Below are 57,671 nucleotides of genomic sequence, written 5' to 3' on the forward strand. Positions count from 1 at the left end.
AGATAGAGACATTCACGTTGGTCGAGCGCGACGCCCGTTCACCGACTTTTATCCTTGCTTCGACCGCTTGTTCCGTATCCGAATCCTCGGCATTCAGGGTTACGCCTGCATTCAATGCTTTAATCAGTAGCGGAATTGAGTAATCCAAAACCATTTTTCGCGTGGCGGCGGATTTCTCTTCTTCCAGCCAGAACAGGCTCTCGCCTGACGTGTTAGGAAATACAGCTGCCATTTCCACGCACCTGAGCAGGTCGATGCTGTCGCTCCTTTTCAGTAAGTCGGTAAGGATAAAATTGGTGACGGTCCCATGTGTAGGCCTGATGGCGGCAAGTGCGGAGATGGCGTTGAACTGGATTTCCGATTCATCGGTTCCTTCGATGAATTTCAGGAGTGCCGGGGCCGCGGCAGCGTATTTTGATTTTCCAATACGTGCCAACGCGGCAGTCTTGAGACGTTCGGACACCGGTTTCGAGATCAGCTCACTGGCTGCAGCGTCGATAGAGTCGGAGTTTTCAAACTTGGAAATGATGGCATGTCTCTTCTCTTCCGCATGCGCCGCCCATCCATAGGCTGAACTGGAATCGGCTCGAACGATCTCGGCAAGTGAGCTCGCTACGGAGTTCCTTTGCTCGTTTCCAAGTACTAGCTTGTCGAGAATATCAATGACATCTTCGAATACCGCGTTTTCTGTGGTGTTTGATTTAGCTACCTTCAACAATCTTTCAATTTCTCCCGGTGTGACGCCTTCCCGGGAGTTCATGCGGAAACGACGCTCGAGTGAGTCTTCCGGGAGGCCGAGTCGATGAACCTCCATATAAAGCGCGTTGACCACCGCGCGATCCAATAGTTGCTCCACTGTCCGATTGATTGGAGATGCGTCATCGTCGATCTTGTACTTCTTTCCGATTTCCTCTTGGAAGAATTCTTCGACATTTGTTCGGATATCGCTCCATGCCTTGATTCCAAAAAGGGTAAAGATAACTGCAAGCGACGCCAGCGCCCATTTTGTGACAGTGAACAGAAGATTGGCGCGCTCGAGCAAATCCTTCTTTTCTTTCTCAAAATTTTCGCGAAGTTCCCTTTGTAGCTCGCGCCTTACCAGATCATCTCCTTCCGAAATTTTAGAAATTATCTCGGTGTCATCCATGATTATCCTCCTCGCGGGCCCTATACAATGGATTGCGTGATCTTTTGCTTGCCACGCTCTCATGATATGGGGAATGCTGCCGTTGCGCTCACTCCGTGTCAAAGAAACGACACATTGCGCTTGAGGAGATGAGTATTACACATTGGTGTCTGGAAAATTTCATTGCGCCAAGCTCCGTTTGAATAACATTCTGCAAGTGCGCAACTCCTTTCTAAGGTAGGCGGCTTTCCCAGTTAATTTATAGGTCAGTATCGACGCGGTTGGATTCGCGAGTTGTCATATGTCAGGAAGAAGGGACTTGATTGAATAGGGGTAATTCAGCCTTTTTTAATCACAAGAACCTATTCGTTTTATTGTTCCCACAGCACTCCAGCCGGCTGCAGAACGGGTGAGAGAACCACCAATATGCAATCGTAGGGCATCGCTGCGACTGTACAACTCAAAAACAATTGTGCTTGTAGACTTGTGAAATCGCGAAAGATAGCTGACCCATCTCGGCACCTGAGTCTGATAGAAAGCAGAGGAAAACAATGGCTAGCGCCCAAGTTCAAATGGAAGAAGCCATCCGCCTGGCCGGCGTGGGCAAGTTCCAGTACCGCCTGTTCGTGATCTTCGGGCTGGTCTGGATGGCGGACGCCATGCAGGTGCTGTCGATCGGCTTTTGCGCGCCCTCGATCGCCAGGACTTTTAACCTGGCGTTGCCCCAGGCGCTCCAGACCGGCACCGTGTTTTTTATCGGCATGCTGCTTGGCGCCTTCGGCTTTGGCCGCCTGGCGGACCGGATCGGGCGCCGGCCGGTACTGATGGCGGCCGTGGTGGTCGACGCCTGCTTCGGCGTCGCCTCGGCCTTCGCGCAGGACTTCAGCTGGCTGCTGGCGCTGCGCTTCCTGACCGGCGTCGGCGTGGGCGGCACCTTGCCGGTCGATTACACGATGATGGCCGAATTCCTGCCCAGCGACCGGCGCGGACGCTGGCTGGTGCTGCTCGAATCCTTCTGGGCGGTCGGCACCATCCTGCTGGCGGTGCTGGCCCTGGCCGCCGTGGAATGGGGCGACGACGCCTGGCGCGTGATCCTGTTCGTCACCGGCTTGCCGGCCCTGATCGGCGTGGTGCTGCGCTTCTACGTGCCCGAGTCGCCGCTCTACCTGCACCGGCGCGGCAAGTCGGAAGCGGCGCGCGCCGTGCTGCAGCGGGTCGCCGCGGCCAATGGCCGCCAGCTGGCGATTCCGCCGCTGCACCCCGAGGCGCCGGTGCGCCAGGGCCTGGCGGCGCTGTTCTCGCCCGCGCTGCGGCGCCGCAGCCTGTCGCTGTTCCTGGCCTGGGGACTGATCTCGATTTCCTATTATGGTGTGTTCGTCTACCTGCCGGTAAAATTCGGCGCCGAGGGCTTCGGCTTCATGCGCGGGCAGGCATTCCTGATCCTGCTGGCGCTGGTCCAGCTGCCGGGTTTTGCGCTCTCGGCCTATGGCGTGGAGCGCTGGGGACGCAAGCCTACCCTGGTCGGCTTCCTGCTGCTGAGCGCGGCGGGCTGCATGCTCTATAGCGGCGGCAGCACGGCGCCGCTGGTGGTGGGCTCGACGCTCTTGATGAGTTTTGCGCTGCTGGGAACCTGGGGCGCGCTGTACGCCTTCACGCCGGAGGTGTATCCGACCGCCCTGCGCGCCAGCGGCATGGGCGTGGCAGGGGCCGTGGCGCGCTTCGGCGGCCTGTTCGCGCCGGCCATCGTGGCGCCGGTGATGGCGACCCATTTCACGCTGGCGCTGGCGATGCTGGCCGGATTCCTGCTTGCCGGCGCCCTGGCGATCGCCAATGTGGGGGTGGAGTCGCGCAACCGCGCCCTGGAGTGAGCCCGCAGCAGGCGGACGATCAGCGCAGCCAGGTCCGCAGCACCTCGGCGCTCTTGTCCCTGCCGGACTTGAGGCGGCGCTCGGCATGCGCCGAGCACTGTTCCAGGCTGCCGCTGCCTTGCTCCGCGGCCTTGGCGGCCAGCGCCTTGGCCGCGACCCCGAAGGCCATGATCGCTTCATCCCAGCTGAGGCCGGACGCGAGCGCGTGCCCGACCACGTGGGCGGCGAGGGCGCCGAGCTTGTCGATGCGTGGATCGGTCGTGCTTCCTAGTTTCAACATGCTTCCTCCTGGTGCGGCGCTGCTTCCATGGACCATGTTTGTAGTACGGCCGGCCGGCGCGTTCCGTTCGCCAGCCGGCACAGGCGCCGCCGCGAATGCCTGTAAGATACTGGACAGTGAACGACAGGCTTGCGTAAGGAGGAGGTATGGCGGAAGCGAAAGGGAAGGGAAACGCACGCGAGGACGCGGGCAAGCTGGTGCTGCGGGTGGCGCTGGGACTGCTGATCCTGCTGCACGGAGTCGCCAAGCTGCGCGGCGGCGTCGGATTCATTTCGGGCATGCTGGGCCAGCATGGCTTGCCGGGCGTATTGGCCTATGGTGTCTACGTCGGCGAGGTGCTGGCCCCGCTGCTGATCATCGCCGGCGTGTGGACCAGGCTGGCGTCAGCCGTGGTGGCGGTCAACATGGTGGTGGCGCTGGCCCTGGTCCACATGGGCGAGCTGTGGACCCTGTCCAAGACCGGCGGCTGGGCCCTGGAACTCCAGGGGATGTTCCTGGCGGCCAGCGTGGCGGTGGCCCTGCTGGGCGCAGGACGCTACAGTGTCGGCGGGGCGCGCGGGCGCTTCAACTAGACTGCGGGGGCCATGCACGGTCGCCGCCGATCGGGGTATTCACCCCGCATCGTTGCAATAAGGTAAAATATATTTCGTAAATAAAATAAAGCAGTGATGCTTTCCCTGTTCCGCAGGCCGCGCTCCGCTGCCTGCGTGCCGGACAGTCTTCCCCAAGCCAGATTGAATATCCTCTCCACACTCGCCACCCTGCGCGGCCGCCTGACCTTCATCCTCATCATGCTGGTGCTGTCGGCATGTGCGCTGGTGGCCGGCATCGCCTTGTCGGTGGTGGAGCAGGAAGGGCGCGCCAACATCGGCGCCCAGCAATTCTCGCTGCTGTCCGCGGCTGCCGAGCACCTGGCCGCCGACATCGACAACAAGCAGATCCTGCTGCGCATGGTGGCCGAGAACATGGCCGGCGCCGACAAGCTGGACGGCGCCCGGATGCAAGCCATGCTGGAGCGCCACGACGCCCTGCGCACGGAATTCGACAGCGTCATCGTGCTCGACCGCACCGGCCGGATGAGCGCCGGGGTGCTGAAGAAGGGAACGCTGTCCTTTGGCGGCCAGCGATTCGATGACCGGCACTATTTCAAGGCCACGCTGGCGCAGCGCAAGAGCATCGTTTCCGAGCCCGTCATCAGCAAGGTATCGGGAAAGCCGCTGATCCTGATCACCGCGCCGGTGCTGGGCGCCGGCGGCGAGGTGCTGTACATCCTGGGCGGCAGCATCCGCCTCGACGACTCCAGCTTCTTCGCCAAGATCCGCACCCTGAATCCGGGCGAGAGCGGCTACCTGTTCGCACTGACCCCGGACGGGATGATCCTGCACCATCCCAACACCGCGCGCCTGCTGCGCAATGTCCGCAGCGAGGCCGGCGCGCCCGTGCCCTCCACGCTCAAGGCCCTGGGCGGCTGGGAAGGCTGGACCCTGGGCAGCTCGAAGAACGGCACCCGCGCCGTCCTGACCTATAAACGCATGCGCGGCACCGGCTGGATCCTGGGTTCGGTCTATCCGTCGGCAGAAGCCTTCCGCGGCATTCACATCGCGCGCGAGACCGCCTGGGTCGACGCCGCCGTGGTGGCGCTGCTGGTTGGCCTGGCCGGCTGGTACCTGCTGCGCCTGGTGCTCAATCCGCTGCACCTGCTGCGCCAGGCCGTGGAAGAGGTGGAGCTGGGCCAGCGCGACATCGACGCTTTCGATCTCAAGCGCAGCGACGAAATCGGCGCGCTGTCGCGCGCCTTCCATTCGCTCTCGCTCAAGCGCCGCGCCGCCGAGGCCCAGCTGGCGCGCATGGCGCTGACCGACGCCCTGACCGGCCTGCGCAACCGGCGCAGCCTGGACGAAGCGCTGGGCGCCGCCTACGAGCGGGTCAAGCGCACCCGCGGGACCCTGTCGGTGGCCTTCCTCGACATCGACCATTTCAAGCGCATCAACGACACCTGGGGCCACGAGGCCGGCGACCTGGTACTGCAGGAATTCGCGCGCAGGCTGCTGAAGGCGGTGCGCGCCACCGACGCCGTGTTCCGGCTGGCGGGCGACGAATTCGTGATCATCTTCGAGTTCGCGGACCCGGCCCATGGCCTGGACGTGGCGGCCGCCAAGGTGGTCCAGGCGATGCAGGCGCCCTTCGAGATCGGCGGGCAGACCCTGTCCGCGACGACCTCGATGGGCGTGGCGGCCGCCCATTGGAGCGAAGCCGATCCCAAGGGGATCATGCTCGCCGCCGACGAGGCCTTGTACGAGGCCAAGCGGGCCGGCCGGAACCGCTACCACCTGGCCGGCGTGCATTACCCCGCCGCCGTTCCAGCCGCGGGGCGCTGATGCCCAAGGCCGGGTCCAGGTCTCAGCGTTCCTGGTTGCCGGCGCCGTCGTTGGCGTCCTGGGCATCCGGCGTGCGCGCGGTCGGCAGGTGCCAGCCATAGCGGATCGCCGCCAGGCGCAAGCCGAAGCACAGCGCCGCCCCGGCGCAGGCGGCCGGGGTGGTGGGCAGCTGGAGCGCGTCGCCGATCACCACGACGCTGGCGCCGGCAAGGGCGGCCACGGCATAGATATCGGAGCGGAACACGGCGGGCACGTTCGACAGCAGCACGTCGCGCGCGACGCCGCCGCCAATGCCGGTCAACATGCCGAGCAGCGCCGCCATCACCGGCTCGAGGCCGAACACCAGCGCCTTCTGGGCGCCGGCGACGCAGAACAGCGCCAGCCCGGCGGCATCGAACAGCGAGACCGCATTGCGCATGCGGTTGATGACCGGGTACCAGAAGAAGATCATGAGCCCGGCCAGCATCGACACCGCCAGGTAGCGCCAGTCGCTGATCGCCGCCGGCGGCGTGGCCCCGATCAGGACGTCGCGCACGATGCCGCCCGAGTTTGCCGCCACGAAGGACAACACCAGCACGCCGAAGATGTCGAGCCGGCGCCGCGCGCCGGCGGTGGCGCCGCTGAGGGCGAAGACGAAGGTGCCGACCAGGTCGAGAGTGAGGACGAGGGTTTTCATGGCGGCGCCCATGTCGAGCGAGAGAACAGCAAACACTGGAATACCTTGGTGGATGGATGGTGGAAGGCCGCGGGCCAGCGGGGATAGTACCGCGTCCTGCGCCGGGGACGAAAAATGTTATTGGAATGTTAGTCTCATCCATGTGAAGTTAACGCTATCATCTGCGGGCTGCCGGCCTTCGGCCGTCGCACCATGGAGGAGACCAGTATGTACAAGAGAAAAATAGCGAACCATGCGGTGCTGGGCTGGGGACTAGGCCTGGCGCTGCTCGGCGGGACGGCGGCCGCGGCCCCGTATCCCTTCCAGGATCCGGCGCAGCCGGCCGAGGCGCGCATCGCCAATATGCTGTCACTGATGACGGCGGACGAGAAGATCGAGGCGCTGTCGACCGATTCGGGCGTGCCGCGCCTGGGCATTCCGAACTTCGGCAGCACCGAGGGCATCCACGGCATCGTGCGCCGCGGCGACGCCAAGAAAGGCCGCCAGGCCATCGCCACGACCCAGTTCCCCCAGCCGCCCGGCATGGGCGCCAGCTGGAACCCGGAGCTGGTGCGCCAGGCCGCCCAGGTGCAGTCGGTCGAAGCGCGCTACATCACCCAGAGCGCGGCCTACGGCCAGCCGATGCTGATGCAGTGGGGGCCGCAAGCCGACCTGGCGCGCGATCCGCGCTGGGGCCGCGGCGAAGAGGTGTACAGCGAAGACCCCTACCTGGCGGGCAGCATGGCGGTCGCCTTCACCCGCGGCCTGCAGGGCGAGCATCCGCGCTACTGGCGCGGGGCGGCCCTGCTCAAGCACTTCCTGGCCAACAGCAACGAGAACGGGCGCGCGAATTCGTCCTCGGACTTCGACGAGCGCCTGTTCTGGGAATACTATGCCGTCCCCTTCCGCATGAGTTTCGAGGAAGCGGGCGCGCGCGGCGTCATGGCGGCCTACAATGCCTGGAACGGCACGCCGATGCACCTGCACCCGGTGCTCAGGGACACGGTGATCGGCAAGTGGGGCGTGGACGTGGTGTCGAGCGACGGCGGGGCGGTCGGCAACCTGGTCAAGTGGTACAAGATCTTCCCGGGCCAGAAGGAAGCCGCGGTGGCGGTCCTGAAGAGCGGCATCAACCAGTACCTGGACACCTACAAGGACGAACTGCGCGCCGCGCTCAAGGATGGGACGATCGCCGAGTCCGAGCTCGACGAGGCGCTGGCGCGCAAGTTCCGCGTCACGATCCGCCTCGGCCTGGTCGATCCGCTTGAGGACAATCCCTATGCCGCGATCAAGGACGGTCCGGAACCCTGGCTGGGCGAGGAGCACCAGGCTGTGTCGCTGCGCATGGCGCTGGAATCCATCGTCCTGATGAAGAACGCGCAGCGCGCCTTGCCGCTGCCGAAAGGGCGCATCAAGCGCATCGCCGTGATCGGGCCGCATGCCGACAGCGTGCATTGGGACTGGTATGGCGGCGTCCCGCCGCGCAAGGTGACGGCGCTGGACGGCATCAAGGCCGCCCTCGGGGCGGGCGTGACGGTGAACTACGCCGCCGACAACACGGGCGGGGCGGCGGTCAAGGCCGCGCGCGCGTCGGACGTAGCCGTGGTTTTCGTCGGCAACGACCCGACCTGCGGCCCGAACATGGCGACCGACTGGACCGACAACGGCACCAAGCCCTGCGCCGATCCGGGCGACGGCCGTGAAGGGCGCGACCGCGAAACCCTGGCGCTGGCCCAGGAAGAACTGGTGAAGCAGGTGCTGGCCGCGAACCCGCGCACCGTGATGGTCCTGATGTCGAGCTTCCCCTACACGATCAACTGGTCGAAGCAGCACGTGCCGGCGATCCTGCAGATGGCGCATTCGTCGCAGGACCAGGGCACGGCGCTGGCCAAGGTGCTGTTCGGCGACTACAACCCGGGCGGCAAGCTGGTCGCCACCTGGCCGGCATCCATGTCGCAGCTGCCGCCGATGATGGACTACGACATCCGCAAGGGCCGCACCTACCTGTACGCCAGGGACAAGCCGCTGTTCGCCTTCGGCCATGGCCTGAGTTACACCAGCTTCAAATACACGAAGCTGCGCCTGGAAGCGGACAGCGTGAAGCCGGACGGCGCGGTTGGCGTGGATGTGGAAGTGGCCAACACGGGCAAGCTGGCGGGCGACAGCGTGGTGCAGCTGTATGCCGCGTGGCCGGAGTCGGCGGTGACACGACCGCGGCGGGCACTGGTCGGCTTCCAGCGCGTCAGTCTGCAGCCGGGGGAGAAACGCACCGTGCGTATTCCCCTGGAGGCGAAGCGCCTGGCCCACTGGAACGCACAGCGCAAGGCGCTCGAGGTCGAACCCGGCCCGGTCAAGCTCATGGTGGGCGAAGCCTCCGACGCGATCCGCCTCAGCACCGCGGTCGAGGTGCGTCCTTAGGCATCGGCCTAGCGGCGCACCGACAGCGCGCCGGCGGCGACCATCGCGATCTGCTCGCGCGATGCCAGGTTGAAGTCGCCGGCGATCGAATGCTTGGTCACCGCGGCCGCCAGGCCGAAACCGGCGATGGCGTCCAGGCCGTCGCCGCGCAGCAGGCCGTCGAGGATGCCCGCCGCGAAGGCATCGCCGGTGCCGATGCGGTCGACGATCTCGTGCAACTGGTAGGGGCCGGCCTCGGCGGCGTGGTTGGAAGGGTCGCGCGCGCGAAGGCAGGCACGCAATTCGTGCTGCTGCACCGTCAGTTCGCGGCGCCGGGTGAAGGCGATGTGGCCGAGCTGGGGAAAGGCGGCAAAGGCGGCGCCTACCGCCTCGTCTTCGCGCTCGGCTTGCGCGAGTTCCGGCCGGCCCAGCAGCAGGGCGAAGTCGCGGCCGTTGGCGAAGGCGAGGTCGGCCTGCGCCATCAAGGCGCGCAGGGTGCCGGCGCCGTCCTCGCCGCGCGCGGCCCACAGCGAAGCGCGGTAATTGCCGTCGAAGGACACGCGCACGCCCAGGGTACGCGCGGTGCGCATCGCCTCCGACACCGCCTGCGCCGCGGCCGCGCCGACGGCGGGCGAGATGCCGGACACGTGCAGCCAGCTTGCGCCCGCCAGCAGCGCCTTCCAGTCGTAGCTGCCCGGATCGGCGCAGGCGAAGCTCGATCCGGCGCGGTCGTAGACGATCTCGGAGGGACGCAGCACCGCGCCCGGCGTCAGGAAGTACAGGCCCATGCGGCCGGTTTCACGCCGCACGCCGCCCACGTCGACGCCGTGCATGCGCAGCGCGTCGACGGCGATCTGTCCAGGCGCGCTGTCCGGAAGCGTCGTCACCATCGCCGTGGCGTGGCCGAGACGCGCGAGCGAGACGGCGACGTTCGCTTCGGCGCCGCCCGTGCACAGGTCGAGGGTGGAGGCTTGCGCCAGCAGGCGTCCCGCGGGGGGCGACAGGCGCAGCAGCATTTCGCCGAAGCAGACGACGCGGCCGGGTAGGGGGGCGGACATGGATCTTCCAGTGGATGCGGTGCCCGCCAGTATAGTCGAGGGCGGCCTGCGCCGGCTCCTCCCATCCGGCATACTTGGCGGTCGGCCACGACCGGCGTTATTGGCGGGCTCAAATCTCGCTGTTACGAGCGAAACGTCGTCCCGGCGCAGGCCGGGACCCAAGTTCCCAAGCTCAGCGCGCGAGCGTATCAGCACCCAGCCACGCAAAAATCCGCGGCCAGATCCGCGCATGCGCATTCGCGCCCACCAGTACCCCCACGTGCTGCAGGTTGACCCCCACGTCCCCCTCATAGTGCAGCATCAGCTTGTGCTCGCTGCCGGCCGCCGCGTGGAAAGGCGCCATGGCCTCCAGCGGAATCAGCTTGCTGCGCGGGTCGGCCACGCAGGCCAGCGGCGCGCGCAGGTCGCCCGGGCCGACGCGCCGGCCGCCGATCTCGAGCCTGCCCTGCATGAGGGCGTCATGGCGGTAGATTTCTTCGACGATGTCCGTGAACAGCCGCCCCGGCAGCGCGAACTCGTCGTGGGTCCAGCGTTCCACCCGCATGTGGTTGGCCAGCGCGGCGGGATTCGCCAGCGACAGGAAACGGTCCATGATGCGCTCGTACTGGAAGGCCTGCGGCTCGGCCATGGCGCTCATCATGTTGAGGAAGACGCCCGGCACCTGGCCGAAGGTATCGGCGATCTGGCCGGCGTGCGGCGTGGCGCGCACCAGCGGATGGAAGCAGCAGGACTTGGCCTCGACGTGCAGCGGCGACTCCAGTAGAACGGTGGCGCTCAGTTGTTCGGGATGCAGGCCGCTGTAGATGGCGGCCAGAATGCCGCCCAGCGAGTGCCCCGCGATCGCCATGCGTTGCTCGCCGCTGTCGGCGGCGATGTGCGCGCGGCACACGCCCAGCAGGCGGTCGCCGTAGTCGTCGAGTCCGAAGTGGCCGTGCTCGTCTGCCAGGGGCAGCCATTGCGCCAGGTAGACCCGGTAGCCGTGCTCCAGCCACCGGCGCACCACGCTGACCTGGGGCGCCAGGTCCCAGATGTAGGAGCGCTTGATGGGCGCCGGCACCAGCAGCACCGCCGGTCCTTCCTCGCGCTCGCCGTAGCGCAGCAGCCTGAGCCCGGGCTCGCTGTGGAGGATGACGGAAGGCGTTTCCTGCGGCCCGTAGCCGGCGCGGTCCAGCATCTTGCCGCGCGCCTGGCGCGTGCGGTCCATCTGCTTCAGGGCCTGGGCCCCGAGCAGGTTCAGGGCGTTCCAGTTGCTGGTAGTCCACTCGTTCATGTGCATGGCGGCCTCGTCGGGTTCAGAACCACATGACTGTACGCGAACCGGTCAGCGCTTGCCAGCGGGCGTCAATCGAACGGCGCCGGGCCTTGCGCTGCGCCAAACGGGCAAGCCGCGCGGGAAAGCGCTAGCATGGGAAGCACCGGGTACCAATCACCTCCGCCATGCTCCACCGTATCCTGGCCGACGCAGTCCTGTTGCTGCATGTCGGCTTCATCCTCTTTGTCGTGTTCGGCGCCTTGCTGGTGGCGCGCCGCCGCGGCCTGATGCCGGCCCACCTGCTGGCGGCGGTATGGGGCTTCGGCATCGAGGCGACCGGCGCGGTCTGCCCGCTCACCTACCTGGAAATCGCGCTGCGCCGCCTGGCCGGCGAGGCCGGCTACAGCGGCGGCTTCATCGAGCACTACCTGCTGTCACTGATCTACCCGGCCGGGCTCGGACGCGGCACGCAATATGTCCTCGCAGCGGCGGTGCTCGGCATCAATATCGGGCTGTATGCCTGGATCCTGCGGCGGCGCCGGGCTCGCTGAGCGCGCGGGCAGGCGCACGGCCTGGGCTATCGGCATCATCCTGAGCGCGACGCCGGGCGTGGCGGCTGCCTGGCGCTGCAGCTCGTCCAGGGCGGCGCCGACTCGGTCGATCGGCCAGCGGAAGGGCCGCGGCGGCCGATCGAGCGGGCGCGTGAAATTGTCCCAATGGATAGGAATGACCAGGAAGGCCCCCCTGTCCTTGACCGCCTCCCGCCAGAATTCCCCGATCTCCCCGGGATGGCGCTTGCCAAGTTGCGCGATGCTGAGGAAGACGATGTCGGCCCGCACATCCATGAACATGCCCGCTTCGGTGGCGGCGCTGGGAACGACCAGGATGGCGCCCAGCGGATGGCGCAACAGGAAGGAAAAATTCTCGCCGAGCTGGTAGCGGTAGATGCGCGAGCGCGGCGCGAAGTGGGATTCGACCTGGCCGTCGAGCAAGGTGGCGATGTGCGGCGTGGCGAGGATCCTGATGTCGAACTTGCCGACCCGGATCCAGTCCCCGCCCTTGACCTGGCACACCCGCTCCGGGGCCGGGCGGGCCCCTTGCGCGATCGCCGCGGTCGAGGCCGAGCCGACCAGCACGGCGCCGGTCTCGGACGCCACGAAGGGCGCGTCCAGGGCGTGGTCGTAATGGGAGTGCGCCACCAGCAGCGCGTCGATCTTGCGCAGGCCGTGCGCGTGCAAGGTATTCCTGACCAGTTCCTCGTCGGTCGCCAGGGGCAGCAGCGCGGCCGGCAGCCAGTGCGGGCGCGACAGGAAGCCGTCGATCAAGATCGTGGTCTCGCCGTCGCTGAAGCGCAAGGTGCTGACGCCGAACCACTGCGCAGTGATGCCCGGCGCGGTGGGCGCCGCCGGGCCTTGCTCGAGCGGCGGCACCGGGGAATTCCAATCATCCCGCATGAGACCGCAGCCGGCGAGGCACAGGGCGGCGAAGGACAGCATCAAGGACCTGGACATTCCTACCGGCATGGCGGGCTCTCCGTCAAGCGCGGCCGGCGCGGGGGCGCCGGTCCTGGGACAGCCTCCGGAATCATGGGAACTGCCGGCAACCATACTGCGCCGGTATGGATTCCAACGCAACCGGCGTCAGCCTTCCCTATTCGCGCAAGGCCAGCGCCGGCCGGATCCGCATCGCCGCCAGCGCATGGCGCGCGGTGGAGCCCAAGGCAACCAGGCAGGCCACCAGCAGTGCGCCGGCAATGGTCCAGGCGCCGATCGGCGCGCGTTCCGTGAAGCCCGCGAGATAGCGCTCGATGGCGAGCCAGGCGGCCGGTAGCCCGATCAGGGCGCCCACGCCCAGCAGGACCGCAAACTCCCTGCCGACCAGGCCGGCAATCGCGCCCTTGCCCGCGCCATACAGCTTGCGCAGCACGATCTCGCGCGCCTTGCGCTGCACGCTGTAGGCCGCCAGCACGTAGATGCCGAAGGCGGCGATGGCGGTTGCGATCACGCTCGAGGCCCCCAGCAGCTTGGCCAGGCGCAGGTCGTCCGCGTAGTTGAGGGCGAACATGCCGGCGGCGCGCTGGACCTCCAGCACGTCGTTCGGGAAATGGCGTGGCCACAGCTCCTCGATGGCGCGCTTGACGTCTTCCTGGCGCGCGCCGCCGTCCTCGGTGCGCACGCTGAACACCGGGGTGCGAGTTTCCAGGAAGTAGACGGTGGCCTGCATCGCTTCGCGCGCCGAGCGGTGGCGGATGTCGGGCGCCACGCCGATCACCTGCATCGGCGTGCCGGAGCCGTCCGGCTGGCGCACGTACTTGCCGACCGCGTCCTGGGCGCTGGCGAAGCCGAAGCGGCGCGCGCCGGCCTCGTTGATCACGATCTTGTCCTCGTCCTCGGCCTTGTCGCGCCCTGGGTCGTAGAGCCGGCCCGCGACCCGCTTGAGGCCGTAGACGTCGAAGAACTCGGGGCTCACGTAGAGGGTGCTGATCTCGACCGCCTCGCCGCCGTCGCGGCGCAGCGCGGTGCTGTTGCGGTTGACCGTGACCGGGGCGTCGCTCTGGGCCACCCCGGTCACGCCGGGAACCCGCAGCAGGGCGTCGCGGAAAGCGCGCACCCTGGCGTTGCGCATGTCCTCGGATGCCGTCAGCACCAGCAGCGGCGCCGGATCGAAGCCCGGGTCGAGGCTGGAGGCGTAGCGCGTCTGCCAGGCCACGGCCAGGGTCATGCCGGTCAGGCCCATGGCGGTGGCGAACTGCAGCACCGTCAGCACGCGGCGCAGGCGCAGGCCGCCCACGGTCTCGCTGTTGCCGCGTCCCTGGAGGGCGGCAGTCGGCAGCACCTTGAGCGCGGAGAAGGTCGGATAGGCGCCGGCCAGCACGCCCAGCAGCACGCCGGTCGCCAGGCTCAGGCCGATCGAGAGCGGCGTGAACATGCGGTCCAGCTCGCGCTGTACCAGGTCGGCGAACACAGGCAGCAGCAGCCAGGCCAGCAGCAGGCCGATCGCGGTGGCGATCAGGCACACCAGCACCGACTCGGCCAGGAACTGGCGGCTGACGGCGCCGGCGCCCGCGCCCAGCACCTTGCGCACCGCGATCTCGCGCTGGCGGCGCAGGGTGCGCACGGTGGCCAGGTTGACGTAATTGGTGGCGGCCAGCACCAGGATCAGCAGGGCCACCGCGGCCAGGCCGAAAATGGTCTTGCGGTTGCCGTGGCGCTTGCCGCCATCCTCCACGTTCGGATCGAGGTAGGCCTCGGCCAAGGGCCCCAGGCGGAAGCTGATCATGTCCTGGCCGTTCAGGGCCGCGATCTGGTCGGGCGTCTGGCGCTGGTAGAAGCTGGAGGCCAGCATGGCGCGGCGCACCGAATCGATCACCGGCGCGGCGTCGGCGCCGGTCGGCAGCTTGACGTAGACCGGCCCGTGCGAGGAGCCCCAGTTGGTGGTGACCAGGCGCCGGTATTCCTCGTTCCATACCGAGGTGCGGGTGCCCGCCAGGGCCGCATAGGGGAGGGTGGTGGCGGCCGGCTGGTCCTCGAGCACGGCGGCGATGTGGTAAGGGCGGCCCGCCACCTGCACCGTCTTGCCGACCGCGTCCTCGCTGCCGAACAGCTTGACGGCGGTCTCGCGGGTGAGGGCGAAGGCGTCCGGCCGGGCCAGCGCGTCGGCCAGCTTGCCCGCGGAGACAGGCGGCTTGAAGATCTGCTCGAAGGCCGGGTCGACCACGGTCAGGCTGATGGTCTGGACCTGGTTCCCCACGCGCACGTCGATATTGCGCTCGATGAAGGTGGAGGCCAGCACCGGCACGCCGCTCTGGACCACGGCGTCGCGCGCCGGCAGGCTGCTGGCATTGCTCCAGTGGCTGCTGGAGGCGGTCGGGTGGTTCCAGTGCTGCATCAGGCGGTAGATCTGGCCGCGTTCCGGGATGTGGCGGTCGTAGGACAGCGAATGCGCCACGTAGCCGAGCAGCAGGAAGCAGGCGGCGAAGCCCACGGCCAGGCCCAGGATCACCACCGCCGAATACGCCGGTTCCTTGACCAGCAGGCGCCAGCCGATGCGAAAATCGCGCAGGTTCATGCGGCTCTCCTTACGCCGCCTGCAGCGCGTCGACCACCACGCGGCCGTCGAGCAGGTGCAGGGTGCGCGAGGCCTGGGCCGCGTGCGCCGGCGAGTGGGTGACCATGACCACGGTCGTGCCTTCTGCGTTGATGGTGCGCAGCAGGCGCATCACTTCGTCGCCGTGAGCGGTATCCAGGTTGCCGGTCGGTTCGTCGGCCAGCAGCATGGCCGGCCGCGCCACCAGTGCCCGTGCGATCGCCACCCGCTGCTGCTGGCCGCCCGAGAGCTGCGAAGGCCGGTGCGCCGCGCGGTGGGCCACGCCCAGGCGCTCCAGCATCGCGGTCACGCGCTGGCGCCGTTCGGCGGCCGGGGTGCCGGTGTACTCCAGGGCCAGCTCCACGTTCTCGAAGACGCTCAGCTCCTCGATCAGGTTGAAGCTCTGGAAAATGAAGCCCACGCGGCCGCGCCGCAGTTCGTTGAGTTTCGACTCGCTCCAGCCGGCCACGTTCTGGCCCTCGAACCAGTAGGCGCCCTCGGTCGGCACGTCGAGCAGGCCGAGCACGCTCAGCAGGGTGGACTTGCCGCAGCCCGAGGGGCCGGTGATGGCGACGTACTCGCCGGCGGCGATGTCGAGGTCGATGCGGTCCAGGGCGGTGGTCTGGACTTCGCCCGCGACGTGGATCTTGCTGACGCCTGAGAGTTTGAGCATGGTGCTTCCTTTGTCTTCTTTGGTTGGCGGTATGGGTTAGGGATTCAACTGCAGCAGTTCGGCCTTGCCGAAGGCCGCGTAGCTCGAGGTAATGACCTGGTCGCCGGCCTTCAGGCCGGACAGCACCTCGACCTGGCTGTTGTTGCGGCGGCCCAGGCGCAGCGGCTGGCGCCTGGCCTCGCCGCCGCCGGGCGCGAGCACGAAGGCCCAGGCGCCGCCGCTGTCGCCCAGCCAGGCGCCGGTCGGCAGCATCAGGGCCGGGGCCGGCTGGCCCAGGGTCAGGCGCGCGTCCAGGCTCTGGCCCGGGCTGATCACGTCCGGCTGGGCGCCGGTGAAGACCAGTTCGGCGGTGAAGCGGCCTTCGCGGATCTGCGGAAAGACCGTGCGCACCTTGACCGGATACACGCGCTCGCCCTGGACCACGCCGCCCTGGAGCCCGACCGACACCCGGCTCAGGTAGAACTCGTCGATCAGCACGGTGAGCTTGAAGCGCTTGGGATCGTCGATGCGGCCGATGTGCTGGTCGGGGCGCACGGTTTCGCCGACCTGCAGGCGGAAGTCGGTCAGCACGCCGTCGCTGGGCGCGCGCACGGCCAGCGCGTCGACCGTGGCGTCGACCAGCTGCAGGCCCGATTGCAGGCCGCGGATCGCGGTTTCCATCTGCTGCAGCCCTTGCCGGCGCACCCGCTCCTCGGTGGCGATGCTGTCGCGCTCGACCTGCAGGGCGCGCTGCTGCTGGGCCAGCTTGTCGCCGGACTCCTCCAGGGCCACCGAGGAGATGAAACCCTGGGCGGCCAGGCGGCTGTTGCGGGCGTACTGCTTGCGGGCCTGGTCCAGCGCGAACTCGAGGTCGGCGATGCGGCGCTGGTGGTCGGTGCGGCCGGCCTCGTGGGCCACGCGCAGGGTGGCCAGGTTGGAGATCTGCTGCGCATGCTCGGCCTGGCGTTCCAGCAGTTCCAGGTTGCGCTGCGGGTTGGACAGGCGGAACAGCAGTTGGCCCTTCTTCACCGGATGGCCGTCCTGGACGAAGACTTCCTCGACCCGTCCGGATTCGACCGAGTCGAGGATGATGGAATTGAGCGGCTCGGCGGTGGCGCGCACGACGATGTCGTCGCGGTAGACGCCGCTCACGGCGCGGGCGGTGCGCAGGTCCTGGCGCGCTACCTGCAGGCCGTGTGGCATCAGCTGCCAGGCGGCCCAGGCCAGCAGGGCGAGGACGGCGATGGCCAGGACGATGCGCAGGGCAAGCCGGCCGCGGCGCCTGGGGACCACGGTGTCCATGGCGGCGCCGGTGACTGCGTGTGGGGGAATGCGGTCCATGCTGGCTCTCGAAACGAAATGCCTTCGTATTTGCAAGCTCCGTGCCAGTGCCTTTTCGGCCATGTTTTCGTGTTTTTCCGCGCTGTACACGGGGAAAGTGTCCGGATCCGGACAGGTGGTGGTGTGCGCTTCCGGACAGGCGTCCACCGCCTGTCCCCAGGGCGCCAGGGCGCTGCTAGAATGGCAATCCCGTCCCCGACCGCCCAGCCCGATGGCCGATTCCACCGCCCACATCCTGATCCTCGACGACGACCGCGACGTCGCCTGCGCGGCGCAGATGCTGCTGCGCCGCCGTCACGGCGCGGTCGAGACCCTGGACGACCCCGCAGGGCTGGATGCACTGCTTGCGGCGCGCACGCCGGACGTGGTGCTGCTCGACCTGAACTTCACGCCGGGCCGCATCGACGGCGCCGAAGGCCTGGGCGTGCTGGACCGCCTGCGCGCGCTGCCGCGCCCGCCCGCCGTGATCGCGCTAACCGCCTACGCGGACGTGCCGCTGGCGGTGGAAGCCCTGAAGCGCGGCGCCGGCGACTTCATCACCAAGCCCTGGGACAATGCGCGCCTGGTGGCGGCCGTCGACGGCGCCCTGGCGCGGCGTGCGGCCAGCGCGGCCCCTGGCGCCTCCAGCCTGATGGGCGACTCGGCCGCGATGCGCGAGGTAAAGGCCATGATCGCCAGCGTCGCGCCGACCGAGGCCAATGTGATGGTGCTGGGCGAGAACGGCGTGGGCAAGGAACTGGTGGCGCGCGCCATTCACCAGGCTTCGCGCCGCGCCGGCGCTACCTTCCTGGCGGTGGACATGGGCGCGCTGCCGGAATCGACTTTCGAGAGCGAGTTGTTCGGCCACCGGCGCGGTTCCTTCACCGACGCCAAGGCCGACCGCGCCGGACGCTTCCAGGCCGCGCGCGGCGGCAGCCTGTTCCTCGACGAGATCGGCAACATGGCCTTGCCGGCCCAGGCCAAGCTGCTCACGGCCCTCGAGCGGCGCGAGGTGACGCCCATCGGCGCCGACCGCGCCGAGGCGATCGACGTGCGCATCGTCAGCGCCACCAACCTGGACGAGGCGCGCCTGTTCGACCCGGCCGTATTCCGGCCCGACCTCCTGTTCCGCCTGAACACCATCGTGATCCGGGTGCCGCCGCTGCGCGAGCGGCGCGACGACATTCCCGGCCTGCTGCACCACTACCTGTCGCTCTACGAGACCCAGTACCAGCGCCCGGTGCGCGAGCTGGCGCCGAATGCGATGGAGCGCCTGTGCGCCTGGTCGTGGCCGGGCAATGTGCGTGCGCTGCGCCATGCCTGCGAGCGCGCCGTGATCCTGGCCGGCCAGCCGGAATACCGCTTCGAGGACTTCGGGCTGACGGCGCCTGCCGCGATACCGGAAGCGACCGCGGCGCCGGAGCCCGTGGCCGAGGACAGCTTCAAGCTGGGCGCGCTCGAACGCGACACCATCGCCGCGGCCCTGGACAAGGCCAACGGCAACATCAGCCTGGCGGCGCGCATGCTGGGCCTGAGCCGCGCGGCGCTCTACCGCAAGCTGGGCAAGCATGGCATCTAGGCGCCTGCGGGCCGGCGTCGTGCTTGCGGTTTCGGGCGTGGGCTTGCTGGCCTGGGGCGCGGGCAGCTTGCGCGATTCGCCGCGCCTCGCGGTCCTGTGCCTGCTGGGCGTGCTGCCCTGCCTGATGCTGCTGTGGGGCTGCCTGCGCCGCCTGGAGGCGCCGCGCCCGGCGGACACGGTCACCGGCTACGGCGCCTTGAACATCGAGCAGCAAAGCCTGGTCGACAACGCCCTGGCGCTGGAGGCGCGCCTGGAATTCGCGCCCATCGCGCTGTTCCGCATCGAGGGTGCGGCGGGTGCGGGCGCCGTGGCGCCGCTCAACGCCATGGCGCGCAAGCTGGTGGCGCCAGGGCGCGCGACCGATCCGGCCGGGCTCTACGCCGAGCTGGCGGCCCAGCCCACTGAACGGCGCGCCACCTTGCAGTTCGAGACCGAGCGCGGCGGCGAGCGCGCCCTGGTGGCGGTGGCCTCGGTGGCCCTGCACGGCAAGCCCCAGCGCCTGGCGGCCCTGATGCCGGTGGAAAGCGAGCTGGAAGCCGAAGCGCTGAACGCCTGGCGCCAGCTGGTGCACGTGCTGACCCATGAGATCATGAATTCGCTGACGCCGGTGGCCTCGCTCTCGCACACCGCCTATGAGCTGGTGCGCGAAGCCGAAGGACTCGATCCCGACATCAGCGCCGACCTGGGCACGGCCCTGGACGCGATTCGGCGCCGCGCCGACAGCCTGGTGGCCTTCGTGGCGAGCTACCGCAGCCTGTCCAACGTACCTGAGGCGCATCCGGAACGCATCCGCATCGCCGGGATGTTCGAGCGGGTCGCAGCGCTGGTGAATCCCTTGTGGCGCGCGCGTGGCGGCGAGGTGGTGTTTTCGGTGGAACCGGGTTCGATGGAGCTGGTGGCCGATCCCGGCCAGCTGGAACAGGCCTTGATCAACCTGCTCAAGAACGCCTTCGAGGCGACGGCCGGCATCGACAAGGCGGGCGCGCGGGTGAGCGCGCGCCTGGTGCGCGGCGCGCGCTTACGGATCGAGGTCGCGGACGACGGGCCGGGCGTGCCCGAGGACGTGGCCGCCCACATCTTCACTCCCTTCTTCACCACCAAGAAGCAGGGCGGCGGCATCGGCCTGGCGATGGTCCGCCACCTGGTGCACGCCAACGGCGGCACCGTGCGCTACGCCCGGCCGGTCGGCAAGGGCGCGCGCTTCATTATCAGTTTTTGACTATTCGACCCACGCGAAGCCGTCGCGCGCCAGCAGCGCGAAGGACTCCGCAGGCCCCCAGGAACCGGCCGCATAGGCATGCGGTTTCTCGCCCAGGGTGCCCCAGCCTTCGATGATCGGATCGGCCCAGGCCCAGGCGGCCTCCAGCTCGTCGCGGCGCATGAAGTGGGTCAGGCGGCCACGCACCACGTCGATCAAGAGGCGCTCGTAGGCTTCGGCGCGGCGCTGCTGGAAGGCCGATTGCAGGTCGAGGTTCAAGGTCACCTGCTGCATCTGCATGCCGCTGCCCGGCTGCTTGGCCATGATCTGCAGCTTGATCGCTTCCTCGGGCTGGAGCTCGATGACCAGGCGGTTGGCGACGCCGCCCGGCGCGTCCGGGAACAGCGGGAAGGGCGGGTTGGCGAATTCGACCACGATCTTGGACGAGCGGCGCTGCATGCGCTTGCCGGTACGCAGGTAGAAGGGCACCTTGGACCAGCGCCAGGTATCGATGTGGGCGCGCAAGGCGACGAAGGTCTCGGTCTTGCTGTCCGCCGGGACGTTCTTTTCTTCGTGGTAGCCCGGGACTTCCTGGTTGCCGCTGACGCCATGGCTGTACTGTCCGCGTACGGTGTCGCGGGCGATGTCGGCCAGGGTCAGGCGGCGCAGCGAGCGCAGCACCTTCAGCTTCTCGTCGCGCACCGCGTCGGCGTTGAGCGAGGTCGGCGGCTCCATGGCCACGATGCACAGCAGCTGCAGCAGGTGGTTCTGCAGCATGTCGCGCATGGCGCCGGTGCCGTCGTAGAAGCCGGCGCGGCTGCCCACGCCGATCTCCTCGGCCACAGTGATTTGCACGCTCGAGATGTTCGGCGCGCGCCACAGCGGTTCCAGGATCGAGTTCCCGAAGCGCAGCACCATCAGGTTCTGCACGGTTTCCTTGCCCAGGTAGTGGTCGATGCGGTAGATCTGCGATTCGGCAAAGTGCTTGCCGACCGCCTCGTTGATCTCGATCGCCGAAGGCAGGTCGTTGCCGAGCGGCTTTTCCAGCACCACGCGCGACTGCGCGTCGACCAGACCGGCGGCGGCCAGCTTGTCGCAGATGGTGGTGAACAGCGAAGGCGCGGTCGACAGGTAGAACACGCGCTGGGCGCCGGCGCGCGTGGCCTGGGCCAGGGCGGAGAAGTCCGGCGCTGCCTGCACGTCCAGGCGCACGTACTCGAGCAGCTTGAGGAAGCCGTCCCAGGTCTTTTCGTTGAAATTGTTCTCGCTGATGAAGGAACGCGAATGCTCCCCGACATGGGCGAGGTAGGTCTCGCGGTCGAAGTCCTGGCGGCCAGTGGACAGGATGCGGGTCGTGCCCGGCAGGTTGCCGTGCAGGTAGGCCATGTAGAGCGCCGGCAGCAGCTTGCGCATCGCCAGGTCGCCCATGCCGCCGAAGATCACCATGTCGAGGGGAAGGCCGTTTTCAATCTCAGTCGAGGGATTCATTTCGTGTGTGCAGTAAAGAGTTAAATGGTCGCCCGCCGCGCAGGGCGCATGAAGCGCCGCGCCGCCGGGCCGGCGGAGCCGGATGAAATCCTCTGCGGCGTCCTGCACACGGTAGCAGGAAGGCAGTGGAGAGCGCGCTCGTGGCAAAGGGCTTGTGGCCGGCCGGAGGCGCAGGGATGGGGTAGCAGGTCAGTCTGCCCGGATGTGTTCATGTCCGCAGTCAGCTTTCAACCTAATCAATCATTCGTAAATGATAACCGTTGTAGCCGCTTGGTGTGCGGGAGGGCAGTAGAAGCTTTTTCTGGATGCGCGTGTTTTCGTGCTGGCGAGCATGGTATATTAAATTGGCAACGTTTCCAATTATATCCACCCCACAACAAGGAGACATCGACGATGGAAATAACGAGCACGATACTGCGCCGCGCCGTACTGGCGACGCTGCTGGGCGGCTGCCTTCCCCATGCGGCCGCGAACAGTGCGGTCCAGGCCTGGGTGACCACCGGCGACCAAAGCAAGCTGCTGGCGCGCGAGGCGGACGCCCGCCTTGGCAAGGTGAACACCGCCGGCACCGTGATCGAGATCGACCCAAGCAAGCGCTATCAGGAGTTCCAGGGTTTCGGCGCCTCGATCACGGACGCCTCTGCTTACCTGATCCAGCAGCGCATGAGCCCGGCGCAGCGCGAGGCCCTGCTGCGCGAGCTGTTCGGGCGCGATCCTGGCCTGGGCCTGTCGTTCACGCGCCTGACCATCGGCGCCTCGGACTTTTCGCAGACCCACTACAGCTTCGACGACATGCCCCCAGGCGAGCAGGATCCGGAACTGAAGCGCTTCTCGATCGACCCGCAGCGCGCCACCGTGTTGCCGACCGTGCAGCGGGCGCTGGCGATCAATCCGCAGCTGAAGGTGATGGCCTCGCCCTGGAGCGCCCCGGGCTGGATGAAGACGAGCGACAGCCTGGTGAAGGGAGCGCTGAAGCCGGAAGCCTATGACGCATTTGCCCGCTACCTGGGCCGCTATGTGGGCGCGATGAAGGCCGAGGGCGTGCCCATCTTCGCGCTCACCCTGCAGAACGAGCCGCACTTCGAGCCGGACAACTATCCCGGCATGCGCGTGAATCCGCCCAGCCGCGCCGCCTTCATCGGCGGCCATTTGGGCCCGCTGCTGGCGCGCGAGCAGCCCGGCACCACGGTCTTCGACTGGGACCATAACTGGGACGAGCCGGATTCGCCCGCCGCCGTGCTGGGCGACGCGGCGGCGGCGAAGTACGTGAGCGGCGTGGCCTGGCACTGCTACGCGGGCAATGTGGCCGTGCAGGCCCAGGTGCATGCGAAGTTCCCGGACAAGGACACCTGGTTCACCGAGTGCTCGGGCGGACGCTGGTCGCCGGACTGGGCGAAGAACCTCATGTACTTCACCCGCACCCTGGTGATCGACACTACGCGCGGCTGGGCGCGCGGCGTGCTGCTGTGGAACCTGGCCCTGGATGAGAAAGACGGCCCGCACCTGGGCGGCTGCAAGGATTGCCGCGGCGTGGTCACCATCGATGCGCGCACCGGCGAGGTCACGCGCAACGTGGAGTACTACGCACTGGGCCACGCCAGCCGCTTCGTCAAGCCGGGCGCGCATCGCATCGCGTCGAGCGAGGCGGCGGGGGAGCTGGCCAACGTCGCATTCCGCAACCGCGATGGGTCGATGGCGCTGATCGTGGCCAACGGCGGTAAGGAAGCGCGCGCTTTCTCGGTCCGCATTGGCAAGCAGGGCTTCCGCTATGCGCTGCCGGCCAACAGTGTCGCTACCTTCAGCTGGAACGACAAGCGGTGAGGGCGGCGCGGTGTATTCACAATTGGATTGACAATGCATTTCCAGCAAGACCATAATGTGACGTAAATTTTGGCAACGTTTCCAATCTTGCGCTGAGGATTGGCAACGTTTCCAAATAATAAAGGAACCGTCGACTGCCTGTATGCATACGAAGGCAGCAAATCGTTGGCAACGCTCCCGCCGCAGCTTGGGCTGGACCTGTTGCCAACTATTTGGCCGCAAGTTGGCAACGTTTCCAATTTCTTTTATTATAAAACACTGGAGACCGATATGACCCGTTTTGGCAAGACCGAGAGCAACACCGCGTCGACCGGCGCGTTCGCCGTCACTCCCATCGCCGCCGCCTGTGCGCTGCTGCTGTGGAGCGCGGCGGTGCACGCCCAGGCCCAGGAGCAGGCGCAGCCGGGAGAGGAGACCCCCGCCCAGGTGGTCGTCACCGGCATCCGCGGCAGTATCGAAAGCTCGATCGCGATCAAGAAGGAATCCGATTCCATCGTCGAGGCCATCACCGCCGAGGACATCGGCAAGCTGCCGGACGTGTCGATCGCCGAGTCGATCGCGCGCCTGCCCGGGCTGACCGCCCAGCGCGTGGCCGGCCGCGCCCAGGTGATCTCGCTGCGCGGCCTGGCGCCCGACTTCGGCGTCACCCTGCTCAACGGCCGCGAGCAGACCAGCACCAGCAATGACCGCAGCGCCGAATTCGACCAGTATCCGTCTGAGCTGCTGAGTGGCGTGACCGTCTACAAGACCCCTGACGCCAACATGACCGCGGCCGGCCTGTCCGGCACCATCGACCTGCGCACCGTGCGCCCGCTCGACCGCAAGGGCCGCACCATCGCCTTCAATGTACGGGGCGAGCATAACGGCAACGGAGAACTCAACAGCGGCTGGTCGACCAGGGGCAAGCGCCTGTCGGTCTCCTACATCGACCAGTACCTGAACAATACGCTGGGGCTGGCCATCGGCTACGCCCACCTCGATTCGCCGGGACAGCAGAAGGAATACAAGTCCTGGTGGTGGGGCGACCAGAACAACCTGCCGGCCGGGAACGAGGACGTGGTGGCGCTCAAGGGCGCGGAAGTGACCTCGACCTCGCGCAAGCAGGTGCGCGACGGCCTGATGGCGGTGATCGACTGGAAGCCGGGCCGCGAGGTGCGCTCGACCCTGGACCTGTACTATTCGCGATTCGACCAGGAAGAAATCATGCGCGGCATGATGTGGAACTCGCACCAGTGGAGCGCCGTCACCTACCGCAATCCGCAGATCGAGACCATCGGCGGCGTGCGCCTGCTCACCGGCGGCAGCCTGGTCAACCTCGAGCCCATCGTGCGCAACGACTACAACGAACGGCGCGACGAGATGGCCGCCGCCGGCTGGAACACCAAAGTGCGCCTCAACCAGCGCTGGACGGCGGACGGCGACCTGTCCTGGTCTTCGGCCAAGCGCCGCGAGACCACCTCCGAGACTTACGCCGGCCTGGGGCCGGCTGGTTCGGGCGTCACCGACAACGACTTCCAGTTCCGGATTCCGGTCGGCGCCGGCCTGCCGCAGTTCACCCCCAGCATCGACTTCACCAACCCCGGCATTATCAAGCTGACCGACGTCGGCGGCTGGGGCCACGACGCCACCATGCACCACCCGCGCGTGGAAGACCGCCTGGGCGCGGCCAAGCTGCACTTGCGCGGCGAACTGGATGGGTTCTTCCGCGACGTGCAGGCCGGCCTGAGCTACTCCAAGCGCGACAAGTCGCACGAGGACGTGTCCCAGACCTACTGGCTGAAGAACGATCGCGCCCTGAGCACCGTCCCGGCCAACATCATCCAGCCGACTACCTCGCTGTCCTGGGCCGGTATCCCGGGCGTGCTGAGCTTCGACCCCCGCGCCGCGCTCGACCAGTTCTACGACAAGCGCCCGGTCGACACCGACGTCGCCCAGCAGGACTGGGCCGTGACCGAGAAGCAGAGCATCGGCTACCTGCGCCTGGGCATCGACACCGACCTGGGCCCCGTACCCTTGCGCGGCAACCTGGGCGTGCAGTACGTGCACGTCGACCAGCAGGCCGAGGGCAAGGCCGTCAGCGGCAATGTCATCACGCCGCTGCGCGACGGCCACTCTTACCACGACGTGCTCCCCAGCCTGAACCTGAACTTCGACCTCGGCAACTACCTGCACGACACCTACCTGCGCCTGGGCGCCGCCAAGACGGTGGCGCGGCCGCGCATGTCGGACATGCGCGCCGGCGTCTCGGCGGGCGTGGACGCAACCACCCGCATGTGGAACGGCAATGGCGGCAACCCGCAGCTGGAACCCTGGCGCGCGAACTCCTTCGACCTCTCGCTCGAGCACTACCTGGGCAAGGGCAGCTATCTCTCGGCCGCCTACTTCTTCAAGGACCTGAAGAGCTATATCTACAACCAGCAGCTCCCCTTCGATTTCACCGGCTTCCCGAATTCCAGCGCCGTGCTGCCGCTGACGAACATCGGCACCATCAACCAGCCGGCCAACGGCCAGGGCGGCTTCGTGCGCGGCATCGAGCTCACCGCGGCCCTGCAGTTCGGCATGCTGTGGGAGCGCCTGGACGGCTTCGGCGTGCAGGCCAGCGCCTCGGGCACCGAAAGCTCGATCAGCCCCAATGGACCGGGCACCACCGAGAAGCTGCCCGGGCTGTCGGGCGTGGTGGCCAACCTGACGGTGTTCTACGAGAAGCACGGCTTCTCGGCGCGCGTGGCCCAGCGCTACCGCTCAGCCTTCCGCGGCGAGGTCACCGGCCTGTTCGCCCAGCGCGCCTTCAGCGAGATCCTGGCGGAGAAGCAGGTCGACATCCAGCTCGGCTATGAATTCCAGGACGGCCCGTACAAGAACCTGTCCTTCCTGCTCCAGGTGAACAACCTGGGCAACGAGCCTTACCAGACCAAGCAGGGCAGCGCCTTCGCCAGCGGCGCCTATGCGCCCGAACGCTACACGACCTACGGCCGCCAGGTGCTGTTCGGCGTGAACTACAAACTGTAATCGGAGAGCGGATGACAACGAAACGACAGACGATACGCATGGTGTGCGGCGCTGCACTGATGACGGTACTGGGCGCCCAGGCGGCGCCCGGCGCTCCTTGGCAGGTGGTGACGACGGCCCAGGGCAGCGGCCAGCGCTTCGCCGTGCAGGCCCTGGGCACGCCGCGCCCGGCGGGACAGCCGCTGGAAACCGAAACCGCGGTCTTCGTGGACACGCGCCAGCGCTTCCAGGAAGTGTTCGGCTTCGGCGGCGCGGTGACCGACGCCGTGGCCGAGGTGTACGCCAAGCTGACGCCCGCCGCCCAGCGCGAATACCTCAAGGCCTACTTCGATCCGGTTGAGGGCCTGGGCTACAACGTGCTGCGCACCACCATCCACAGCTCGGACTTCAGCAGCGGCAGCTATACCTATGTGAAGGACGGCGACCGCTCACTCAGCTCGTTCAGCGTCAAGCACGACGAGCGGCACCGCCTGCCCCTGCTGCGCCAGTCGCTGGCGGCGGCCAAGGGTCACGGCGCCGACATGCGGGTATTCGCCAGCCCCTGGAGCGCGCCGGCCTGGATGAAGTCGAATAAGAGCATGCTGCAAGGCGGCAGCCTGCTGCCGGAGAACCGCGACCTGTGGGCCAGCTACATCGTGCGCTTCGTGCAGGCCTACGAAAAGGCGGGCATCCCGCTGTGGGGGTTGTCGGTGCAGAACGAGCCGATGGCGAAGCAGACCTGGGAATCGATGATCTACACCGCCGAGGAAGAAACGCGCTTCCTGGGCGACCACCTGGGGCCGGCGCTGGCGCGCGCGGGCCTGAAGGACAAGAAGATCATCGTCTGGGACCACAACCGCGACCTGCTGCCGCAGCGCGCGGCCCACATCCTGAACGACCCCAAGGCGCGGCCCTATGTGTGGGGCATCGGCTTCCACTGGTACGAGACCTGGGCCAAGGGCCAGCCGATGCACCGCAACGTGGCGGCCGTGCACGCCGCCTATCCGGACGTACCCCTCTTGATGACCGAGGCGACGGTGGAGAAGTTCGACCCGGCGCGCCTGCAGGACTGGGCCAACGGCGAACGCTATGGCCGCGAGATCATGGCCGACCTGAACGCCGGCGCGGCCGGCTGGATCGACTGGAACATGCTGCTCGACAGCCGGGGCGGGCCCAACCACGTGGGCAACTTCTGCTTCGCGCTGCTACATGCGAGCGACGACGGGAAGCTGGTGTACACCCCGAGCTACGCCTACATGGGCCACTTCACGCGCTACATCAAGCCGAAGGCGCGCCGCGTAAATGCCACCACGAGCCGCAGCACCTTGGACACGGTGGCCTTCCGCAACCCGGACGGCTCGCTCGCCATCGTCGTCATGAACAAGACGGCCCAGGCGCAGCGCTACCGGCTGATGGTCGACGGCTTGGAAACGGCGGTCGAGATTCCGGCCCGCGCGATCCAGACTGTGTTACGTTAAGCAAACGCTCACCATCGACGAGGAAGGCCTGTGCCGACGATCAAGGACGTAGCCCGCCTGGCGGGGGTGGGACTGGGAACCGCCTCGCGCGTGGTGCGCGGCAAGGGCTCGGTCTCGCCCGCCAAGCTGGAACGGGTGAAGCAGGCGGTCGAGGAACTGGGCTACCGGCCCTCGCACGCCGCGCGCTCGCTGCTGTACGGGACTTCGCGCATGATCGGCGTCTACATTCCCATGCTGTCGGGGACCTTCTACACGGCGATCCTCAAGATCGTCGATGCGGAGCTGCGCGCGGCCGGGCTGCACATGATGATCGCCTTCGGCGCGGGCAAGGGCGAGGCCAGGCAAGAAGCGATCGACGGCGTCAGCCAGTTGATCGCGCGCGGCTGCGACGGCGTGATCGTGCTGACCAGCCCCCTGGAGGAAGCCGATCTGGCCCTGTTCGGCGCGCGCCGCGAGCGCCTGGTCGCCCTCAACTATGGCTTCGACAGCATCCCCGAGCAGTGCTTCACGGTCGACCACGTGCAGGGCGGGCGCCTGGCGGCGCGCGCCTTGCTCGACCAAGGACACCGCGAGATTGCCGTGATCGCCGGCCCCTGGAAGGTGCAGGACAACGTCGACCGTATCGAAGGCTTCATGCGCGAACTGGAAGACGCCGGCATCGACACTGCCGGGATGTGGGTGGCCGAGCGCGACTTCTCGTCCGCCGGTGGCTGGTCGGCCGCGCACGAGCTGCTGGCCTCGAAAACCCGCTTCACCGCGCTGTTCTGCGCCAACGACGAGATGGCGCTGGGCGCCATGTCCTGCTTCCACGAAGCGGGCATCCACGTCCCGCGCGAGGTCTCGGTGATCGGCTACGACGACGCGCCCAGCGCGGCCTTTTCGGCGCCGCGCCTCACCTCGGTGCGTATCCCCTGGCGCGAGATGACCCACAACGGCGTGGCCGCGCTGCTCAACCTGTGCGACGGCGGACGCCGGCCGGTGGTGCGGAGCTTCCCGGTCAGCGTCACGGTGCGGGCATCGCTTGGCCCGCCGGGCGCGGGCGTGCCCAGCGCAGCAGAAGCAGCCCGCCCGCCAGCATCGCCCAGGCGGAAGGCTCGGGCACCGGGCTGACCGAGAAGGCGAAACCCGCCAGCTCGGTGGCGTAGCGGAAGCTGGCTTCGGTGTCGAGCGGATTGATGGCCGAGATGACGTACTGGCTGGACGCGTCCGACGCTCGCAAATCGTAGCGCTCGCCGAAGGCTCCTTCGGTCGCGGCCACCAGCGCCTGCTCGAAGCTGATGCGGTTCTCCTCGGCGCCATCGTTGCGCACCGTGGCCCGGCCGGCGATGGTGAGCACCGAGTTGGCGGGCAGGGTGATGCTGCCGTAGCTGCCCCAGGCGAACTCGCTGCTGACCCAGTCGATCGAAGGCTCCGCGAAGGTGGCGACGCCGCGCGCCCCGCCAAGGGTGCCCTCGACCACGACCTGGACAAACGCGGTCTCGCGCCCGACCGAGACGCCTGCTCCGTCCATTTTCTCATCCAGGTCGAGCCGTTCGGCCTCCTGTCCGGTAGCGCTGTAGGCGCGGGCGCTTAGCGTCTGGTGCTGGCCGGACACCGCCAGGGGCAGTTCCGCCCCATCCATCGACCGCAGGCTCACATGGACGTCGCTCAGGTTGAAGCGAATGCCCGCATCCTGGCTCCAGGCGCCGCCGCTGGCCGCCGCCAGCGCACATGCTGCGAGTGCGCGTTTCATGGCCGTGTCCCGCGCAGGCGTCGCCGCGCCGCCGTTCTCAGCGCCATGCCTGTGGCCAGCCCGGCGGCCAGCATCGTCCAGCCGGCGGGCTCGGGCACCGGCGTCACGCTATAGGCGTTGGCGTACAGGTTCGAGTAGTAATAGAAAGTCGCCGCCTCGTCGAGGGGATTGAGGGCGGTGAGGAAGTACTGGCTGGTCGCCCTCGAACCGTCCAGGATGAAGCGTTCTCCGGTGACGCCTTCGGTGCCCGAGATCAGTCCGCGTTCGAAGCCGACGTAGTTGCTGTCCCAGGCCGCCTCGCCGTCGATACTGACCCAGGCGACCATGGTCAGGAATGAGCGTGCCGGCAGCGTGAACGTGGCGCCGCTGCCCCAGATGATGTCGTTGAAACTCGCGTCCAGCACCGTGTCGGCGGCAACCGTCGCACTGACGTCGCCGAAGATGTGGGCAACCTCGATGCGCGAGAAGCCGTCGCCGTAGGACGCTTCCACGCTCACCGGCTTGCCGGGATCGGGATTGCTGTCGAGATGCTCGCCCTCGTCCTCGCCGTAGGAGCGCACCAGCAGGTGCTGGCGCTGGTCGGATAAGGCCAGGGGCAGCAAGCCGCCGTCGAGCGAGCGCAGGGTCACCTGGCTGTTGGTGATCGAGAACGAAAGCCGCGGCGGGGTGGTGGAGTCGGGCGGTGGGGCGGATTGCGCCAGGGAGTTCGGCGCCGCGGCGGCGGAAAGGCTGAGGAATACGGCGGCAAGCGCGTTCTTCATGGCAACCCCGACAATGAAGTGGTGCTTGCCCGATTGTGCGGCGAACGCGCGCGGCCTGGCGCACAGCTGCACCTGCTGGGTAGCGCCCGCGCCACAGCGAACCGGCCGCCGCGGCGCAGGTGGACGCGCTTAAGCCAGCGGATCGATCGTGAAGGCCGGCATCGCGGCCTGCTCGCGCGCGCATGCCAGGAACTTGTCCGCCGTGACCAGCGCCTCGTTGATGGTCACGTCCATGTCGAGGTAGCGGTAGGTGCCCAGGCGGCCGACGAAGGTCACGTTCCGCTCCTGGCGGGCCAGGTTCACATACAGTTCCAGCTGCTGCTTGTCGCGCGCCAGGCGGATCGGATAATAGGGAATGTCCTTTTCCTCGCACTGGCGGCTGTACTCCTTGTAGCACACCGTGCCTTCATGGCTTTCCCACGGCGAGAAGTGCTTGTGCTCGGTGATGCGGGTGTAGCGCTCGGCGTCGTCGCAGTAGTTGATGACGGCATTGCCCTGGTAGTCGCCGGTGTCGCGGAACACTTCGAAGTCGAGGGTGCGGTAGGGCAGGCGGCCCTCGGCGTGCTTGAACCAGGCGTCGATCGGGCCGCTGTAGAACACGTGGGCATAGTCGCCCTTCGAGGACGGATCGAAGCGGGTGTTCAGGTGCACGGTGATGCCCGGCACGTCGAGGATGCGCTCCACCAGCTCGGTGTAGCCGTTGGCCGGCATGCCCTGGTACTTGTGGGCGAAGTAGTTGTCGTCGTAGTTGAAGCGCACCGGCAGGCGCTTGAGGATGCTGGCCGGCAGCTGGTTCGGATGCAGGCCCCACTGCTTCATGGTGTAGGTCTTGAAGAAGGCCTCGTACAGCTCGCGGCCCACGAAGCGCAGCGCCTGGTCCTCGAAGGTGGCCGGGTTCTCGATGGTCTTGTCGCCCAGCTCGCGCAGGAATTCCTCCGCCTCGGCCGGACGCAGGGTCTTGCCAAAGAACTGGTTGATGGTCAGCAGGTTGATCGGCAGGGTGTAGACCTTGCCGTTGGTGATGGCCTTGACGCGGTTCACGTAAGGCTTGAACTCGCTGAAGCGGTTGACGAATTCCCAGACGCGCTCGTTATCGGTGTGGAAGATGTGCGGGCCGTAGATGTGCACCATGACGCCGGTTTCGGCGTCGCGTTCCGAGTGGCAGTTGCCTGCGATATGGGGCCGCGCCTCGAAGATCTCGACCTGGTAACCCGCGTGCGCGAGCTGGTTCGCGATGACAGCCCCGGAGAATCCAGCGCCGACGATGGCGATGTTCTTGTTCATGTTTCTTTCCTAAGGTTCAGTTGTTATCCGTTCTGCTGCAGTCGAAGGCGTAATAGAAAATGCAATGCGGGGGCGGTAGAAATGCTGACAAAAATATATCATCGAAGCGGCATTTCATATCGCACAATTGGCAGCGCCGGAAGGAGGGCGCCGCGCTGGTATCATTCCCGTTCCCTTAGAAAATGTGACTCGATCATGTGCGTGAATTACCGGGCGCCCACGCCGGAGCAATTCGGCAGCATCGGCGCCTTCAGCGAGCTGCCTGCCGACTGGCGCTGGCCCGACGAGATCTGGAAGGATTACGCGGCCCCGATCCTGCGCCTCGATGCCGAACGGCGCCCCGCGCCCGCCGTCGCCAGCTATGGCATGGTGCCGCGCCGGCATATTCCGCCGGGCGTGAAGGCATTCGACACCATGAATGCGCGCGCCGAGACGCTTGGCGAGCGGCGCTCCTTCGCGCCGGCCTGGCGCCGCCTGCAGTTCTGCGCGGTGCCGATGACCTGCTTCTACGAGCCTTGCTACGAGAGCGGACGCGCCGAGCGCTACGGGATCGGCATGGAAGACGACTCGCTGTTCTACGTGGCGGGCCTGTGGCGAGAGTGGAGCGAGGCGGATGGCCGCATCGAGGCCTCCTTTACCCAGATCACCATCAATGCCGATACGCATCCGCTGATGCGGCGCATGCACAAGCCGGACGACGAGAAGCGCTCGCTGGTGGTGCTGCGCCCGGAGGAAATCGGCGACTGGCTCGCCTGTCCCGACGTGGAAACGGCGCGCAGCTTCCTGCGCCACTATCCGGCGGAAGGGATGAAGGCCTGGCCCGCGCCGCGCACGGTCGCCAAGGCGGAAGCGCCTTCGCCCAATCTTTCGCTGTTCTAACGCTTTACCAGCCTGTCAGGCCTAACTGGCGCGCGTGCTGGCGCAAGAAGGCCAGATGGGCTTCGCGCGTGGCCGGGCCCTGGTAGGGCAGCAGGGTCCAGTGCTCGGACGCGCGCATTGCCTTGCCCGGCGCCAGCCGCACGAAGGGCGCATGGACTTCCATTTCCAGTACGCCTTTGCCTGCCTCGCCAGGCTGGACTTCGTGATAGAGCTCGACCTGCCCCTGGTCGGGATGGATCGCAGCGCGCGGCTGGAGGCGAAACTGGATCACGAAAGCCTGCTTGCCGTGGAAGGCCGCCATCCAGCCACCCGCGGGCTGGATAAATAGCTTGCCCTTGCGCGCACCGGCATCGGGCGGGTCGAGCGAGAGGATGCCGTCGGCCAGGGTGCTGACCGGGGTTTCCTCCGGCGTCGCCGCTTCCATCCGCACATCTTCTTTCGACGCCACCGGCACGTAGACCCGGGTGTCGGGCCGCACCCGCGTATTGAACCAGATGTCGCGCGCCACCGGCTGGTTGCGGCGGTTGGTGGCGCGCACGTCCAGCTGCAGGCTGTTCGGCCGGCCCTTGACCAGCGCGTAGCGTTTGCGCAGCTGGATACCCGTCACCAGGCTGGGCGGGCTGTCGACCACCAGTTCCGCCGGCGTGCGCTGCACCAGCGCGTAAGGGGCCAGGCTCAGGTAGGGGTCGGGCGGCCAGGGCGCCCTGGCCTTGGCGCGCTCGGGATTCACGGTCTGGTCGGTCCACCATTCCTTTTGCGGCCCCACCCAGACCTCGTGGCCGAGGTAGGGCACGTTGTTACTGAAGGCGTTGAAGCCGGTGTCGGGATTGCCCGCCTCCTCGTCGACCAGCAGGAAATTGGGCTGCCCCGCCAGTGCAAAGGACAACAAGCGCCCACCGGCGGCTTCGCTGGCCAGCACGGTGACCGTGCCATTGTCGATGCGGTGGGCGCGCAGCTGCGCGTTTGCAGGCGCCATCGCCAGTGCGCAGGTGGCGAGGACGGAAAAGAGGGGCGCGAGGCCTGGGCGCGGCATGGTGATCCTTGGTCTGGGACTTCCGAGGATAGCAAAGAAACAAGCCTTTGGCATGACGCTTTTGCCACAGGCCGGTATTTACCGCTGTCTCCCTGTCATGACACGTTGTTATAATATCGCTATCAAAAAACAAGGGATGCCGAGGAGCTACGCCATGTCGGAAATGCAGTTTTCCAATAACTACCGGGACCTGAGCAATTCGTCCGGCGTCGACGCCGGCTTCCAGTTCGAATTCTATTGCGAGCGCTGCAGCGACCGCTGGCGCACCATGTTCCAGCCCTACCGCAGCGGCCAGGCCTCGGGCTGGCTGCAGAAGGGCGCCAGCATGTTCGGTGGCCTGCTCGGCAATGCCAGCTCGGTCCTGCACGGCATGGCCGAAGCGGGCTGGCACAGCGCGCGCGACCAGGCCTTCAAGGAAGCGGTGGCAGCGGGCAAGGCCCACTTCAACCGCTGCGGCAACTGCCACGACTATGTGTGCGGCACCTGTTTCGACGGCGCCAAGGGCCTGTGCTTCAACTGCGCGCCCAATGTCCAGGTGAAGATCACGCAAGCGCGCGCCGAAGGCGAGGTACAGAGCGCTTCCGAGCTGGCCTACGATGAAGGCAAATCGCGCGGAGTGAGGCACGACGCCAGGCAGGAGATGCAGCTCGTGTGCCCGCAGTGCCGCTGCGAGACCCATGGCGCCAAGTTCTGTCCCGAGTGCGGGTTCAAGATGGTGCAGCAGGCGGCGTGCGTGAGCTGTTCGACGATGCTGCAGCCGGGGACCAAGTTTTGCACGGAGTGTGGGACGCGGCAGGGCTGAGCGTGTTGGGATGCCCGCCGTTCACGCGGCAGGCACGAGACAGGCGTCAGGCATAAGGCCTGGGAGGAACTGGTTCGGTGTCGATCTTGCGATTGCAGCATGACCACGGCGCTTGCGCAACGTGAGGCACAGTCAGAAGCCGCACAGCTACCACCGATCGACAGAAATCTTTTTCCAGATCGCGTCCAAGAACACCTTGAACGGCTTGTTGGCTTCCTCAAGAAGGATGTTGTCGTGCTGGTGTTCGCCGCCAAATGGCGCTTGGCCAGGGACGCCTGAGTTCCGATTTGCCGCAGATCGTAAATATCTTCTCGCCTTTTACGCATGATGACTTTCACCTGGCTTGGGCGCCTAGTCCCATACGAGTTCGCTCGGCATTCTTGCATCCCCATCTGGCTCGACGAGATACCATTTCGAAGGCTTGTTCGTGAAGGCGGATCGTGCGACTGCCGAGGGGGCCAGCTCACGATATGTCGAGCCACAGATGTTGATCCCGTCGTGAAACAGCTCGGCGACTGAAGGAAGAGTCGCGAATTCGTACATCCTATCGACATCCGACCATAGTCGGTCCCTGCGAGCGAAGTCGAGTGCCGCCAGGCCGATGTCGTTAAAGGTCGACGCGTCGCGCAGCTTGCAGGCTCGTCCCTTCGTCCAAGCAAACTGCAGTGTCGCATGGGGGGCCTCTGCCGATAGGTAAACGCCGGTACGCGGAGGTGGCTCCCCTGTCCGGGCACAAATATCTTCGCGAATCCTGTACATCGGCCTGGTCGGATGAACCCTGCAAAAACCTCGCGAGCCAAGCAAGAGACTGAAATCGTTCCATCTGCCCACCTCACTGAGCGTATTGTCAATGGGACCCGCGAGGTGATTGATCAGCCTAACTGCCGCCTGGTACGGTGCATCGTCCTCAGCTGGGACCCATAGCATCGGATTCTGTTCGGCGTTTCGTAAGCATGTGTCCGTGGCAGTCGGCTCGTACCGTCCGAATCCGCGCGCTGCGACATCTTTTGCCAGTTTTCGTTCTAGGTCTCCAAGAAATATCCAAGTGCACTCCGATTGAGTAGTGTTGACTGCTCGGTCTTCGCGACCGACTTTTGCCAGGATGGATTCCCCGGACGCCATCCTAGCCAATGCCAACTGCGGGTCAACAGTTCCATCGATCAGACCGCGTACCAGTCCATGCAGTTCTTTCAAAGCCTCAGTCGATGCATAGTGATAAAGCATTGCGGCTTGTAGGGATTGCCATGAGGTGGGGCGTGGATATTGAACAGTCGACTTCATCAAGTTAAGTTACGGATGACTTGCTTTTGTTTTGAGGATGTTGCACCTACCCAAAAAATGGACGGGTTACTCATTGTTTGGTGCCCCATTGCCAAATCGTCTCACCACAGTTAGTCTCGAAATGAGGAGCAATCTCACCGGCGGCGATGAAGCGCCGCGATACCTGGCGAGAGGGAGTGTAGTACTACCTGCTAACCTTACACATCTCGCCAGCTTGCAAACGCAATACCGTCTCTGACATACCCGATACCTCCCATGCCGGTTCCGATGGCAGGCTCCCTTCGCCATCGATCTCAACGAAATACCATCTTGACGGTTTTCGCATGAATGAGGACTGTGAGACAACTCCTGGGGCGAATCGAGGATACTCACGGCCATTGACCTCCAACTGCTCGCGGAAAATTTCAGCGAACGACGGTAGCGTCGCAAACTCATACATCTTTTCGACATCGTTCCACAGTTTGCTTCGTCCGACAAAGTCCAACGCAGCTAATCCGATCTCATTGAACGTGGTTGCCGAGCGCAACTTACAACCTCGTCCTTTAGTCCATGCGAACTGCAAAGTCGCATGCGGATCGTCGGCAGAAACGTAAACACCGTCACGTGGTGGAAGCTCACCCGAGTTGGCGCAAATGTCTTTGCGTACCCTATACACGGGACGGGTTGGATACACTCTACAGAAGTCGCGATATCTAAACATAAACTCGAAATCCGACCATCGGCCTGAATCGTGTTCATCTAGAGTATCGTCAATAGGTCCTGAAATGTGATTAATCAGTTGGACCGCGGCTTGGTATCGGGCCTCTTCGTCGTCGGACGTCCAAAGCATGGAATACTGGTCCGCACCGCGTAGGCATTCGTCGGTTGAAGTGCGACAGTACTGACCGAAGTTACGCGTCGCGATATCTTTGGCAACGCTCTTTTGTAGGTCTTTAAGAAATGGCCAGGCATTCTTCGACCAAGTTTCGCTCGTGTCACGTTCGCCCCAACGAGGGTTGCGAAGCGCTTCGTCCCTACCTTGCAGCCTAGATAACTCAAGCAACGGATCGACGACACCTTCGATTAGGTTAGTCACCGCGGAGTGCAGTTCCCTCAACGCATCAGTCGACGCGTAGTGATACAGCATTGCAGCCTGCAGCGAACGCCACGAGTCAAGCTGGATATCTGGCGAACGTTTTATCATAGCCATGGACGAATACTCGTCGTTTGTCCGGGTAGGGCGGGCAGCCAATTGACCTCAAGGCAAATGCGACACAGGGTGTGCCAGGCGCGGCGTGCGCCATCCGGCTGGAGCATGGTCAGCGTCAGCTCCTCCCCGATGAACTGGTCGAGCTCGGCCGAGGTGCTGAGCGCATCAACCTTGAGCAAGTAGCTTTCGTTGACACTCCCACGACGACGGAAGAGTTCGGCCAGCAGGGCCTACGGCAGGGCACCTTCCTGCGCGCTGGCGAGTGTCAGCAGGCGCGCGTTCTGCGACCGCTCGGTACGGAAGATGCTTAGGATCAGGGCGAATACCATGAACAGCATCTGCAGTGGCAGGTCCTTGCACAGCTTGCAGCACCGACTTGTGCTTCATTGTTGCCTGTGCCATTGCCAAATGGTCTCGCCAAAATCAACGTCGAAACGAGGTGCAATCTCACCGGCTGCGATGAAACGCCTCGATGGCTGGCGAGAAGGAGTGTAGTAATACCCGCCAACCTTGCACACCTCGCCCGCTTGCAGACGCAAGACGGTCTCGGTCTTGCCCGGTGCTTCCCATGCCGGCTCCGACGGTATTGTCGCTTCGCCATCGATCTCTACGAAATACCATTTTGATGGCTTTTGAACGTAAGCGGAACGCGACACCGCCCCCGGTGCAAATTCAGGATACGTAACCCCGTTTACCTCTACTCGATTGCGGAACAGTTCCGCGAAGGACGGCAGGGTGGCGAACTCATACATCTTTTCAACATCGGTCCAAAGATTGCTTCGCCCGACATAGTCGAGTGCTGCCAATCCAATCTCGTTGAAGGTCTTAGCTAGGCGCAATTTACAACCCCGTCCATTTATCCATGCGAACTGCAAACTTGCATGTGGATCATCGGCGGAAACATACACGCCGGTACGTGGTGGAAGCTCCCCCGAGTCGGCGTAAATGTCTCTGCGAACCCTGTACAGATGGCGTGTCGGGTGGAGCGCGCAGAAATCACGATGGTAGAACATAAAAGCGGAATCCGACCAGCGCCCCGACTCGTGGTCATCGAGAGTGTCGTCGATAGGCCCTGCGATACGACTGATCAGGTTAACGGCTGCCTGGTAGCGCGCCTCTTCGTCGTCGGACGTCCACAGCATGGAATACTGGTCCGCACCGCGCAGGCATTCGTCAGTCGAAGTGCGACGATACTGGTTAAAGCTACGCAATCCGATATCTTTCGCGACGCTTTGCTGAAGGTCTTTCAGAAACGGCCATGCGTTCCTCGACCAGCTCTCGCTTGTATCACGTTCACCCCAGCGAGGGTTGCGGAGCACGTCGTCCCTTCCTTGCAGCCTGGATAACTCAAGCAACGGATCGACTACACCTTCGATCAGCTTGGTCACCGCGGAGTGCAGTTCCCTCAAGGCATCGGTCGACGCGTAGTGATACAGCATCGCAGCCTGCAGTGAACGCCACGAGTCCAGGTGGGTATCTGAGGAAACTTTTATCGTAGTCACGGGTGAATGGTCGTCGTTTGTTCGAGCAAGCTGGGAACCGGATTCGATCGATTAGGCAGGTACCGTCGAAGGCTTTTTGGCTTCAGCCAGTAATGTCAAGGCCTCGCTGTATCTTTCATTCGTGCGTACGATCTAGTCCTGCCAAGCGGGACGGTTGAAGTGAGCGTTTCCAAATCGTAGTCCATGCCTGCTCATGGGGACTGTAAGACCGGCATCCTGACAATGGCTTGGCAAATCGCGTGCTGCAACTTGATCGGATCGTGAAGGTCATGGAAAGTCAGGCTCGATTGGTGAACGGCGTACTTTGGCTGCGCAGAAATTCCATACAAGTATAAAACCCCGTCTTTTGCGTCGATAAAAAACGCTCCATCGAGTCGCTCGGAGAGTCGGTCTTCCAGTAAGTTGAGCTTCTTTGCGAGTCTCTTCCTCTGAGCCGGAGCGTGCGCTGCTGCTTTGGCAAGTTCACTCGTGATATACCGGTCAGGTTGGTCAAAGACGACGGTCGAGATGTTCAGTTGCCGGTCCCCACAGACTGATTCACGTTCCCCCTCACGAAAATTATCAAAGAACGCCTGGACGTCCGATGAATGCTTTCCCGCCGCTGGTGAGGAAACCGCAATTAGTCGCAATCCGTCAGGAGATCCGGCGTTGACGGAAACGACGTCTGACAAACCAATTAGTAGAACCACCAGATTAGCAATTAATCTCATCTTGTACCTTTGTTCTGCCTATGCCGATGGCACCCATGATCACCTCTCCCCACGCGCCGGCCATATATCCAGGAATGTTCAAACGCCATGCGATCGTACCGCCAGTCCGCAGCGAATGTCTTCCGTCCGACCGGGCGTAGTCGACAGTGCGCGCCGAAGCGTCATTCCTTGCGTTAACTAGGTTGTCATAGGTTGGGTTTATGAAGTGCCGCAACTTCCTTATCCAGGACCGCTTCAACGGAACGCTGCTTTGATAGTGAGTAACTTGTGGTGGATATCAGAACGAAAAGATGAATGGGCGCGTCCGGGAAATCGTCACCAGCGGAGGAAAATTTATAGCGCGATACAGTTATTGTCGGCCTGTCTGCGGTGCGGCTCGCAATGATGAGGTAGACCGCATTCGCCTGCGGAACAACGACTGCGTCCCGAAGGGTAGTTTCATCTCGTGAGGCGCTCATCCATTCCGTTGTCAGGTCTACGTTACTTTCGACTATAGGTACGAGCTGCCAAACACCATCTCCCGCCTCTTGATGGTAGAAAGACATGCTGCGCCGGTATGTCTTGGAATCCTGATAGGTTCCCGCTACCAAGAACAGCTTTCCGGTTTTTGTTCTCCAAGAGTGCAGGCCTTGCTGCGGCGTTCGCACCACCGAATCAGTCGCAGCGACGGCATGGCTGGCCGGGGAAAAGAATGAAACCGCAGTACATGTAAAAGTAACCATCACGCGGCAGAAAACACGTGCCAACATCGTTTGCTACTCCTCTCCGAAGAAATTTTCAACAAGTCTGGCGATCAGCTGACTAGGCAGGTGCAGGCCTTCATCCACGTCGAGGCTCGTACTGTAAGGAGTAGGCTCAAGCTTTGGCGCGTCGGCGACATCCGGGGCGGGCTGGTGATCCTCTTCGGCCTCCGGCTCGATGGCCTTCCACTCGTCTATGCCTGGGTGAGGTGAAACCGCAGTGTCCTGTTCAAACTCCAGGCGAGGCATGCGGTCGGTATCGTCGATCTGTCCAACTGCAAGTTCATCTCCTTTGCGTTTCTTATCCTGGAACGAATGGCGTCGGATTGGTTGGCGGCAGAGTACGGCCGTGGCATGCGCTTATCTGGACGACTAGCGAGACAAGAACGAATGAGAATTTCTTCATTAGCGATTTATGCAACTGTCAATAAACGGTAATGGATCAAGGCGGAATGTGATGCCCGTGGATCGCATCCGCGCCATTTTTCTAACCTCAAAATGAAGGCGGGCCCTAGAAGTGACAGTAACCAAGCCTTTCGCGTTGCCGCTGTCACCTGTCTTACCGATCGTTATTCCAACCTCCACCGGTTAACCCGATTCCACCAAGAGGCGAACAGATCGGTGACGATATGGGCCACGATGCGCTCGGACGCGTCCTTCAGGCAAGATGGTGGTCAGGTGAATCACGCGCGGCGCCATCTTGATGACGTTCTTGTGGGCCGCCGTGCCCTCCTCGGTGCCGCGCGCCTGCGTGGTACGCAGGCCGATGTAGCCGAGCGCGCAGATCAGGGCGGCCACCGTGAACAGCACCCACAGGGGCAGGTCGCTGCGCGGATTGCAGCACCTGAGTTGCGCTTCATTGTTGCCTGTCCCATTGCCAAATGGTCTCGCCAAAATCACCCTCGAAACGAGGAGCAATTTCGCCGGCTGCGATGAAACGCCGCGATGCCTGGCGAGAAGGAGTGTAGTAATAACCGCTAACCTTACACACTTCGCCCGATTGCAAACGCAATTCGGTCTCGGTCCTACCCGATGCTTCCCATACCGGTTCCGATGGCACCTTCTCTTCGCCATCGATCTCGACGAAATACCATTTGGACGGTTTTCGCATGAATGAGGAGCGCGAGACAGCCCCTGGTGCGAATTGAGGATATGTACGGCCATTGAAATCCAGCCGGTCGCGGAAAATTTCGACAAACGTCGGTAAGGTCGCGAACTCGTACATCTTTTCAACATCATTCCAAAGCTTGCTCCGGCCGACAAACTCTAACGCTGCTAATCCGATTTCATTGAACGTAGTGGCCAAGCGCAGCTTACAACCTCGTCCTTTCGTCCATGCGAACTGCAACGTCGCATGCGGGTCGTCGGCGGACACATAAACACCGGTACGTGGTGGAAGCTCACCCGAGTTCGCGCAAATGTCACTGCGTATCTTGTACACGGGACGGATCGGATGCGCCGCGCAGAAGTCGCGATGGTTAAACATAAAACCGAAATCCGACCACCTGCCTGACTCGTGTTCATCGAGAGTCTTGTCGATAGGCCCTGAGATGTGACTGATCAGTTCAACGGCGGCCTGGTAGCGCGCTTCTTCGTCGTCGGACGTCCACAGCATGGAATACTGGTCCGCACCGCGCAAACACTCGTCAGTTGAAGTGCGGCGGTACTGGTTAAAGCTACGCAATGCGATGTCTTTCGCGACGCTTTGCTGAAGGTCTTTGAGAAATGGCCACGCGTTCTTCGACCAGGTTTCGCTTGTATCACGTTCACCCCAACGAGGGCTGCGAAGCACTTCGTCCCTGCTTTGGAGTCTTGATAGTTCAAGCATGGGATCGACCACACCTTCGATCAAATTGGTAGCTGCGGCGTGCAACTCCCTCAATGCATCGGTCGACGCGTAGTGATACAGCATTGCGGCTTGCAGGGAACGCCATGAGTCGAGCTGGATATTCGGAGAAAGTTTTATCATAGTCAGGGATGAATAGTGGTCGTCTGTCCAGGCAAGCTTGGCAAACCGATTCGATCGTATAGTCCGGCACCGTCGAACTCGTTGTAGCCCCACCCCGTGTCGAACGGGCCACTAATGTTCGGATGGTTAATGTTGTGTCGTAGAGCCAAGTGCGATTCGTCAAAAATTACTTTTTGTTTCTCAGTCATTTTTGCTTTAATTGCGTCCACTTGATTCTGTGAAAGCGGTGGTCCTAGTCGTCCGGATTTGCCCTTGATGGGGTAATACGTCATAAGATCGTTGCGCCGGTCCTTACGCTCGATATTGAATACAATTTGTTCCCATCCGCCTTCCAAGTGGAATCCGGGGAGGTCTGCCTTCACTTGACTCGACGCAGGGCCACGCCACGTGTTGAGTGTTTCGCCGGCTCGAACGTCGTAGATAACGAACTGGCCGTTCACATTCCAGTCTGGCCACACAGCCAAAAACCTTCTCCAGGCATGTTTTGGGTTACTCGACGTCTGGAGTCGTTCGAACACCGCTTCCGTCACCCAGCAGTCGCTCATGGCGCGGCTGTTGGGTGCGAGGATACGATATAGTCGAGCTGGCCCTCGTATGGCATGCGGTTCAAGCGAATGAAAGGAGCGGATAGACCGTTCGTTGATAAAAGGGTAAATCTCATCTGGGGAACGTGGGACTCCAGCAGGATCGACTTTGGCAGACAGGTCTTTAACGATCGACGAATAAGCGTTCGGGTCCGCAGGGTCAATGAACTTGTCACCAGTGCGACTAAGCCACTCCGGCTGCCTTTTGCGCATGAGCTTGATCGCTGGGCCTTCCGGCAACGCACCTTTATAATGGACGTTCCCGATATCGACGATACCATGGCGGGCTTCAATGGCTTCTCTCTCGAGTCGCTTGATAATGACGTCGACCACATCCTGAACCGGACGGATCGCCGCAGCAAGGTGCGAATCCGCAGCCATCCGGACCTTCCTTACTTCCTCAAGCGCGTTACGGGCCAACATCCCGGCTCGCGGGACATATGCAACTTTGTTCGACAGAAGCTCGAGTGCGCTGATTCCGCGATCGAAAGCCCGAAGAAGCGCCCCTTTACTGATGGCTGCGCGGACGGTTTTGATCTGGTCTGCGAGCCAACGGAAGACTTGATCGATGTGGTGGTTTTTTAGATAACGCTGCACGTCGCGCCGCCGCAGGTAGGCGAGCACGAGCGTCATCGCGTCTTCCACTGCTGGCGCGAGCGCAATTCGTCCAGCACGCCGGATGTAAGCGAAAAATATTTTGAGTACACCCTTGACCAAAGAACCAAGACTCGGAAAGAGACCGATCAAGGTCAGGGCGAGCGCCACCCAAGCCCACGTATCCTTGACGTCGCGCGACAGCTTCCTGCAATTGGCGATTAAATCGCGCACGTCGCAGACCTGGTCTACGAGGGGAATCATCGAGATTCCCGCATCGGTCAGGATCTGGGCCGTCGACCGCTGCTCGTTGAAGTCGCCCTGAATCGCTTCCCAGAACCATACGAAGGGATTGGCGCCGTCCTCGTTCCGGGCGCTTTGATCGTTGGTGACCCAAGCCAGCGCATCACGCAACTGGGTCATATTCATTTCTGCCATCGGCAATTCCTAAAGCTGGATCGGTTATGCATGCACGGGACTAGCTGAAGAGACGTTCGAGGGGACTGTGCGGGTCTTCCTCCAGCGGAGGACGTGGTTTATAGATAATTTCCTTCACGGGCTTCAAAGGAACATTGTCGTGACGGCCGAGCCCTTTCTTGTCGAGCGTTCCCTTCATTACCGGGCCTCGCTCAAATCGAATTTCGTAGTCGACATCCGAAATGCCTTCGGCAGTATCAGGGTCCACGTAGGCGACGCCGATCCAGTGCTGATTGGGGCCTGCCAGGGTTCCCGGTAGGGCGGGCAAGTTCGCCATTGCAGACGCACCGCCTTCGAACAGATGCTGGCCGCCCTTGACGGAAAAGCCCCCCGGACATGCAAAGGTAATGTTCCCCCCCTCCAGCGTGATCGACGCCTGCCCGGCCTGCAGCACGATCTTCTGCTTCGCCTTGATCTCGATGCTGTCGTTCACCGACAGCACCACCACATCCTTGTCCGCGAGGATCTCGAGTTCCCCTGTGTGCGCCTGCAGCGACACCGGCCCATTGCCCGCGACCGCCTGGATGCCGCCTTCATGTGCATACAGATTCGCCGCTTCGGCCGCCACCGACGACACGGTGAACCCAGCCCCCTTGTGCATGTCGCCCTGCGTCGTCCAGTGCAGCTGCTGCCCGGCGAACGTCAAGGTCGACGCCGGCGTCGCCCAGTTGATCCCGGCCTGAGAGTCCATCACCACCAGCGGCAAAGCGAAGCGCTCCACCGGCGCGGCGGCATCGAGCTCGCGCGCGCCCGACTTCGCCTTGAGCGGCTCCTGGCCGCCGACGGCAACGGCGAACTTGCCTTGTTCCTGCGGATCGATCTGCGCCATCAGCGCGCGCTGGGCTTCCCGCGATACCTTGCTCGACAGCGCATGCTGGGCCGCGGCCGCATCGAGCAGGCCCGTGTCCAGTTCGCGGGCGGCCTTGAGCGCAGCCAGGCTTTCCGCCGCATCCATCTGGCTCGAGGCCACACCCGCTCCCTGTGCGGCTCGCGTCCGGGTCGTCAGCAGTACGCCGTCGCCGCCGCGCACCACCGCCCAGGCGTCGGTACGGAGCTCGAAACCGCTGCCGCGGTAGCCGCCGCGCTGGGCGCTGCCGGGCGACTGCTGGATCAGGTAGCCCAGGTTCAGCTGGGTGGCCGCGCTGCTGCTGGCCAGGCGCATGCGCAACTGGCCCTGGGTGTCGTCGAGCTGCCACTGGTTGTAGCCGCCGCCGTCGAAGTTGCGGGTGTGGATGCCGGAGATCGTCCCCGCATGATCGGTCGGCGCATCGATACCGGCCGGGAAGGGCGGCACATCCGCGCCGGTATACAGCTGGGCCACCACCAGCGGCCGGTCGATGTCGTTCTCGATGAAGTCGACCAGCACCTCGGTGCCGATGCGCGGCGTGAACTGTGAGCCCCAGTTCGGGCCGGCCAAGGCCTCCGCCACTCGCACCCAGGTGCCGGAACGTTCGTCGCCGGGCGCGGCGCCGTCTTCGTCGACGTCGTGCGCCAGGCCACCCGGGTTGCTCATCGCGCCGCGCTGCCAGGCGAACTGCACCCGCACCTGGTGGTCGCGCGCCGTGGTGGCGACGGCGTCCGGCACGCCCACCACCAAGGCCGTCTGCGGGCCGAGGGCCGTATGGGCATGGGGCAGGGCGCTGGCGCGCGGGACGATGGGCACCGTCTCGCGCACGCAGCAAAACACGTTGCGGTAGGTGCCCGGTTCGACCCAGCCGGCGGCCTCGGCCGTCGCCATGTGGGCGTCGATGTTGTTGCGCCCCTCGTGCTCGATCCACAGCGTTTTGAAGGCGTTCTCGCCCTCGGGATAGCGTTCGTGCTGCGTCAGGCTGAAGGCATAGCCGGGCGCCAGGCGCCGCACCGCACCCTGGCCTTCGAACAGCTTGTTGTCCATTTCCAGCGCGCGCAGCATCAGGCGGCCATGCAGGTCGGCCGTGTCGCTGGCGATGCGCTCGCCGCTGCCGTCGTAGACCGGCAAGAGCGGCAGCTCGCCCGCGTCCAGCTGCGATTCCAGCTCGGCGCCGGGCGCGACCAGCTGCGCCGGGTCCCAGCTGCTGATCGTGACCGCGTTCGCCGCAAGCCGACGCTTGGCGCTGAACCCGTCGACGGCGTCGTCGCGGTCGGTGGCGCGCATGCCGTGGAAGCGCAGCGCCGGGTCGCCTGGCAGCGCGGGCGCGGCAGCCTCGCTGTCGAAGATCACCAGCTTGTGGCGCGCCTGGCCATCTGCGCCTTCGTCCGCCTGGTCGTGTTCGAAGCGCCAGGATAATCCTTCCTGGACCATCAGGCGCACGAAGAAGTCGTAATCGCTTTCGCGGTACTGGGTGCATATCGGACGCTCGGCCAGCTCCTGTTGCAGGTCGAACTCGAAGCGCAGCTGCGGGTAGTCCGCGAACAGCTCGGTGACGATGTCGCGGACGTGCTTGTCCTGGAAGATGTAGCTGTCGCGCCGCAGGCGCAGCAGGGCAAGGGCCGGCTCCAGGCGGAGGCGGTAGCGCGCCACGCCGCCGTCGGCGCCGAGCCACTCGGCGGCCGTGCACAGGCCGTGCCAGGCGCGGCGTGCGCCATCCGGCTGGAGCAGGGTCAGGGTCAGCTCTTCGCCGATGAACTGGTCGAGCTCGAGGTCGGTCGAGGTACTGAGGGCATCGACCTCGAACAGGTAACTTTCGTTGACACCCTCGCGGCCGCGGAAGCGTTCGGCCATCAGGGCCTGCGGCAAGGCGCCGTCCTGGGCGCTGGCCAGCGTGAGCAGGCGCGCGTGCTGTGACAGCCCGGTGCCGAAGACGCCGAGGGCCGAGCCCAGGGCCGCGATGCGCTCGAACGCGTCCATCAGGGCCAGGTGATGGTCAGATGGGCCGCGCGCGGCGCCATCTTGATGACGTCCTTGTGGGCCGCCATGCGTTCCTCGGTGCCGCGCGCCAGCGTGGTGCGCAGGCCGATGTAGCCGAGCGCGCAGATCAGGGCGAACACCGTGAACAGCACCCATAGCGGCAAGTCGTTGCGCAGCTTGTGCACGACCTGGTCGGGGCGCTCGGCGTGGGGCGCGAAGCCCCCGCGCTTGCCCTTCATGCGGGCGATCTCTTCGCCCAGGCGCGAGGTGAAGTAGTTCAGCTTTTCAGTACCCTCGAGCGCGTAGCGGCCCTGGAAGCCGAGCAGCAGGCACATATGGAAGACTTCCAGCGCCTCGAGGTGCGCGCTGCCGCTTGCGCGCAGCGCTTCCAGGCGATGGAAGAAGTTCTCGCCCGCGAGCTGCTCGCCGAACAGGGTCAATTGCAGCGGGTTGCGCGCCCAGGTGTCGCGGATCGTGAAGCCGCTGCGCAGGATGATTTCGTCAACCGCGGCGCAGAAGGCGTACTTGGAGGCGTCGATGTCGTCGCTGGAGGCGCCATGCTTCTTGGCGGCGCGCCCGAACTCGTCGAGGAACTGGGTCATGCGGGCCGCGAACTCGCCGTCGTTCTTGGGCGCGTTGCCGTTCTTGAGCATGAAGAGCGCGTAGAAGCCGTCATACATCAGGTCCAGCAGGGTCTGCGGCGCCGCAGCGGCGCTCGCCGGCATGGGCGTGGCGCCGATCAGGGAAGGGACAGTCATCGTGTTCATGGTGCGGTCGTTCTGGGGTTCAGGAGGCCACGGCCACCAGTTCCAGCCTGAGATCGCTCATGCCGGCGGGGACGTACACGGAAATCGACTGGGCCTGGAGCATGCGCTCGTAGAGCTGGCCCTTGGCGTCGAGCAGGAAGTAGACCGTATCGGGCCGTACCGGCACCGCCGCGGGCACTTGCGGCGCGTGCTGCAGGCGCACGCCCGGCATGGCGGCCAGCACGAACTTGTCGACGTCGTCCGGCGCGCCCACCTTGAAGCGCAGCGGCACCGCGCCCACCAGCTCCACCACCGGCATCGGCGACGAGACGGCCAGGTAGAAGGCGGTCTTGTCGTCGATCTTGCCCGAGTCGAGCTTGCCCAGGTAGTAGGACGGCTTGATCTCGTCGAGCGCGATGGCGAAGTACTTCGAGGAGATCACGGTGTCGATCAGCTCGCGGATGATCGCATACAGCTTGCCGAAACCCGGCCCCGGGTCGGCGTGCTGGTAGGGCGGCAGGTCGGCCAGCACCCAGGTCTTGGAAAACGTCATCAGGGAGCCGGCCAGCCCGAGCAGCTGCTCGTACAGGCGTTCCGGATGCAGGTCCGGATGGTGGAAGTAGTGGGTCAGCGAGGCGTAGGCCGAGCTGGCGGTGTGCAGCAGCCAGAACGAGGACATGTCGCCCGAGCGGTACTCGATCACGTTGCGGCTCGGTTCGCGATGGTGGCCGTAGAGGGCGCTGACCTTGGCCTGCAAGGCGTCGAGCAGGCGGCGCAGCTGCTGCGCCAGCACCGGCGCGCTGCCGATCGATACGCTCGGCGGAACGAAGTCCGGGTCGAGCTCGAAGCCGCCCGTGGCCACGCGGCGCAGGCGCAGCAGCGCGAAGCTGGTGTAAGAATCGCGCGGTTCGTGCTCCGGCACCAGGCGCACCGATTTGCGCAGGTAGGCCAGCTGGGCGTGAGCGGCCTGGGTGTACAGGTCGGGCGTCTCGCGGTTGTCCTGCACATAGCGTGCGCCGTCCTGGGGCTGGCCGACTTGGGCGAAGTTGCCGCCGAAAGGCTTGAAGGCGGGGAGGGCGGCGTAGATGGTCACGCTCCCCTGGCTCTGCGGCAGGCTGGAGAGGTCGATGCTGGGCGGCAGCAGGTCGGCGGCGGGCGCATCCACCAGCTCGCCGTCCTGGAAGCGCAGCGACAAATCCATCACCCGCAGCACGTTGCTGGCCAGGGCAGCGGTGTCGATGCGCAGGCGGCTGACGCCCCAGGCATACGGATGGGCCGCGCGCAGGCTCTCGTGCAAACGGCGCTCGTGATACTGGTCCTGCTGCTGGAAGTGCTGGGGCCGCAGAAGCAGGCCTTCACCCCATAAAACTTTGCTCGTCATGCTGTCGCTTCCCTGGGAAAAACGAGATACCAATCGTCAAAAATTGGGCGGATAGTAACATTTCCGCTTGTCATAAGTGTCACCGAATTTCAATCGTGCGCGGGTAGCACAGAGTGAGAATCTGTGAGATTCAATTGAAAATTGTAAATTTTTGATTTCTGTTATCGTGCCGCCGATCGAGCAACATTTAACAAAAAAGTAATAACCTCAAGTTACCCGATAAGGATAAGAATGACCCTCAGCACCCACTTCTCGCGCGCCGCCGCGGCCGCTTCCCTGGCACTCCTTTTGACCGCTTGCGGCACCGCTCCCAAAGCCGTTCCCGCCGCCCCCACCCTCGATGAATTGCTGACCCAGGCCAGCCAGGCCGCCGCCGGCGGCAACAAGGAGCAGGCCGTCACGCTCTGGAAGCAGGGCGCCACCGCCTTCCCCGCCGAGAAGGCCCCCTGGAGCTATATCGCGCAGACGCGCTATGAGTCCGGCCAGTACGGCGACGCCATCCAGGCGGCGCTCGAAGTGCTGGTGCGCGACCCCAACGACAAGCTGGCCAACAGCATCATCGCGATCAGCGGCCTGCGCCTGTCGACCCGCGCGCTGGGCGACCTGAGCCGCCAGAACAACTTGTCCGGTTCGCTCAAGACCGAATCGCAGGAGCTGGCCAAGCTGCTGCGCGAGAACCTGGGCGAGTCGGTGCTGGTGCCGCCGCCCGTGCAGCCGCCGGTGCGCAGCAGCGAGCGCCCGGCCAAGGCAGTGAAGAAGACCGCCAAGGCCGCCGCATCGAAAAAGGCGAGCGCCGACCCATTCCAGGCGCTGAACTAACAACCGTCCATCCACAAGAGGAAACCCATGTCCAAGTCCGAAAGTGTCCAGAAGCGCCTGCAGAAGATCCGGCCGCCGCGCGTGCAGATGACCTATGACGTCGAGATCGGCGACGCCATCGAATCGAAGGAAGTGCCCTTCGTGATGGGCGTCGTCGGCGATTTCGCCGGCAATTCCGAAGTCGAGCAGAAGCGCCTGAAAGACCGCAAGTTCGTCCATGTCGACCGCGACAACTTCGACGAAGTCATGAAGGGCATCGAGCCGCGCGCCGCCTTCCAGGTCGAAAACACACTGGCCGGCGACGACAGCCGCATCGGCGTCGACCTCAAATTCACGTCGCTCGACGACTTCCGTCCCGAGGCCGTGGTGGCCCAGGTCGAGCCGCTGCGCAAGCTGCTCGATGCGCGCACCAAGCTGGCCGACCTGCGCAATAAGATGGCCGGCAACGACAAGCTTGAAGACCTGCTCAACGACGTGTTGAACAGCACCGAGAAACTGGCGGAGCTGGGCCAGCACGCCAATACCGACAAGGAGGCTTGATCATGTCCGCCGTACTCTCTTCCTCCGGCGCCGTCCAGGAAACCGCGCTGCTCGACCAGATCGTTGAGGAAAGCCGGGTCGCCAAGTCCAGCACCGAGCACGCCCGCGCCAAGGACCTGATCACGGAACTGGTGAGCCAGGTGCTGGACGGCGCCGTGGTGGTGTCCGACAACCTGGCCGCGACCATCGATGCCCGCGTGGCGGAGCTCGACCGCCTGATCTCGGAGCAGCTCTCGGCCATCATGCACGCGCCCGAGTTCCAGAAGCTGGAATCCAGCTGGACCGGCCTGCACTACCTGGTCAAGAACAGCGCCACCGGCAGCAACCTCAAGATCAAGATGCTCAACGCCACCAAGCGCGAGCTGGTCAAGGACTTCCAGAGCGCGCTCGAATTCGACCAGAGCACCATGTTCAAGAAAGTCTACGAGGAAGAATTCGGCACCTTCGGCGGCGCCCCCTTCGGCGCCCTGATCGGCGACTACGAGATCACCCGCCAGCCCGAGGACATGTACTTCATCGAGCAGATGTCGCACGTGGCCGCGGCCGCCCATGCACCCTTCATCTCGGCCGCCTCGCCCGAACTGTTCGGCCTGGAGACCTACGCCGACCTGGGACGCCCGCGTGACCTGGCCAAGGTGTTCGACACGGTCGAATACGCGAAATGGAAATCCTTCCGCGACTCGGAAGACGCGCGCTACGTCGGACTGACCCTGCCGCGCTTCCTGGGCCGCCTGCCGTACAACCCGCTGGACGGCGCCACCACCGAGGGCTTCAACTACGTCGAGGACGTGGACGGCACCGACCACCACAAGTACCTGTGGTGCAATGCGGCCTATGCCTTCGCCACCAAGCTCACCGCGGCCTTCGAGGATTACGGCTGGTGCGCGGCCATCCGCGGCGTCGAGGGCGGCGGCCTGGTGGAAAACCTGCCGACCCACACCTTCAAGACCGACGAAGGCGAAGTCGCGCTCAAGTGCCCGACCGAGATCGCCATCACCGACCGCCGCGAGAAAGAACTCTCCGACCTCGGCTTCATCTCGCTGGTGCATTGCAAGAACACCGACTATGCGGCCTTCTTCGGCGCCCAGTCGGCGCAGAAGGCGCGCAAGTACAACTCGGACGCGGCCAACGCCAATGCCGTGCTGTCCTCGCAGCTGCAGTACATCTTCGCGGTGTCGCGCATCGCCCACTACATGAAGGCCATGATGCGCGACAAGATCGGCAGCTTCGCCGCCGCCTCGAACGTCGAGGACTTCCTGAACCGCTGGCTCGCCCAGTACGTCCTGCTGGACGATAACGCCAGCCAGGAGCAGAAGGCGCAATTCCCGCTGCGCGAAGCCTCGGTGCAGGTGTCCGAAGTACCGGGCCGCCCGGGCGTGTACCGCGCCGTGTCCTTCCTGCGTCCACATTTCCAGCTCGACGAGCTGTCCGTTTCCCTCCGTCTGGTCGCGGAGCTTCCGGCATCGACCAAATCGTAAGCGCATCTGAACGCGTAGTTCATTCACAACCACTGAAAGGAATAACATGGCAATTGACGTCTACCTCCAAATCGACGGGATCAAGGGCGAATCCGCCGACACCAGCCACAAGGACTGGATCGAGGTGAAATCCGTCAACTGGGAGGTGCTGCAGCCGAAATCGGCGACCGCGTCGACCGGCGGCGGCCACACCGCCGAGCGCACCGAGCATCGCGACATCGTGATCTCGAAACTGGCCGACCTGGCCACCCCGCTGCTGCTGCAGAACTGCTCGTCGGGCAAGACCCTGCCGAAGGCGAAGTTCGAGTTCCTGCGCGCCGATGGCCAGGGCGAGCGCGTCAAGTACTTCGAGATCGAACTCGAGAACGTCCTGATCAGCAGCGTGGCGCCGTCGGTGGCGCCGGGCGACATCCTGTCCGAGGACGTCAAGCTGAAGTACTCCAAGGTCAAGTGGAAGTACACCCAGCAGAAGGTCGGCGGCGGCGCGGGTGGCAACACCTCGGGCGGCTGGGACCTGTCGGCCAACAAGACCGCCTAAGTAGCAGGGAAGGGAGGCGCAAGTGCACGCTTATGTTCCCGGGCTGCTGGACCGCCTGATGGACGGGCACGGCCATGGCGCCTCCGGCGCGGGATCGCCGCATGGCGCGGCATTCCCGCGCGTGTCGATCGAGGATCTCAAGGACTCGGTCGCGCGCGACCTCGAAGCTTTGCTCAACACCCGTGTCGCCCTGCCGGAGCTCTCGTCCACGCGTTTTCCGGAATGCCGGCGCTCGCTGGTGACCTATGGCCTGCAGGACTTCGCCGGCCGTTCGCTGTCCAGTTTCGACGACCGCGCCCACATCTGCGCCTGTCTCGAGCAGGCCATCGCGCGCCACGAGCCGCGCTTGCGCAACGTGCGTGCCTCGCTCGAACTGCGCGAGGACGCGGTCAACTGCCTGAATTTTTCGATCACTGCGCTGCTGGTGGTGAGCGCGGCCCAGGAGCCGGTGAGTTTCGACGCCATCCTGCAGCCGGCCAGCCAGCACGTCACGATCAGCCGGGGACGCCGCGTGGCGGCCCTGGCATCCGCGGGAGTGTAGTTTGGAACAGCTGTTGCCGTATTACGAAAGCGAACTGGGATTCCTGCGCCGCTACTCGCGCGAATTCTCCGAACGCTATCCCAAGATCGCCGGCCGCCTGCTGATGGGCGGCGAGGTGTGCGAGGACCCGCACATCGAACGCATGATCCAGGCTTTCGCGCTGCTCAATGCGCGCGTGGCCAAGCGCCTGGACGACGACTACCCCGAATTCACCGAAGCCCTGTTCGAGGTGCTGTACCCGCACTATCTGCGGCCGTTCCCGTCCTGCTCGATCGTCCAGATGGACTACGCGGCCGCCAGCAGCCAGCTCACGGGCAGCACCAGCATCGAACGCGGCGCCATGCTCACCACGCGCAAGGTGCGCGGCGCAGAATGCGGCTTCCGCACCGCCTATCCCGTGACGGTGGCGCCGGTGGCGCTCAGCGCAGCCGCCTTCGCGCCCATCATCGACGCCCCGGCAGCCGTGCGCCTGCCGCCCGGCGCCGGCGCCGGCGTCAAGATTACCCTGTCGAGCGCCGCGCCCCAGCTCGGCCTCGGGCAGATGGGCCTGGGCAAGCTGCGCGTCTTCATCGACGGCGAGGCCTCGTTCTGCGCGGCGCTGCGCGATGCGCTGTTCATGCGCACCGCGGCCGCCTACGTCGAGGAAGGGACGAGCGGGCGCTGGATCCTGCTGGATGCGGCGCCGATCGCGCCGGCCGGCTTCGACGAGCAGGACGCCCTGATCGACTTCCCGGCGCGCTCCCACGCGGCCTACCGCCTGCTGACCGAATATTTCTGCTTCCCGGAGAAATTCAACTTCTTCGACATCGACACCGAGCGCCTGCTGGCCTTCCTGCCCGTCGGATGCCGCTCGGTGACCCTGCACCTGGCCTTGTCAAACGTCCGCGCCGACTCGAACACGGCGCGCATGCTGGGCACGCTCTCGCACAAGAACCTGCTGCTCGGCTGCACCCCGGTGGTCAACCTGTTCACCCGGCGCGGCGAGCCGATCCGCCTGACCCATACCAAGGCAAGCTACCCGGTTGTGGCGGACGCGCGCCGCGCCTATGCCTACGAGGTGGTCGCCATCGATTCGGTCAAGCTGGTGCGCCAGACGCCGCAGGGCGAATCGGTGGTCCAGTTCCGTCCCTTCTATTCGCTGCGCCACGGCCAGACCCCGGAGCAGCATGGCCACTACTGGGTAATGCGGCGCGACGAGACGGTCGCCCAGCTCAGCCCGGGCTATGAGACGCAGATCTCGATCGTCGACATCGACTTCGACCCGGCCGCGATCGAGACCGACACCCTGAGCCTGGAGCTGACCTGCACCAACCGCGACCTGCCGGCCCAGCTGGCCTACGGCCAGCGCGGCGGCGACCTGTTCATGGAGGGCGGAGCGCGCGTGAACGCCATCACCTTCCTGCGCAAACCCACCTTGTCGCAACGCTTCGAGCAGGGCGGCGGCGCCCACTGGCGCCTGATCTCCCACCTGTCGCTAAACCACCTGTCGCTGAGCGGCGGCGGGGTCGAGGCCCTGCGCGAGATGCTGGCCATGTACGACCTGCCGCGCTCGCCCGCGTCGCAGCGCCAGATTGGCGGCATCGGGGCGGTCTCCTACAAGGCGGTCAATGCCTGGCTCCCGGGGAACCCCTTCGCCAGCCTGGTGCGCGGCATGGAGGTGCGCTTGAGCGTGGACGAGGAAGCCTTCGTGGGCAGCGGCATCCACGCCTTCGCCCATGTGATCGAACGCTTCCTCGGCCTCTATGTCCACGCCAACAGCTTCACCCAGCTGGTGGTGGTATCCAGCAAAACTGGAGAAGAATTATTGAAATGCAGCCCCCGCAGCGGCGATTCCAGCCTGCTGTAATCGAACGCCTGTTCGCCCAGCCGCAGCGCTTCGAGTACTTCCAGGCGGTGCGCCTGCTCGAGCTCTGGCTCAAGCGCCAGGGCGGCGTGCGCACGGGCGCGGTGGCGAACTACCTGCGCTTCCAGAATTCGACGCGCCTGAGCTTCCCGGCCAGCCAGCTGGAAGCGATGCAGGTCGAGCCGCGCGAGCTGGGGCTGGACCGCCGCTCTCTGGGCGCCGCGGCGGCCGACGCCACCCTGAAGTATGTGCGGATCACGCCCGCCTTCATGGGACTGCTCGGCAGTTCCGGAGCGCTGCCCGCCCACTACACCGAGCGAATCGGCGGCCAGGTGCTGCACGAGAAGGACGAGGGGCCGCGCGCCTTCCTGGACACCTTCTCGAACCGCTCGCTGGCCCTGTTCTACGAAGCCTGGCGCAAGTACCGGCCGGAGTTGAGCTACCAGGGCGACGGCCACGACGGCTTCCTGCCGCTGCTGCTGTCACTAGCCGGCCTCGGCCCGGCTTCGCTGCGCCGCCGCTTCGCCGACGATACCCACGGCGAACTGCTGGACGAATCCGTAGGCTATTTCGCGGCCGCGATGCGCCACCGGCCGGCGTCGGCGGTACAGATCGCCCGTGTGCTGTCGGAGTACTTCGGCGTCGCGGCCAGGGCCGAGCAGTTCGTCGGCCGCTGGTACGACGTGCCGCCGGAGCAGCAGAGCCGCCTGGGCTTCGGCGGCGCCGTGCTGGGCGCGGGCGCCATGGCGGGCACTCGCGTGTGGCAGCGGGACCTGCGGGTGCGCATCGTCCTCGGTCCGCTGCGGCGCGCCCGCTTCGACGCCTTCCTGCCGGGCGGGAAGGCGGCGCGCGCGCTGGCCAGCCTGCTGTCCATGATGACCGGAGTGACGCTCGAGTATGAAGTGCAGCTGGTGCTGTGCGCACAGGACGTGCGGGGCGCGGTGCTCGACGCCGGTTCTGGTCTTGGCGCGCGCCTGGGCTGGGACAGCTTCCTGCCGGGTGGCGTCACTGACGCCGGGGCGCGCGACCGCGATGACGTGTGCTACGACGTGCACACCATTTGACAGATCGAACAACAATATTGACTTAGCAAGGGAATTGCATGAGCCTGAACCTGAAGACCCTGATCGGCAAACTGAACGACACCTGCCGCGCGGCGGCCACCCGCGCCGCGGGCCTGTGCGTGGCGCAAGGCCAGTACGAGGTGGACCTCGAACACCTGTTCCTGGCCCTGCTCGAACAGCCGAAGAGCGACTTCGCCATCATGGCACGCCAGAGCGGCATCGGCGCCGGCATGCTCGAGGCCGACCTGCAGGCCGAGATCGCGCGCTTCAGGAACGGCAATGCGCGCACGCCGGTGTTCTCGGCGCGCCTGCCCAAGCTGTTCGAGCACGCCTGGCTAATCGCCTCGCTCGACATTCCGCCCGGTCGCCCGGCCGCGATCCGCAGCGGGCACCTGCTGCAGGCGCTGCTGGGCGACCCGGAGCTGTCCCAGCTGGCCTACCGCGGATCGAAGCTGTTCGACCGCTTCGACGTCGACCAGATCCGCCACAACCTGGACAAGCTGGCCGCGGGGTCGCAGGAGGCCGCCAGCCTGGAGGCCCCGGCGCAGGTGGAGGGGAGCGATCCAGTCGGCGAGCTGGCGGCCGGCGCGGCCTCCAGGACCCCGGCGCTCGACCAGTTCACGACTAACCTAACCCAGCGTGCGCGCGAGGGCAAGGTCGACCCGGTGATCGGACGCGATATCGAGATCCGCCAGGCGATCGACATCCTGATGCGGCGGCGCCAGAACAACCCGATCCTGACCGGCGAGGCGGGCGTGGGCAAGACAGCCGTGGTCGAAGGGCTGGCCCTGCGCATCGCGCAAGGCGACGTGCCGGACGTGCTCAAGGGCGTGGAGATCCACACCCTCGACATGGGCCTGCTGCAGGCCGGGGCTTCGGTCAAGGGTGAGTTCGAGAACCGCCTCAAGAACGTGATCGACGAGGTCAAGAAAGGCCCGCACGCCATTATCCTCTTCATTGACGAGGCCCACACCATGATCGGCGCCGGCGGCCAGGCCGGCCAGAACGACGCCGCCAACCTGCTCAAGCCCGCGCTGGCGCGCGGCGAGCTACGCACCATCGCGGCCACCACCTGGGGCGAGTACAAGAAGTATTTCGAGAAGGACGCCGCCCTGGCGCGCCGCTTCCAGGTGATCAAGGTCGAGGAGCCGAGCGAGGAACTGGCCTGCGCGATGCTGCGCGGGATGGCGCCGCTGATGGAACAGCACTTCGGCGTGCGCATCTTCGACGAGGCGATCCGCGAGGCCGTGCGCCTGTCGCACCGCTACATCTCCGGGCGCCAGCTGCCGGACAAGGCGATCAGCGTGCTCGACACGGCCTGCGCCAAGGTCGCCCTTGGCCAGAACGCCACCCCGGGCCTGATCGAGGACACCGTGCGCCGCATCGAGCGCCTGGACGCCGAGGAAGCGCTGCTGCTCCGCGAGCAGGCCGGCGGCGCCGGCCATGGCGCGCGCCTGGACGAGCTGGGGAGCGAGCGCGCCGCCCTGAATGAACGCCGCGCGGCGCTGCAGGCGCGCTGGGAGCAGGAGCAGGCCCTGGCGGCTCGGATCACGGAGGGCCGGCGTGCCCTGGAAGAAGCGGGCGAGGGCGGCGGGACCGCCAAGGATGTCCAGGTCCTGCTCGGTGAGTTGCGCGCCCTGCAGGGCGAGGCGCCGATGGTGCCAGTGCAGGTCGACGGCCACGTGGTGGCCGAGATCGTCGCCGGCTGGACCGGCATCCCGCTCGGGAAAATGGTCAAGGACGAGATCAAGACGGTGCTGAACCTGAAGGACCTCCTGGAGCAGCGCGTGGTCGGCCAGCCGCAGGCGATCGAGGCCGTAGCCCAGCGCGTACGCACGGCGCGCGCCAACCTGGACGATCCGAACAAGCCCAAGGGTGTATTCCTGTTCGTCGGCCCCTCGGGCGTGGGCAAGACCGAAACTGCGCTGGCCCTGGCGGATGTGCTGTATGGCGGCGAGCGCAAGCTGGTCACCATCAACATGAGCGAATACCAGGAAGCGCACAGCGTCTCGGGACTCAAGGGTTCGCCCCCGGGCTATGTCGGCTATGGTGAAGGCGGCGTATTGACGGAGGCCGTGCGGCGCAACCCGTACAGCGTGGTGCTGCTGGACGAAGTCGAGAAGGCGCATCCGGACGTGCTGGAGCTGTTCTTCCAGGTATTCGACAAGGGCGTGATGGATGATGCGGAAGGGCGCGAGATCGACTTCCGCAACACCATCATCATCCTGACCTCGAACGTGGCTTCCAGCGTATTGATGGGGGCTTGCCTGAACAAGACGGACGAGGAAAGGCCGGCGCCGGAAGCGTTGGAAGAGATGATCCGGCCGCACCTGGTCAAGCAGTTCAAGCCGGCCTTCCTCGGGCGCCTGAAGGTGGTGCCCTACTATCCGTTGTCGGATGATGTGCTGGCCGATATCATCGAGCTGAAGCTGCGCCGGATCGGAGAACGCGTCGCCGCCAACCACAAGGCGGACTTCGTCTTCGACGAGGCGCTGGTGGAAGGCGTGCTGGCGCGCTGCACCGAAGTGGACTCCGGCGCGCGCAACGTCGACAACATCCTCAACGGCAGCCTGTTGCCGGAAGTGGCGGAGGCGGTGCTGGGACGGATGGCGGAGGGCGGTGCGATCGCGCGGATTGCCGTCAGCGCGGGCGAGGATGGCCGGTTCAGCTACGGGGTCGAGTAAGCCGAGGCTCGCAAGGACATCAATGAAGGAACGCACGCGATGAAGCGGC

Annotated in this window: 47 protein-coding genes (1 of these 47 only partly in view); 22 read left to right on the plus strand and 25 right to left on the minus strand. The window is 65.2% G+C overall.

Features of this window, described 5'->3' with window-relative positions:
- A protein-coding gene (locus V7778_RS12610) for a hypothetical protein (protein WP_335555685.1) crosses the window boundary here: on the minus strand, positions 1–1,147 show its 5' portion. Its footprint begins 395 nt before the window's first position; the window shows 1,147 of its 1,542 coding nt (coding positions 1–1,147); the start codon lies at positions 1,145–1,147; the stop codon falls past the left edge of the window.
- A 551-nt stretch (positions 1,148–1,698) separates the two neighbouring features.
- On the opposite strand from V7778_RS12610, the gene V7778_RS12615 reads away from it, so the two are divergent.
- On the plus strand, positions 1,699–2,994 hold the full coding sequence (locus V7778_RS12615; protein ID WP_442920722.1) for an MFS transporter: 1,296 nt from the start codon (positions 1,699–1,701) through the stop codon (positions 2,992–2,994).
- Between the two features lie 19 nt (positions 2,995–3,013).
- On the opposite strand, the gene V7778_RS12620 is transcribed toward V7778_RS12615, so the two are convergent.
- A complete protein-coding gene (locus V7778_RS12620) occupies positions 3,014–3,274 on the minus strand; it encodes a hypothetical protein (RefSeq protein ID WP_335555689.1) in 261 nt (86 codons plus the stop codon).
- A 146-nt stretch (positions 3,275–3,420) separates the two neighbouring features.
- Here V7778_RS12620 and V7778_RS12625 point away from each other — a divergent pair, with 146 nt between their 5' ends.
- Positions 3,421–3,846 carry a DoxX family protein gene (locus tag V7778_RS12625; RefSeq protein ID WP_335555691.1) on the plus strand — a complete coding sequence of 142 codons (426 nt, stop codon included), beginning with the start codon at positions 3,421–3,423 and terminating at the stop codon, positions 3,844–3,846.
- Between the two features lie 162 nt (positions 3,847–4,008).
- The gene (locus V7778_RS12630; protein WP_335555693.1) at positions 4,009–5,652 is read left to right on the plus strand and encodes a sensor domain-containing diguanylate cyclase; all 1,644 of its coding nucleotides are present in this window, start codon (positions 4,009–4,011) and stop codon (positions 5,650–5,652) included.
- Positions 5,653–5,674: 22 nt separating this feature from the next.
- On the opposite strand, the gene V7778_RS12635 is transcribed toward V7778_RS12630, so the two are convergent.
- Positions 5,675–6,328, minus strand: a complete 654-nt coding sequence (locus V7778_RS12635; protein ID WP_335555695.1) for a trimeric intracellular cation channel family protein — start codon at positions 6,326–6,328, stop codon at positions 5,675–5,677.
- A gap of 207 nt (positions 6,329–6,535) precedes the next feature.
- On the opposite strand from V7778_RS12635, the gene V7778_RS12640 reads away from it, so the two are divergent.
- On the plus strand, positions 6,536–8,725 hold the full coding sequence (locus V7778_RS12640) for a glycoside hydrolase family 3 C-terminal domain-containing protein (RefSeq protein ID WP_335555697.1): 2,190 nt from the start codon (positions 6,536–6,538) through the stop codon (positions 8,723–8,725).
- 8 nt (positions 8,726–8,733) lie between these two features.
- On the opposite strand, the gene V7778_RS12645 is transcribed toward V7778_RS12640, so the two are convergent.
- Together V7778_RS12645 and V7778_RS12650 are read right to left on the minus strand one after the other, a co-directional pair.
- Positions 8,734–9,762: a sugar kinase gene (locus V7778_RS12645; RefSeq protein ID WP_335555699.1), complete on the minus strand. Its 1,029-nt coding sequence runs from the start codon at positions 9,760–9,762 to the stop codon at positions 8,734–8,736.
- A gap of 172 nt (positions 9,763–9,934) precedes the next feature.
- A complete protein-coding gene (locus V7778_RS12650) occupies positions 9,935–11,038 on the minus strand; it encodes an alpha/beta hydrolase (RefSeq protein ID WP_335555701.1) in 1,104 nt (367 codons plus the stop codon).
- A gap of 161 nt (positions 11,039–11,199) precedes the next feature.
- Here V7778_RS12650 and V7778_RS12655 point away from each other — a divergent pair, with 161 nt between their 5' ends.
- Positions 11,200–11,565: a DUF2784 domain-containing protein gene (locus V7778_RS12655; RefSeq protein ID WP_335555703.1), complete on the plus strand. Its 366-nt coding sequence runs from the start codon at positions 11,200–11,202 to the stop codon at positions 11,563–11,565.
- Here the strand turns inward: V7778_RS12655 and V7778_RS12660 are convergent.
- From V7778_RS12660 to V7778_RS12675, 4 genes are all read right to left on the minus strand, one after another.
- On the minus strand, positions 11,449–12,525 hold the full coding sequence (locus tag V7778_RS12660) for an MBL fold metallo-hydrolase (protein ID WP_335555705.1): 1,077 nt from the start codon (positions 12,523–12,525) through the stop codon (positions 11,449–11,451). The genes V7778_RS12655 and V7778_RS12660 overlap by 117 nt on opposite strands.
- A 139-nt stretch (positions 12,526–12,664) precedes the next feature.
- Positions 12,665–15,082 (minus strand): ABC transporter permease, encoded by a 2,418-nt coding sequence (locus V7778_RS12665; RefSeq protein ID WP_335555707.1) that lies wholly within the window; start codon positions 15,080–15,082, stop codon positions 12,665–12,667.
- A gap of 10 nt (positions 15,083–15,092) precedes the next feature.
- Positions 15,093–15,773: an ABC transporter ATP-binding protein gene (locus V7778_RS12670; protein WP_335555708.1), complete on the minus strand. Its 681-nt coding sequence runs from the start codon at positions 15,771–15,773 to the stop codon at positions 15,093–15,095.
- A gap of 36 nt (positions 15,774–15,809) precedes the next feature.
- Positions 15,810–17,093 carry an efflux RND transporter periplasmic adaptor subunit gene (locus tag V7778_RS12675; RefSeq protein ID WP_335555710.1) on the minus strand — a complete coding sequence of 428 codons (1,284 nt, stop codon included), beginning with the start codon at positions 17,091–17,093 and terminating at the stop codon, positions 15,810–15,812.
- 211 nt (positions 17,094–17,304) lie between these two features.
- On the opposite strand from V7778_RS12675, the gene V7778_RS12680 reads away from it, so the two are divergent.
- Complete coding sequence (locus V7778_RS12680; RefSeq protein ID WP_335555712.1) at positions 17,305–18,651, plus strand: sigma-54-dependent transcriptional regulator; 1,347 nt, start codon at positions 17,305–17,307, stop codon at positions 18,649–18,651.
- The gene (locus tag V7778_RS12685; RefSeq protein ID WP_335555713.1) at positions 18,641–19,870 is read left to right on the plus strand and encodes a sensor histidine kinase; all 1,230 of its coding nucleotides are present in this window, start codon (positions 18,641–18,643) and stop codon (positions 19,868–19,870) included. Before V7778_RS12680 ends, V7778_RS12685 begins: the two co-directional genes overlap by 11 nt.
- On the opposite strand, the gene zwf is transcribed toward V7778_RS12685, so the two are convergent.
- Entirely contained in the window at positions 19,871–21,337 is a 1,467-nt protein-coding gene (gene zwf / locus V7778_RS12690) for a glucose-6-phosphate dehydrogenase (RefSeq protein WP_335555715.1), read from the minus strand.
- 393 nt (positions 21,338–21,730) lie between these two features.
- Between zwf and V7778_RS12695 the strand changes: the two genes are divergently transcribed.
- From V7778_RS12695 to V7778_RS12710, 4 genes are all read left to right on the plus strand, one after another.
- Entirely contained in the window at positions 21,731–23,158 is a 1,428-nt protein-coding gene (locus V7778_RS12695; RefSeq protein WP_335555716.1) for a glycoside hydrolase family 30 protein, read from the plus strand.
- Positions 23,159–23,428: 270 nt separating this feature from the next.
- Positions 23,429–26,167: a TonB-dependent receptor gene (locus V7778_RS12700; RefSeq protein ID WP_335555718.1), complete on the plus strand. Its 2,739-nt coding sequence runs from the start codon at positions 23,429–23,431 to the stop codon at positions 26,165–26,167.
- An 11-nt stretch (positions 26,168–26,178) separates the two neighbouring features.
- Positions 26,179–27,624, plus strand: coding sequence for a glycoside hydrolase family 30 protein (locus tag V7778_RS12705; protein ID WP_335555719.1), 1,446 nt, complete (start codon positions 26,179–26,181; stop codon positions 27,622–27,624).
- Positions 27,625–27,654: 30 nt separating this feature from the next.
- Positions 27,655–28,734, plus strand: coding sequence for a LacI family DNA-binding transcriptional regulator (locus V7778_RS12710; RefSeq protein ID WP_335555722.1), 1,080 nt, complete (start codon positions 27,655–27,657; stop codon positions 28,732–28,734).
- Here the strand turns inward: V7778_RS12710 and V7778_RS12715 are convergent.
- The 3 genes from V7778_RS12715 to glf form a co-directional block, all read right to left on the minus strand.
- Positions 28,628–29,356: a hypothetical protein gene (locus V7778_RS12715; protein WP_335555724.1), complete on the minus strand. Its 729-nt coding sequence runs from the start codon at positions 29,354–29,356 to the stop codon at positions 28,628–28,630. The genes V7778_RS12710 and V7778_RS12715 overlap by 107 nt on opposite strands.
- Positions 29,353–30,117 carry a hypothetical protein gene (locus V7778_RS12720; protein WP_335555725.1) on the minus strand — a complete coding sequence of 255 codons (765 nt, stop codon included), beginning with the start codon at positions 30,115–30,117 and terminating at the stop codon, positions 29,353–29,355. The genes V7778_RS12715 and V7778_RS12720 overlap by 4 nt, the downstream gene beginning before the upstream one ends.
- A 129-nt stretch (positions 30,118–30,246) precedes the next feature.
- The gene (gene glf / locus V7778_RS12725; protein ID WP_335555727.1) at positions 30,247–31,401 is read right to left on the minus strand and encodes a UDP-galactopyranose mutase; all 1,155 of its coding nucleotides are present in this window, start codon (positions 31,399–31,401) and stop codon (positions 30,247–30,249) included.
- A 195-nt stretch (positions 31,402–31,596) separates the two neighbouring features.
- Here glf and V7778_RS12730 point away from each other — a divergent pair, with 195 nt between their 5' ends.
- Positions 31,597–32,280: an SOS response-associated peptidase gene (locus tag V7778_RS12730; RefSeq protein WP_335555729.1), complete on the plus strand. Its 684-nt coding sequence runs from the start codon at positions 31,597–31,599 to the stop codon at positions 32,278–32,280.
- Positions 32,281–32,284: 4 nt separating this feature from the next.
- Here the strand turns inward: V7778_RS12730 and V7778_RS12735 are convergent, their stop codons facing one another.
- Entirely contained in the window at positions 32,285–33,313 is a 1,029-nt protein-coding gene (locus V7778_RS12735; protein WP_335555731.1) for a DUF4380 domain-containing protein, read from the minus strand.
- 154 nt (positions 33,314–33,467) lie between these two features.
- On the opposite strand from V7778_RS12735, the gene V7778_RS12740 reads away from it, so the two are divergent.
- Together V7778_RS12740 and V7778_RS12745 are read left to right on the plus strand one after the other, a co-directional pair.
- Positions 33,468–34,115, plus strand: a complete 648-nt coding sequence (locus V7778_RS12740; protein WP_335555733.1) for a zinc ribbon domain-containing protein — start codon at positions 33,468–33,470, stop codon at positions 34,113–34,115.
- A 99-nt stretch (positions 34,116–34,214) separates the two neighbouring features.
- Entirely contained in the window at positions 34,215–34,394 is a 180-nt protein-coding gene (locus tag V7778_RS12745) for a hypothetical protein (protein WP_335555735.1), read from the plus strand.
- A gap of 1,186 nt (positions 34,395–35,580) precedes the next feature.
- Here V7778_RS12745 and V7778_RS12750 read toward each other — a convergent pair.
- From V7778_RS12750 to tssK, 11 genes are all read right to left on the minus strand, one after another.
- Positions 35,581–36,585 (minus strand): hypothetical protein, encoded by a 1,005-nt coding sequence (locus V7778_RS12750; RefSeq protein ID WP_335555736.1) that lies wholly within the window; start codon positions 36,583–36,585, stop codon positions 35,581–35,583.
- Positions 36,576–36,764, minus strand: a complete 189-nt coding sequence (locus V7778_RS12755) for a hypothetical protein (protein ID WP_335555738.1) — start codon at positions 36,762–36,764, stop codon at positions 36,576–36,578. The genes V7778_RS12750 and V7778_RS12755 overlap by 10 nt, the downstream gene beginning before the upstream one ends.
- Before the next feature lie 204 nt (positions 36,765–36,968).
- Positions 36,969–38,024, minus strand: coding sequence for a hypothetical protein (locus V7778_RS12760; protein WP_335555740.1), 1,056 nt, complete (start codon positions 38,022–38,024; stop codon positions 36,969–36,971).
- 958 nt (positions 38,025–38,982) lie between these two features.
- Positions 38,983–39,546: a hypothetical protein gene (locus V7778_RS12765; protein WP_335555742.1), complete on the minus strand. Its 564-nt coding sequence runs from the start codon at positions 39,544–39,546 to the stop codon at positions 38,983–38,985.
- A 6-nt stretch (positions 39,547–39,552) separates the two neighbouring features.
- Positions 39,553–39,786, minus strand: a complete 234-nt coding sequence (locus tag V7778_RS12770; protein WP_335555743.1) for a hypothetical protein — start codon at positions 39,784–39,786, stop codon at positions 39,553–39,555.
- 339 nt (positions 39,787–40,125) lie between these two features.
- Complete coding sequence (locus V7778_RS12775; protein ID WP_335555745.1) at positions 40,126–40,335, minus strand: hypothetical protein; 210 nt, start codon at positions 40,333–40,335, stop codon at positions 40,126–40,128.
- Between the two features lie 58 nt (positions 40,336–40,393).
- Complete coding sequence (locus tag V7778_RS12780; protein WP_335555747.1) at positions 40,394–41,449, minus strand: hypothetical protein; 1,056 nt, start codon at positions 41,447–41,449, stop codon at positions 40,394–40,396.
- Positions 41,450–41,508: 59 nt separating this feature from the next.
- Positions 41,509–43,122, minus strand: coding sequence for a hypothetical protein (locus V7778_RS12785; RefSeq protein ID WP_335555749.1), 1,614 nt, complete (start codon positions 43,120–43,122; stop codon positions 41,509–41,511).
- Between the two features lie 40 nt (positions 43,123–43,162).
- The gene (locus V7778_RS12790) at positions 43,163–45,988 is read right to left on the minus strand and encodes a type VI secretion system Vgr family protein (protein WP_335555750.1); all 2,826 of its coding nucleotides are present in this window, start codon (positions 45,986–45,988) and stop codon (positions 43,163–43,165) included.
- Positions 45,988–46,755 (minus strand): type IVB secretion system protein IcmH/DotU, encoded by a 768-nt coding sequence (gene icmH / locus V7778_RS12795; RefSeq protein ID WP_335555752.1) that lies wholly within the window; start codon positions 46,753–46,755, stop codon positions 45,988–45,990. Before icmH ends, V7778_RS12790 begins: the two co-directional genes overlap by 1 nt.
- A 19-nt stretch (positions 46,756–46,774) precedes the next feature.
- On the minus strand, positions 46,775–48,115 hold the full coding sequence (gene tssK, locus V7778_RS12800; protein ID WP_335555754.1) for a type VI secretion system baseplate subunit TssK: 1,341 nt from the start codon (positions 48,113–48,115) through the stop codon (positions 46,775–46,777).
- Between the two features lie 231 nt (positions 48,116–48,346).
- Here tssK and V7778_RS12805 point away from each other — a divergent pair, with 231 nt between their 5' ends.
- From V7778_RS12805 to tssH, 8 genes are read left to right on the plus strand one after another with little or no spacing between them, the layout of a single operon-like run.
- Positions 48,347–48,934, plus strand: a complete 588-nt coding sequence (locus tag V7778_RS12805) for a tetratricopeptide repeat protein (protein WP_335555756.1) — start codon at positions 48,347–48,349, stop codon at positions 48,932–48,934.
- 27 nt (positions 48,935–48,961) lie between these two features.
- A complete protein-coding gene (tssB, locus tag V7778_RS12810) occupies positions 48,962–49,474 on the plus strand; it encodes a type VI secretion system contractile sheath small subunit (protein WP_335555758.1) in 513 nt (170 codons plus the stop codon).
- 2 nt (positions 49,475–49,476) lie between these two features.
- Positions 49,477–50,952, plus strand: coding sequence for a type VI secretion system contractile sheath large subunit (gene tssC, locus V7778_RS12815; protein WP_335555760.1), 1,476 nt, complete (start codon positions 49,477–49,479; stop codon positions 50,950–50,952).
- A 46-nt stretch (positions 50,953–50,998) separates the two neighbouring features.
- Complete coding sequence (locus V7778_RS12820; protein ID WP_335555762.1) at positions 50,999–51,490, plus strand: Hcp family type VI secretion system effector; 492 nt, start codon at positions 50,999–51,001, stop codon at positions 51,488–51,490.
- Between the two features lie 22 nt (positions 51,491–51,512).
- Positions 51,513–52,031, plus strand: coding sequence for a type VI secretion system baseplate subunit TssE (gene tssE, locus V7778_RS12825; protein ID WP_335555764.1), 519 nt, complete (start codon positions 51,513–51,515; stop codon positions 52,029–52,031).
- Between the two features lies 1 nt (position 52,032).
- Positions 52,033–53,877 (plus strand): type VI secretion system baseplate subunit TssF, encoded by a 1,845-nt coding sequence (gene tssF, locus V7778_RS12830; protein ID WP_335555766.1) that lies wholly within the window; start codon positions 52,033–52,035, stop codon positions 53,875–53,877.
- On the plus strand, positions 53,841–54,938 hold the full coding sequence (gene tssG, locus V7778_RS12835) for a type VI secretion system baseplate subunit TssG (RefSeq protein ID WP_335555768.1): 1,098 nt from the start codon (positions 53,841–53,843) through the stop codon (positions 54,936–54,938). Before tssF ends, tssG begins: the two co-directional genes overlap by 37 nt.
- 38 nt (positions 54,939–54,976) lie before the next feature.
- Positions 54,977–57,622, plus strand: coding sequence for a type VI secretion system ATPase TssH (gene tssH / locus V7778_RS12840; protein ID WP_335555770.1), 2,646 nt, complete (start codon positions 54,977–54,979; stop codon positions 57,620–57,622).
- Positions 57,623–57,671: the final 49 nt, after the last annotated feature.

This window comes from Massilia sp. DD77, assembly GCF_036961685.1.
Classification (GTDB): domain Bacteria; phylum Pseudomonadota; class Gammaproteobacteria; order Burkholderiales; family Burkholderiaceae_D; genus Telluria.

Excerpts from the sequence above, each read along its gene's own strand:
- V7778_RS12615 (WP_442920722.1), top strand. The coding sequence starts at position 1,699 with ATGGAAGAAGCCATCCGCCTGGCCGGCGTGGGCAAGTTCCAGTACCGC.
- V7778_RS12620 (WP_335555689.1), bottom strand. The coding sequence starts at position 3,274 with ATGTTGAAACTAGGAAGCACGACCGATCCACGCATCGACAAGCTCGGC.
- V7778_RS12625 (WP_335555691.1), top strand. The coding sequence starts at position 3,421 with ATGGCGGAAGCGAAAGGGAAGGGAAACGCACGCGAGGACGCGGGCAAG.
- V7778_RS12635 (WP_335555695.1), bottom strand. The coding sequence starts at position 6,328 with ATGAAAACCCTCGTCCTCACTCTCGACCTGGTCGGCACCTTCGTCTTC.
- V7778_RS12640 (WP_335555697.1), top strand. The coding sequence starts at position 6,536 with ATGTACAAGAGAAAAATAGCGAACCATGCGGTGCTGGGCTGGGGACTA.
- V7778_RS12645 (WP_335555699.1), bottom strand. The coding sequence starts at position 9,762 with ATGTCCGCCCCCCTACCCGGCCGCGTCGTCTGCTTCGGCGAAATGCTG.
- V7778_RS12650 (WP_335555701.1), bottom strand. The coding sequence starts at position 11,038 with ATGCACATGAACGAGTGGACTACCAGCAACTGGAACGCCCTGAACCTG.
- V7778_RS12655 (WP_335555703.1), top strand. The coding sequence starts at position 11,200 with ATGCTCCACCGTATCCTGGCCGACGCAGTCCTGTTGCTGCATGTCGGC.
- V7778_RS12660 (WP_335555705.1), bottom strand. The coding sequence starts at position 12,525 with ATGTCCAGGTCCTTGATGCTGTCCTTCGCCGCCCTGTGCCTCGCCGGC.
- V7778_RS12665 (WP_335555707.1), bottom strand. The coding sequence starts at position 15,082 with ATGAACCTGCGCGATTTTCGCATCGGCTGGCGCCTGCTGGTCAAGGAA.
- V7778_RS12670 (WP_335555708.1), bottom strand. The coding sequence starts at position 15,773 with ATGCTCAAACTCTCAGGCGTCAGCAAGATCCACGTCGCGGGCGAAGTC.
- V7778_RS12675 (WP_335555710.1), bottom strand. The coding sequence starts at position 17,093 with ATGGACCGCATTCCCCCACACGCAGTCACCGGCGCCGCCATGGACACC.
- V7778_RS12680 (WP_335555712.1), top strand. The coding sequence starts at position 17,305 with ATGGCCGATTCCACCGCCCACATCCTGATCCTCGACGACGACCGCGAC.
- V7778_RS12685 (WP_335555713.1), top strand. The coding sequence starts at position 18,641 with ATGGCATCTAGGCGCCTGCGGGCCGGCGTCGTGCTTGCGGTTTCGGGC.
- zwf (WP_335555715.1), bottom strand. The coding sequence starts at position 21,337 with ATGAATCCCTCGACTGAGATTGAAAACGGCCTTCCCCTCGACATGGTG.
- V7778_RS12695 (WP_335555716.1), top strand. The coding sequence starts at position 21,731 with ATGGAAATAACGAGCACGATACTGCGCCGCGCCGTACTGGCGACGCTG.
- V7778_RS12700 (WP_335555718.1), top strand. The coding sequence starts at position 23,429 with ATGACCCGTTTTGGCAAGACCGAGAGCAACACCGCGTCGACCGGCGCG.
- V7778_RS12705 (WP_335555719.1), top strand. The coding sequence starts at position 26,179 with ATGACAACGAAACGACAGACGATACGCATGGTGTGCGGCGCTGCACTG.
- V7778_RS12715 (WP_335555724.1), bottom strand. The coding sequence starts at position 29,356 with ATGAAACGCGCACTCGCAGCATGTGCGCTGGCGGCGGCCAGCGGCGGC.
- V7778_RS12720 (WP_335555725.1), bottom strand. The coding sequence starts at position 30,117 with ATGAAGAACGCGCTTGCCGCCGTATTCCTCAGCCTTTCCGCCGCCGCG.
- glf (WP_335555727.1), bottom strand. The coding sequence starts at position 31,401 with ATGAACAAGAACATCGCCATCGTCGGCGCTGGATTCTCCGGGGCTGTC.
- V7778_RS12730 (WP_335555729.1), top strand. The coding sequence starts at position 31,597 with ATGTGCGTGAATTACCGGGCGCCCACGCCGGAGCAATTCGGCAGCATC.
- V7778_RS12735 (WP_335555731.1), bottom strand. The coding sequence starts at position 33,313 with ATGCCGCGCCCAGGCCTCGCGCCCCTCTTTTCCGTCCTCGCCACCTGC.
- V7778_RS12740 (WP_335555733.1), top strand. The coding sequence starts at position 33,468 with ATGTCGGAAATGCAGTTTTCCAATAACTACCGGGACCTGAGCAATTCG.
- V7778_RS12745 (WP_335555735.1), top strand. The coding sequence starts at position 34,215 with ATGACCACGGCGCTTGCGCAACGTGAGGCACAGTCAGAAGCCGCACAG.
- V7778_RS12750 (WP_335555736.1), bottom strand. The coding sequence starts at position 36,585 with ATGGCTATGATAAAACGTTCGCCAGATATCCAGCTTGACTCGTGGCGT.
- V7778_RS12760 (WP_335555740.1), bottom strand. The coding sequence starts at position 38,024 with ATGCTGTATCACTACGCGTCGACCGATGCCTTGAGGGAACTGCACTCC.
- V7778_RS12765 (WP_335555742.1), bottom strand. The coding sequence starts at position 39,546 with ATGTTGGCACGTGTTTTCTGCCGCGTGATGGTTACTTTTACATGTACT.
- V7778_RS12770 (WP_335555743.1), bottom strand. The coding sequence starts at position 39,786 with ATGCCTCGCCTGGAGTTTGAACAGGACACTGCGGTTTCACCTCACCCA.
- V7778_RS12780 (WP_335555747.1), bottom strand. The coding sequence starts at position 41,449 with ATGCTGTATCACTACGCGTCGACCGATGCATTGAGGGAGTTGCACGCC.
- V7778_RS12785 (WP_335555749.1), bottom strand. The coding sequence starts at position 43,122 with ATGGCAGAAATGAATATGACCCAGTTGCGTGATGCGCTGGCTTGGGTC.
- V7778_RS12790 (WP_335555750.1), bottom strand. The coding sequence starts at position 45,988 with ATGGACGCGTTCGAGCGCATCGCGGCCCTGGGCTCGGCCCTCGGCGTC.
- icmH (WP_335555752.1), bottom strand. The coding sequence starts at position 46,755 with ATGAACACGATGACTGTCCCTTCCCTGATCGGCGCCACGCCCATGCCG.
- tssK (WP_335555754.1), bottom strand. The coding sequence starts at position 48,115 with ATGACGAGCAAAGTTTTATGGGGTGAAGGCCTGCTTCTGCGGCCCCAG.
- V7778_RS12805 (WP_335555756.1), top strand. The coding sequence starts at position 48,347 with ATGACCCTCAGCACCCACTTCTCGCGCGCCGCCGCGGCCGCTTCCCTG.
- tssB (WP_335555758.1), top strand. The coding sequence starts at position 48,962 with ATGTCCAAGTCCGAAAGTGTCCAGAAGCGCCTGCAGAAGATCCGGCCG.
- tssC (WP_335555760.1), top strand. The coding sequence starts at position 49,477 with ATGTCCGCCGTACTCTCTTCCTCCGGCGCCGTCCAGGAAACCGCGCTG.
- V7778_RS12820 (WP_335555762.1), top strand. The coding sequence starts at position 50,999 with ATGGCAATTGACGTCTACCTCCAAATCGACGGGATCAAGGGCGAATCC.
- tssG (WP_335555768.1), top strand. The coding sequence starts at position 53,841 with ATGCAGCCCCCGCAGCGGCGATTCCAGCCTGCTGTAATCGAACGCCTG.
- tssH (WP_335555770.1), top strand. The coding sequence starts at position 54,977 with ATGAGCCTGAACCTGAAGACCCTGATCGGCAAACTGAACGACACCTGC.